General features: G+C 73.8%; 53 protein-coding genes and 1 pseudogene (1 of these 54 only partly in view). 31 read left to right on the forward strand and 23 right to left on the reverse strand.

Going from position 1 to position 55,454, the window contains the following annotated elements:
- Both ABZ452_RS03320 and ABZ452_RS03325 read left to right on the forward strand, forming a co-directional pair.
- Positions 1 to 4 carry the 3' portion of a sugar O-acetyltransferase gene (locus ABZ452_RS03320; RefSeq protein ID WP_357938457.1) on the forward strand. The gene continues 563 nt to the left of window position 1, outside the view, so only the last 4 of its 567 coding nucleotides appear in the window; its start codon lies off the left edge, out of view; it ends in the stop codon at positions 2 to 4.
- A gap of 85 nt (positions 5 to 89) precedes the next feature.
- A complete protein-coding gene (locus ABZ452_RS03325; RefSeq protein ID WP_357938459.1) occupies positions 90 to 2,678 on the forward strand; it encodes a hypothetical protein in 2,589 nt (862 codons plus the stop codon).
- Here the strand turns inward: ABZ452_RS03325 and ABZ452_RS03330 are convergent.
- The 4 genes from ABZ452_RS03330 to ABZ452_RS03345 all read right to left on the reverse strand — a co-directional run bounded on the left by ABZ452_RS03330 (position 2,655) and on the right by ABZ452_RS03345 (position 6,020).
- Positions 2,655 to 3,302, reverse strand: coding sequence for a nucleoside/nucleotide kinase family protein (locus ABZ452_RS03330; protein ID WP_357938461.1), 648 nt, complete (start codon positions 3,300 to 3,302; stop codon positions 2,655 to 2,657). The two genes, ABZ452_RS03325 and ABZ452_RS03330, sit on opposite strands and share 24 nt — an antisense overlap.
- A complete protein-coding gene (locus tag ABZ452_RS03335; RefSeq protein ID WP_357938463.1) occupies positions 3,302 to 3,943 on the reverse strand; it encodes an SIMPL domain-containing protein in 642 nt (213 codons plus the stop codon). Before ABZ452_RS03335 ends, ABZ452_RS03330 begins: the two co-directional genes overlap by 1 nt.
- 5 nt (positions 3,944 to 3,948) lie before the next feature.
- On the reverse strand, positions 3,949 to 4,974 hold the full coding sequence (locus tag ABZ452_RS03340) for a prephenate dehydrogenase/arogenate dehydrogenase family protein (RefSeq protein ID WP_357938465.1): 1,026 nt from the start codon (positions 4,972 to 4,974) through the stop codon (positions 3,949 to 3,951).
- Between the two features lie 77 nt (positions 4,975 to 5,051).
- Positions 5,052 to 6,020 carry a DUF4034 domain-containing protein gene (locus ABZ452_RS03345; RefSeq protein WP_357938467.1) on the reverse strand — a complete coding sequence of 323 codons (969 nt, stop codon included), beginning with the start codon at positions 6,018 to 6,020 and terminating at the stop codon, positions 5,052 to 5,054.
- Between the two features lie 147 nt (positions 6,021 to 6,167).
- On the opposite strand from ABZ452_RS03345, the gene ABZ452_RS03350 reads away from it, so the two are divergent.
- Positions 6,168 to 8,009, forward strand: coding sequence for a M48 family metallopeptidase (locus ABZ452_RS03350; protein WP_357938469.1), 1,842 nt, complete (start codon positions 6,168 to 6,170; stop codon positions 8,007 to 8,009).
- A 51-nt stretch (positions 8,010 to 8,060) separates the two neighbouring features.
- Here the strand turns inward: ABZ452_RS03350 and dapC are convergent, their stop codons facing one another.
- On the reverse strand, positions 8,061 to 9,170 hold the full coding sequence (gene dapC, locus ABZ452_RS03355) for a succinyldiaminopimelate transaminase (RefSeq protein WP_357939080.1): 1,110 nt from the start codon (positions 9,168 to 9,170) through the stop codon (positions 8,061 to 8,063).
- Positions 9,167 to 9,493 carry a ferredoxin gene (gene fdxA, locus ABZ452_RS03360; protein WP_007464872.1) on the reverse strand — a complete coding sequence of 109 codons (327 nt, stop codon included), beginning with the start codon at positions 9,491 to 9,493 and terminating at the stop codon, positions 9,167 to 9,169. The genes dapC and fdxA overlap by 4 nt, the downstream gene beginning before the upstream one ends.
- A 78-nt stretch (positions 9,494 to 9,571) precedes the next feature.
- Between fdxA and ABZ452_RS03365 the strand changes: the two genes are divergently transcribed.
- Together ABZ452_RS03365 and ABZ452_RS03370 are read left to right on the forward strand one after the other, a co-directional pair.
- On the forward strand, positions 9,572 to 10,522 hold the full coding sequence (locus ABZ452_RS03365; protein ID WP_357938471.1) for a GNAT family N-acetyltransferase: 951 nt from the start codon (positions 9,572 to 9,574) through the stop codon (positions 10,520 to 10,522).
- A gap of 68 nt (positions 10,523 to 10,590) precedes the next feature.
- A complete protein-coding gene (locus tag ABZ452_RS03370) occupies positions 10,591 to 11,628 on the forward strand; it encodes a hypothetical protein (RefSeq protein ID WP_357938473.1) in 1,038 nt (345 codons plus the stop codon).
- Positions 11,629 to 11,745: 117 nt separating this feature from the next.
- Here the strand turns inward: ABZ452_RS03370 and ABZ452_RS03375 are convergent, their stop codons facing one another.
- The 3 genes from ABZ452_RS03375 to mshB all read right to left on the reverse strand — a co-directional run bounded on the left by ABZ452_RS03375 (position 11,746) and on the right by mshB (position 13,715).
- On the reverse strand, positions 11,746 to 12,210 hold the full coding sequence (locus ABZ452_RS03375; protein ID WP_357938475.1) for a hypothetical protein: 465 nt from the start codon (positions 12,208 to 12,210) through the stop codon (positions 11,746 to 11,748).
- Between the two features lie 87 nt (positions 12,211 to 12,297).
- On the reverse strand, positions 12,298 to 12,771 hold the full coding sequence (locus tag ABZ452_RS03380; RefSeq protein ID WP_357938477.1) for a hypothetical protein: 474 nt from the start codon (positions 12,769 to 12,771) through the stop codon (positions 12,298 to 12,300).
- A 17-nt stretch (positions 12,772 to 12,788) separates the two neighbouring features.
- Positions 12,789 to 13,715 carry an N-acetyl-1-D-myo-inositol-2-amino-2-deoxy-alpha-D-glucopyranoside deacetylase gene (mshB, locus tag ABZ452_RS03385; RefSeq protein ID WP_357938479.1) on the reverse strand — a complete coding sequence of 309 codons (927 nt, stop codon included), beginning with the start codon at positions 13,713 to 13,715 and terminating at the stop codon, positions 12,789 to 12,791.
- An 87-nt stretch (positions 13,716 to 13,802) separates the two neighbouring features.
- On the opposite strand from mshB, the gene ABZ452_RS03390 reads away from it, so the two are divergent.
- Positions 13,803 to 15,947, forward strand: coding sequence for a prolyl oligopeptidase family serine peptidase (locus tag ABZ452_RS03390; protein WP_357938481.1), 2,145 nt, complete (start codon positions 13,803 to 13,805; stop codon positions 15,945 to 15,947).
- A 52-nt stretch (positions 15,948 to 15,999) separates the two neighbouring features.
- Here the strand turns inward: ABZ452_RS03390 and ABZ452_RS03395 are convergent, their stop codons facing one another.
- The 5 genes from ABZ452_RS03395 to ABZ452_RS03415 all read right to left on the reverse strand — a co-directional run bounded on the left by ABZ452_RS03395 (position 16,000) and on the right by ABZ452_RS03415 (position 21,971).
- Positions 16,000 to 17,745, reverse strand: coding sequence for an ABC transporter substrate-binding protein (locus tag ABZ452_RS03395; RefSeq protein WP_357938483.1), 1,746 nt, complete (start codon positions 17,743 to 17,745; stop codon positions 16,000 to 16,002).
- A gap of 93 nt (positions 17,746 to 17,838) precedes the next feature.
- Positions 17,839 to 18,825, reverse strand: coding sequence for an ABC transporter permease (locus ABZ452_RS03400; RefSeq protein ID WP_357938485.1), 987 nt, complete (start codon positions 18,823 to 18,825; stop codon positions 17,839 to 17,841).
- Between the two features lie 13 nt (positions 18,826 to 18,838).
- Positions 18,839 to 19,840 (reverse strand): ABC transporter permease, encoded by a 1,002-nt coding sequence (locus ABZ452_RS03405; protein ID WP_357938487.1) that lies wholly within the window; start codon positions 19,838 to 19,840, stop codon positions 18,839 to 18,841.
- Positions 19,837 to 20,871: a dipeptide ABC transporter ATP-binding protein gene (locus tag ABZ452_RS03410; RefSeq protein ID WP_357938489.1), complete on the reverse strand. Its 1,035-nt coding sequence runs from the start codon at positions 20,869 to 20,871 to the stop codon at positions 19,837 to 19,839. The genes ABZ452_RS03405 and ABZ452_RS03410 overlap by 4 nt, the downstream gene beginning before the upstream one ends.
- Positions 20,868 to 21,971, reverse strand: a complete 1,104-nt coding sequence (locus tag ABZ452_RS03415; protein ID WP_357938491.1) for an ABC transporter ATP-binding protein — start codon at positions 21,969 to 21,971, stop codon at positions 20,868 to 20,870. The genes ABZ452_RS03410 and ABZ452_RS03415 overlap by 4 nt, the downstream gene beginning before the upstream one ends.
- Before the next feature lie 238 nt (positions 21,972 to 22,209).
- On the opposite strand from ABZ452_RS03415, the gene ABZ452_RS03420 reads away from it, so the two are divergent.
- The 6 genes from ABZ452_RS03420 (at position 22,210) to ABZ452_RS03445 (ending at position 29,696) form a co-directional block, all read left to right on the forward strand.
- Positions 22,210 to 22,758 carry a Uma2 family endonuclease gene (locus tag ABZ452_RS03420; protein WP_357939082.1) on the forward strand — a complete coding sequence of 183 codons (549 nt, stop codon included), beginning with the start codon at positions 22,210 to 22,212 and terminating at the stop codon, positions 22,756 to 22,758.
- Between the two features lie 33 nt (positions 22,759 to 22,791).
- Complete coding sequence (locus ABZ452_RS03425; RefSeq protein WP_357938493.1) at positions 22,792 to 24,228, forward strand: TldD/PmbA family protein; 1,437 nt, start codon at positions 22,792 to 22,794, stop codon at positions 24,226 to 24,228.
- On the forward strand, positions 24,225 to 25,619 hold the full coding sequence (locus ABZ452_RS03430; protein WP_357938495.1) for a metallopeptidase TldD-related protein: 1,395 nt from the start codon (positions 24,225 to 24,227) through the stop codon (positions 25,617 to 25,619). The genes ABZ452_RS03425 and ABZ452_RS03430 overlap by 4 nt, the downstream gene beginning before the upstream one ends.
- A gap of 241 nt (positions 25,620 to 25,860) precedes the next feature.
- A complete protein-coding gene (locus ABZ452_RS03435; protein ID WP_357938497.1) occupies positions 25,861 to 26,667 on the forward strand; it encodes a hypothetical protein in 807 nt (268 codons plus the stop codon).
- A gap of 11 nt (positions 26,668 to 26,678) precedes the next feature.
- Positions 26,679 to 28,589 carry a fumarate reductase/succinate dehydrogenase flavoprotein subunit gene (locus ABZ452_RS03440; protein ID WP_357938499.1) on the forward strand — a complete coding sequence of 637 codons (1,911 nt, stop codon included), beginning with the start codon at positions 26,679 to 26,681 and terminating at the stop codon, positions 28,587 to 28,589.
- 3 nt (positions 28,590 to 28,592) lie between these two features.
- Positions 28,593 to 29,696 (forward strand): succinate dehydrogenase/fumarate reductase iron-sulfur subunit, encoded by a 1,104-nt coding sequence (locus ABZ452_RS03445; protein ID WP_357938501.1) that lies wholly within the window; start codon positions 28,593 to 28,595, stop codon positions 29,694 to 29,696.
- A gap of 144 nt (positions 29,697 to 29,840) precedes the next feature.
- On the opposite strand, the gene ABZ452_RS03450 is transcribed toward ABZ452_RS03445, so the two are convergent.
- Positions 29,841 to 30,278, reverse strand: coding sequence for a (deoxy)nucleoside triphosphate pyrophosphohydrolase (locus ABZ452_RS03450; protein WP_357938503.1), 438 nt, complete (start codon positions 30,276 to 30,278; stop codon positions 29,841 to 29,843).
- A 184-nt stretch (positions 30,279 to 30,462) separates the two neighbouring features.
- On the opposite strand from ABZ452_RS03450, the gene ABZ452_RS03455 reads away from it, so the two are divergent.
- From ABZ452_RS03455 to ABZ452_RS03470, 4 genes are all read left to right on the forward strand, one after another.
- Complete coding sequence (locus ABZ452_RS03455; RefSeq protein ID WP_357938505.1) at positions 30,463 to 30,771, forward strand: 4a-hydroxytetrahydrobiopterin dehydratase; 309 nt, start codon at positions 30,463 to 30,465, stop codon at positions 30,769 to 30,771.
- Between the two features lie 128 nt (positions 30,772 to 30,899).
- Complete coding sequence (locus tag ABZ452_RS03460; RefSeq protein ID WP_357938507.1) at positions 30,900 to 31,220, forward strand: hypothetical protein; 321 nt, start codon at positions 30,900 to 30,902, stop codon at positions 31,218 to 31,220.
- Positions 31,221 to 31,317: 97 nt separating this feature from the next.
- Positions 31,318 to 31,680: a PH domain-containing protein gene (locus ABZ452_RS03465; RefSeq protein WP_357938509.1), complete on the forward strand. Its 363-nt coding sequence runs from the start codon at positions 31,318 to 31,320 to the stop codon at positions 31,678 to 31,680.
- Position 31,681: 1 nt separating this feature from the next.
- The gene (locus ABZ452_RS03470) at positions 31,682 to 32,407 is read left to right on the forward strand and encodes a class I SAM-dependent methyltransferase (protein WP_357938511.1); all 726 of its coding nucleotides are present in this window, start codon (positions 31,682 to 31,684) and stop codon (positions 32,405 to 32,407) included.
- 12 nt (positions 32,408 to 32,419) lie between these two features.
- Here ABZ452_RS03470 and ABZ452_RS03475 read toward each other — a convergent pair whose 3' ends face one another.
- Complete coding sequence (locus ABZ452_RS03475; protein WP_357938513.1) at positions 32,420 to 32,875, reverse strand: hypothetical protein; 456 nt, start codon at positions 32,873 to 32,875, stop codon at positions 32,420 to 32,422.
- 60 nt (positions 32,876 to 32,935) lie between these two features.
- Between ABZ452_RS03475 and ABZ452_RS03480 the strand changes: the two genes are divergently transcribed.
- Genes ABZ452_RS03480 through ABZ452_RS03495 form a run of 4 tightly spaced genes read left to right on the forward strand, consistent with a single transcriptional unit; the run spans position 32,936 to position 35,638 of the window.
- The gene (locus tag ABZ452_RS03480; RefSeq protein ID WP_357938515.1) at positions 32,936 to 33,652 is read left to right on the forward strand and encodes an ElyC/SanA/YdcF family protein; all 717 of its coding nucleotides are present in this window, start codon (positions 32,936 to 32,938) and stop codon (positions 33,650 to 33,652) included.
- Between the two features lie 34 nt (positions 33,653 to 33,686).
- Positions 33,687 to 34,055 (forward strand): hypothetical protein, encoded by a 369-nt coding sequence (locus ABZ452_RS03485; protein WP_357938517.1) that lies wholly within the window; start codon positions 33,687 to 33,689, stop codon positions 34,053 to 34,055.
- Positions 34,056 to 34,104: 49 nt separating this feature from the next.
- Positions 34,105 to 34,653 (forward strand): GNAT family N-acetyltransferase, encoded by a 549-nt coding sequence (locus tag ABZ452_RS03490; RefSeq protein ID WP_357938519.1) that lies wholly within the window; start codon positions 34,105 to 34,107, stop codon positions 34,651 to 34,653.
- A 49-nt stretch (positions 34,654 to 34,702) separates the two neighbouring features.
- Positions 34,703 to 35,638 (forward strand): hypothetical protein, encoded by a 936-nt coding sequence (locus tag ABZ452_RS03495; protein ID WP_357938521.1) that lies wholly within the window; start codon positions 34,703 to 34,705, stop codon positions 35,636 to 35,638.
- Here the strand turns inward: ABZ452_RS03495 and ABZ452_RS03500 are convergent.
- Positions 35,630 to 36,415 (reverse strand): pentapeptide repeat-containing protein, encoded by a 786-nt coding sequence (locus ABZ452_RS03500; RefSeq protein ID WP_357938523.1) that lies wholly within the window; start codon positions 36,413 to 36,415, stop codon positions 35,630 to 35,632. The two genes, ABZ452_RS03495 and ABZ452_RS03500, sit on opposite strands and share 9 nt — an antisense overlap.
- Positions 36,416 to 36,553: 138 nt before the next feature.
- Here ABZ452_RS03500 and ABZ452_RS03505 point away from each other — a divergent pair, with 138 nt between their 5' ends.
- From ABZ452_RS03505 to ABZ452_RS03515, 3 genes are all read left to right on the forward strand, one after another.
- Positions 36,554 to 37,519 carry an aminoglycoside phosphotransferase family protein gene (locus ABZ452_RS03505; protein ID WP_357938525.1) on the forward strand — a complete coding sequence of 322 codons (966 nt, stop codon included), beginning with the start codon at positions 36,554 to 36,556 and terminating at the stop codon, positions 37,517 to 37,519.
- 148 nt (positions 37,520 to 37,667) lie between these two features.
- Positions 37,668 to 38,126 carry a hypothetical protein gene (locus ABZ452_RS03510; RefSeq protein WP_357938527.1) on the forward strand — a complete coding sequence of 153 codons (459 nt, stop codon included), beginning with the start codon at positions 37,668 to 37,670 and terminating at the stop codon, positions 38,124 to 38,126.
- A 195-nt stretch (positions 38,127 to 38,321) separates the two neighbouring features.
- Positions 38,322 to 38,885 carry a dihydrofolate reductase family protein gene (locus ABZ452_RS03515; RefSeq protein ID WP_357938529.1) on the forward strand — a complete coding sequence of 188 codons (564 nt, stop codon included), beginning with the start codon at positions 38,322 to 38,324 and terminating at the stop codon, positions 38,883 to 38,885.
- Between the two features lie 75 nt (positions 38,886 to 38,960).
- Here the strand turns inward: ABZ452_RS03515 and ychF are convergent, their stop codons facing one another.
- From ychF to ABZ452_RS03530, 3 genes are read right to left on the reverse strand one after another with little or no spacing between them, the layout of a single operon-like run.
- On the reverse strand, positions 38,961 to 40,046 hold the full coding sequence (gene ychF / locus ABZ452_RS03520) for a redox-regulated ATPase YchF (protein ID WP_357938531.1): 1,086 nt from the start codon (positions 40,044 to 40,046) through the stop codon (positions 38,961 to 38,963).
- Positions 40,047 to 40,082: 36 nt separating this feature from the next.
- Positions 40,083 to 40,829 (reverse strand): peptidase E, encoded by a 747-nt coding sequence (locus ABZ452_RS03525; protein ID WP_357938533.1) that lies wholly within the window; start codon positions 40,827 to 40,829, stop codon positions 40,083 to 40,085.
- Between the two features lie 30 nt (positions 40,830 to 40,859).
- The gene (locus ABZ452_RS03530; RefSeq protein ID WP_357938535.1) at positions 40,860 to 41,372 is read right to left on the reverse strand and encodes a MarR family transcriptional regulator; all 513 of its coding nucleotides are present in this window, start codon (positions 41,370 to 41,372) and stop codon (positions 40,860 to 40,862) included.
- Positions 41,373 to 41,514: 142 nt separating this feature from the next.
- On the opposite strand from ABZ452_RS03530, the pseudogene ABZ452_RS03535 reads away from it, so the two are divergent.
- Positions 41,515 to 42,240, forward strand: a pseudogene (locus ABZ452_RS03535) (EamA family transporter); the annotation flags it as partial.
- Between the two features lie 158 nt (positions 42,241 to 42,398).
- Here ABZ452_RS03535 and ABZ452_RS03540 read toward each other — a convergent pair.
- Entirely contained in the window at positions 42,399 to 42,863 is a 465-nt protein-coding gene (locus ABZ452_RS03540) for a hypothetical protein (protein ID WP_357938537.1), read from the reverse strand.
- Between the two features lie 175 nt (positions 42,864 to 43,038).
- Between ABZ452_RS03540 and ABZ452_RS03545 the strand changes: the two genes are divergently transcribed.
- From ABZ452_RS03545 to ABZ452_RS03570, 6 genes are all read left to right on the forward strand, one after another.
- The gene (locus tag ABZ452_RS03545; protein WP_357938539.1) at positions 43,039 to 43,548 is read left to right on the forward strand and encodes a SigE family RNA polymerase sigma factor; all 510 of its coding nucleotides are present in this window, start codon (positions 43,039 to 43,041) and stop codon (positions 43,546 to 43,548) included.
- Entirely contained in the window at positions 43,545 to 44,033 is a 489-nt protein-coding gene (locus ABZ452_RS03550; protein ID WP_357938541.1) for a hypothetical protein, read from the forward strand. The genes ABZ452_RS03545 and ABZ452_RS03550 overlap by 4 nt, the downstream gene beginning before the upstream one ends.
- Before the next feature lie 374 nt (positions 44,034 to 44,407).
- Positions 44,408 to 45,895: an AlkA N-terminal domain-containing protein gene (locus ABZ452_RS03555; protein WP_357938543.1), complete on the forward strand. Its 1,488-nt coding sequence runs from the start codon at positions 44,408 to 44,410 to the stop codon at positions 45,893 to 45,895.
- Positions 45,892 to 46,404, forward strand: coding sequence for a methylated-DNA--[protein]-cysteine S-methyltransferase (locus ABZ452_RS03560; RefSeq protein ID WP_357938545.1), 513 nt, complete (start codon positions 45,892 to 45,894; stop codon positions 46,402 to 46,404). Before ABZ452_RS03555 ends, ABZ452_RS03560 begins: the two co-directional genes overlap by 4 nt.
- Positions 46,405 to 46,441: 37 nt before the next feature.
- The gene (locus ABZ452_RS03565; protein ID WP_357938547.1) at positions 46,442 to 48,256 is read left to right on the forward strand and encodes an ABC transporter ATP-binding protein; all 1,815 of its coding nucleotides are present in this window, start codon (positions 46,442 to 46,444) and stop codon (positions 48,254 to 48,256) included.
- A 143-nt stretch (positions 48,257 to 48,399) separates the two neighbouring features.
- Positions 48,400 to 50,232, forward strand: a complete 1,833-nt coding sequence (locus tag ABZ452_RS03570; RefSeq protein ID WP_357939084.1) for an ABC transporter ATP-binding protein — start codon at positions 48,400 to 48,402, stop codon at positions 50,230 to 50,232.
- A gap of 128 nt (positions 50,233 to 50,360) precedes the next feature.
- On the opposite strand, the gene ABZ452_RS03575 is transcribed toward ABZ452_RS03570, so the two are convergent.
- Positions 50,361 to 52,100, reverse strand: coding sequence for a hypothetical protein (locus tag ABZ452_RS03575; RefSeq protein ID WP_357938549.1), 1,740 nt, complete (start codon positions 52,098 to 52,100; stop codon positions 50,361 to 50,363).
- 145 nt (positions 52,101 to 52,245) lie between these two features.
- On the opposite strand from ABZ452_RS03575, the gene valS reads away from it, so the two are divergent.
- The gene (valS, locus tag ABZ452_RS03580) at positions 52,246 to 54,810 is read left to right on the forward strand and encodes a valine--tRNA ligase (protein WP_357938551.1); all 2,565 of its coding nucleotides are present in this window, start codon (positions 52,246 to 52,248) and stop codon (positions 54,808 to 54,810) included.
- Positions 54,811 to 54,888: 78 nt separating this feature from the next.
- Here the strand turns inward: valS and ABZ452_RS03585 are convergent, their stop codons facing one another.
- Positions 54,889 to 55,365: a hypothetical protein gene (locus ABZ452_RS03585; RefSeq protein WP_357938553.1), complete on the reverse strand. Its 477-nt coding sequence runs from the start codon at positions 55,363 to 55,365 to the stop codon at positions 54,889 to 54,891.
- Positions 55,366 to 55,454 lie beyond the last annotated feature (89 nt).

The raw sequence follows: 55,454 nt of genomic DNA on the forward strand, positions 1-55,454 counted from the left end.
CTGAGCTGCTGAAACAACACCTTCGCCGGGGTGCGGATCCCGGCCGGAGGGTGCACTCTGGGTAGTGACCGGTTCACCCAGGGGGCCTCATGGAACGGGTGCTCGAACTGCGCGTACACGGGGTGTCGAACACCCCGCCCGACCAACTGCTCGGGCTGCGCCCCGCCCCCGGCGGTGACGGCGCGCAGCCCGACCTGGTCGCCGGCGGCGCGGTCACCGGCTTCTACCGCGCCAGCACGGCCGGCCGGGACGACCCGATCACGGTCGAGGCGTACAGCTGGGGGCAGTTGACCTCCGGCGCGCGGACCCGGCGCGACGTCGAGCGGGCCCTGTGGACGCTCCTGCTCCCCTTCACCCTGGCCAACGTGGCGCTCTACGCCCGCACCGGCATCCCGCCGGACCCGGACCGGGAACGCTGGGCCAGCCGCTCCGGCGTCACGGCCTGGCTCATCCGGCTGTTCTGCCTGAGCCTCACCGGCACCCTCGCCATCACGGCGACGGGGATCGGGGTGGACCTGATCGGCTGGCAGTGCGTGGGTCTGGACTGCCTCGGTCACCTCCCCGGCCCCATGGAGTTCCTCGGCAACGCCTGGTGGCGCCAGGACACCCGGGCGCTGGCCGCGGGCCTGCTGGTGCCGCTGCTCCTGCTGGCCGGGCTCGGCCTGGTCGCCTGGCGCACCTACCAGTACGAGGCGGAGATGCCCGCCGAACCGCACCCCCGCCCCGCCACCCGGGAGGACGGCCCGCCCGCCGACCCGCCGGACCGGCCGGAGCCACTGGAGAACCCGCTCCAGGACCCGACGTTCTGGAACGGCGAGGGGCAGCTGCGCCGGGCCGCCGTGCTGCACCTGTGCACCGGGGCGGTGATCGCGGCGGCGGTCCCGGTGGCCGCGGTGATCGTCATGGACCCGCCGCGCGGGCTGCGGGCCGCGGTCGCCTGGCCGACCGTCGCCGTGCTCGCGGCCGTGGTGGCGATCGCCGTCGTGGCGTTGGGCCGGCCCTGGCTGAGCCGGCGGCAGGGCGCCACGCCACTCGGCCGGTGGAGCGCGGCCGTGGCGCTGCTCACCGGGCTGGGGCTGGCCGGGACGTTCACCCTGCTGCTGCTGCCGGACGGTCCCGCCGGACGGCCGCTGTCCGCGTACCGGCCGCCCATCGGGTGCGTCGCCGACCCGGGCATCCCCGGCTGCCGCACCGACCGGTCGCTGCCCGGCTACGACACCGCGGTCGCCTGGCTCGCCACGTACCAGGTGCTGCTGCTGATCACCATCGGCGCGGTCAACCGCTCCGGACGCCGCGCCCTGTCCGGGCCGGTGGCCGGCAGCCTGCTGCTGCCGCTCGGGGTGGCCTGGGCCGAGCGCGGCCTGCCCGGCGTCCCGGACGCGCCGGACGCGCTGAGCAGCTGGATGCTCGCCGGGCCGGCCATCGCGATCGCCCTGACCGGGCTGCTGCTGCCACGGACCCGGCCGGCCGTGCCGGTGCAGCCGCTCGGCGCGCACACCGACCTCGCCTGGGGTGGACGCGCCCCGGCGCTCATCGCCGGATTCGGCTGGATGATGGCGATCGCCTACTGCGCCGGCCTCCTCTACTGGGTCAGCGACCGGCTCGACAGCCGGGCCGACCCGAGCGGCGACAGCCGGGTGGTGCCCCCACTCGCGGTCTTCTGGGCCGGGCTGGCCTGCGTGGTCGGCCTGCTCGCCCTGCTCGCCCTGCTGGTCCGGGCCGGCATCCTGCTCCAGACCCTCCGGCGGGCCGAGTACGCCGCCCTCACCGCCGACGGCGCCGGCCTGTCCGCGCACGACCTGCGCCGCTGCCGCGACGTCAGCACCTTCCGCGCGCTGCACCGGCTGGTCGGCGAGCACGCGGTCCGGCTGGTCGGCTGCTACGCGACCGTCTCCGTGGTCCTGGTGACGCTCTGCTGCGTCGCCGCGCTCTCCCGCGGCCGGCCCAGCCCGCTCTCGCCCTCCGGCTGGCAGACCGTCATCCACTGGGCGGCCAACCGGGGCGACACCATGCTCGGCTGGTTGCCCGTGGTGATGAGCGCGCTCGGGCTGCTGGTCTACCGCACCGACACGGTGCGCCGCTCGGTCGGCGTCATCTGGGACGTCGGCACCTTCTGGCCCCGCGCCGCGCACCCGCTCGCCCCGCCCAGCTACGCCGAGCGTGCCGTACCGGAACTCCAGACCCGGGTCGCCGGGCTGCTCGCGCTCCCCCCGCTGCACCCCGACCGGATGGACGGGGTGATCCTCTCCGGGCACAGCCAGGGCACCGTCATCTGCGCCGCCATGCTGCTGCAACTCCCCCGCCGCTGGCGGCGGCGGATCTGGTTCTTCTCCTACGGCTGCCAGCTCACCCGCCTCTACGGCCGCGTCTTCCCCGCGTACTTCGGGCCCGAGCGGCTGCGCACCCTGGCCCGGGCGCTCACCTGGCCCGGCGGGCACGTGTCGTGGACCAACTTCTGGCGCGACACCGACCCACTGGGCTGGCCGGTCAGCGCCGGGGAACGAGACGTGCCGGTGGTCGACCCGGAGGCGCTGCACCCCGTCGGGGGCGAGGTGGCCGACCCCCCGATCCGCAACCACAGCGGCTATCCGGAGGCGGCCGAGTTCACCCGGGAGCGGGCCGTCGTGGCGCGGCTGCTGCGCCGGGCCGTGCCGTCACCCCGGCAGCGGGTCGGCTAGCCGGACCACCAGGTCGGCGTGGTCGGCCGTGCCGGCGACGAGCCGGGCGTTGGCCTCGTCGCTGCCGAGCGCCCAGGCGCGGGCCTGCTCCGGCGTCTTCCCGTACGCCTCGTGCCGGGCGCTGAGGCGGCGCACCCGCAGCTCGGCGTCGAGATCGAGGAACCAGATCTGGTGCAGGAGCGTGCGCACCTCCTCCCACGGCTCCTCGCGCAGCAGCAGGTAGTTGCCCTCGGTCACCACGAGCCGCACCTCGGGCGGCACCTCGATCGCCCCGGCGACCGGCTCCTCCAGGTCGCGGCGGAACGCGGGCGCCCACACCGAGGTGGGCTCCAGCCGGCGGAGCCGCCGCAGGGTGGAGACGAAGCCGTTGGCGTCGAACGTGTCCGGCGCGCCCTTGCGCGCGTCCCGGCCCAGCCGGGTCAGCTCGGACTGGGCCAGGTGGAAGCCGTCCATGGGCACCAGCCGGGCGGTCGGACCGACCTCGGCGACGATCCGCTCGGCCAGCGTCGACTTGCCCGCTCCCGGCGCGCCGGCGATGCCGAGCAGCTGCCGCGGGCCGTCCCCGGCGAGGGCCCGGGCCCGGGCCAGCAGCTCACCGAGCGGGAGCGACTGCGCGGGCGGCATCAGCCGAGCACCGGTTCGCTGATGGTGAACCGGGCCTCGACCGCCGCCTGCACCGGCTGCGGCTGCGGATCCAGTTCCAGCTCGGGCGCGGCCTCCGCGCCCCGCGCGAAGCCCGCCTTGGCCAGCATGGGCGGGGCGGTGGCCAGGCCGGTGTCGGCCAGCTCCACCAGGGCGGTCACCCGGGCGCCGAGCGCCTCCGCGTATTCCCGGGCGCGGGCCAGGGCGTCCGCGATCGCGGCGTGCCGGGCCTCCCGGTAGGCCGGGCTGTCCGGCCGCAGCGACCACCACGGGCCGGCCAGCTCGACCTGATCCTGGTCGGCCAGGCGGAGCATCAGCTCGCCGAGCGCGGCGAAGTCGACAACGGTGACCGTGGTGGTCACGCTGCCGTGGTAGGCCACCACCCGCTCACCCGAGCGCTTCGTCTCCGGCCAGACCCGGAGCTGGCCGGTCTCGCGCCGCTCCACGGCCGGCTCGGCCGCGTCGAGCAGCACCCGCACGGCGGCCGCGCGCTCGGCCAGCCTGGTCAGCGTGGCCTCCCGGTCGCGGTCCCGCGCCGTGGCGGTCACCGTGAACCGGGCCAGCTCGGGGGCGACCTCCCGGTACGCCTCGCCGCGTACCGCCACGACCGGTGCGTCCGCCATGCCGCTCAGCCTAGTGGCGGGTTTGCCGGAAGGTGGGCCGTGTAGGTGACCGCGCCGCCCGCCGGCCGGCAGCCGGTCAGGTGACCGCCGGCCGCGCCCAGCTCCCGCAGGTAGGCCAGCTCCCCCGCGTGGTCGGCGGCGGCCGGGAACTCGCGCTGGTGGGCGGTGAACGCGCGGCCGCGCAACGCGGCCCGGGCGGCGCGGCCCTCGGCGAGCCGGCCGGCCAGCTTTCCGGGGTCGCCGGCCCGCAGGGCCTCGGCCAGCTCGTCGAGGTAGGCCCGGACCGCGTCCAGCTCGGCGAGCACCCGCTCCCGGTTGCCGAGCAGCATGTTCGCGGTCCGCTCGGGCGGCCCACCGGCCACGCGGGTGCCGTCGGAGAAGCTGCCGGCGGCGAGCGCGAGCACCGCGTCGCGCAGCGCCGAGCGCTGCACCGTGCCGGCCAGCGCGCCGGCGAGCAGGTGGGGCAGGTGGGAGGCGAGCGCGGCGGCGCCGTCGTGCTCCGGGGCCGACATGGGCACCACCCGGGCGTGGAAGACGTCGATGAGCAGCGCGGCGAGCCGCCGGAACGCGGGCATCCCGGTCGGCCCGGGGCAGAGCACCCAGGCGGCGCCGTCGAGCAGCGCCGGGGTGGCCGCGTCGAGGCCCGCCCGGTCGGCGCCGGCCATCGGGTGGCCGGGCACGAACCGGTGCCCGAGCCCCTGCGTGACGGCGGCGGTGGCCACGTCGGCCTTGGTGCTGCCCACGTCGGTGAGCACGCACCGGTCGTCGGTGGCCGCGGCCACCCGGGCCGCCGTCGCGGGCAGGGTGGGCAGCGGACCGCAGAGGAAGACCACGTCCCGGCCGGCGACCGCCTCCTCGACCGTGTCCGGCGCGGCGACGCCCAGCTCCCCGACCCGCCGCCGGATCGCCGGATCCGGGTCCCAGCCGGCCACGTCGAACCCGGCGTCCCGCAGCCGGAGCAGCACCGACCCCCCGATCAGGCCGGTGCCGACCACTGCCGCGCGCGCCTGCTCGCCGGCCCCGCCCACCATCGGCCCACCTCGGCGTCCCGTCGTCGCAGGGCCGGCCCGGCCCCGCTGGAAGTCCCGCCGAGGATACCGTCCGCGGCTCAGGCCTGGCGTTCCGTCACCGTCCGCCGCCACCGGGCGAACGCCGTGCCCGGGTCGCCGAAGTACGTCCACGGCAGCTCGGTCACCAGATCACCGAGCGCCTGGAAGCGCTCCGCCGCGGCGGCGTGGTCGCCGCCCACGGCGAAGCACATGGCGAAGTTGTTGTGCGGCTGCGGCCAGCCCGGGTAGCGGCCGTGCTCCGGGTGGCGCACCGAATGGTCGGCCGCGGCGCGCAGCTCGGCGAGCACCTCCGGGTCGCGGAGGTGGGCGTCGTCCTCGCCGGACGGCAGCTTCAGCCACATCTCCAGGTGGGCCGCCGCGACCAGGTGGGCCAGGCCGCTGGCCGCGGGCGCCTTCGCCGCCGCCGACCGCGCGAACTCGAACATCTCCTCGTCGCTGCCGAACCACTTGGCGCACCGGTACTGCAGCATCTGGACGTGCGCCAGCCGGTGCCAGGGGTGCCGGGCGACCACCTCGGCGAAGCGCCGCGCCGCCTCGTCCCGGTCCACCTGGCGGCCCCGCGCCGAGGTGACCAGGAAGGCCCGCGCCGTGGTGTCGTCCGGATCCCGCGCGGCCACCTCGTCGAGCAGGTTCTCGGCGAACGTCAGCCGCTTGCGGAACTCGCGGAACTGCTCCTGGCTGGTCAGGGAGGAGGACGCGCCGCCCCGGGCCTCCCACGCCCAGTTCACGGCGTGGGTGCCCCGGACCAGCAACGGGAGGGTGCTGCGCGGCTCGGCGTCGGCCCACTCACCGATCCACTCCTGCACGCCCGGCACCCGGCCGGCGGCGGAGAGGCAGAACGCCTGGTGGTCGGGGTCGGTCACGGTGACCAGCACGTCCCGGGCGGCCCGCCAGTCCCGCCGGGCCAGTGCCTCGGAGAGCACCCGGGCGGCCGGGTCACCCATCGCCGGGTCGACCGGCAGCGCCGGTCCACTCTGCTGCTTCGTCCTCCGCCGGAACGGCCACATGTCCTCGTCCTCCCCCGTGCGCGTCGACGCAGATCGTAGGGGCGGGCCGGATGGGCACGGAAGGGGGTTGTCCGAGTCGCGCTCGCGTCGTACGGTCCCCCGGCGGCCCGACCGGACGGGCCGGTCTCAACGGGGGAAAGGAAGCACATGTCCGCCACGTACCGGGCGCTCGCCTCGGTGGCCATGTTGATCGGTTTCTACGTCGTCGCGCTGCTCCAGCTCGCCGCCGTGGCCGCGCTCGGCGTCTGGCTGTTCAGCCACACCAGCGGCGTGATCACCGGCAAGCTGCTGCTGCCGCTGGTCGTCGCCCTCGGCGCCGTCGGGGTGGGGCTGTGGAAGGCGATCCGTACGAAGAACGAGCCGGCGCCCGGGCTGATCCTGGACGATCGGGCGGCGCCGTGGCTCTGGGCCACGGTGCGGGAGCTGGCCACCGCGGTCGGCACCCGCGCGCCCGACGAGATCCGCCTGGTGCCCGAGGTGAACGCGGCGGTCGGCGAGCAGAGCCGCCTGCTCGGCCTGATCGGCGGCCGGCGGACCCTCTACGTCGGACTGCCGCTGCTCCAGGCCATGCGGATCGACCAGCTCCGCTCGGTGCTGGCGCACGAGCTGGGCCACTACTCCGGCCAGCACACCCGGCTGGGCGGCGTCGCCTACCGGGGCCGGCTGGCCATCGGCGAGACCATCGAGCGGATCAGCCCGCGCAACCCGATCGGCTGGGTCTTCAAGCAGTACGCGAAGCTCTACCTGCTGGTCGACAACGCCGCGTCCCGCCGCCAGGAACTGGAGGCGGACCGCGCCTCGGTGCAGATCGCCGGGCACCAGGCCGCGGCCTCGGCGCTCCGGACCCTGCCCGCACTCGACGCGGCCTGGCGCTTCTACGAGACCCGGTACGTCGACCCGGGCTGGTCGGTCGGGCTGGCGCCGGACGACTTCTTCGGCGGCTTCGGCCATCTCCTGCAGGCGCGTCGGAACGAGATCGACGAGCTGCGGGAGAACGCCCCGGAGGGGCCGGCGTCCCGCTGGGACACCCACCCGCCGATCGGCGCACGCGTCGCCGCGATGGACCAGCTCCCTCCGGTGCACGTCACGCCGGACGACCGGCCGGCCTGGACCCTGCTCGCCGACGTGGTGGGCGCCGGCCGGGCGCTCCAGAGCCTGATCGTCGCGCACGGCTCCCGCCGCCTGCTGCCCTGGCCGGAGTTCATCGCCGAGTCGATCGCCGCCGGGGTGCAGCAGCGGGCGGACCGGATCTACCGCGCGGCCGGCCGGTTCACCGGCACGCCGGAGCCGGGCCTGCCCACTGTCCTGGAGCTGGTCCGCGCCGGCCGGCTCGGTGAGTTCGCCGAGCAGTTCTTCACCAACGCCACCCGCCGGGAGGCGGCGGCCGCCTTCGCCGGCCCGATGGAGACGCTGCTCGACAACGCGGCGGTCCGCTCGGGTCGGGCGTACTGGCAGCTCTCCTGGTCCGAACCCGCCCGGCTGGTCGGTCGCTCCGGCGAGCCGTGGGACCTGGCCGAGATCGCCAAGCTGGCGGTCGCCCCGGAGACCCTGGACGAAGCGCTCGCCCGGCTGGCGGAGCTGGGCGTCGACGTGCGGCAGTCGACGGTGCTCCAGGCCCGGGCCTCGGCGCGGAACGCCGACCTGATCGCCGCGCTCGCGAACATCAAGATCGACGGCCGGGAGCACGACGTGTACGTGCTGGACAACGGTCTGGTCCTGGTCCCCGACCCGGGCAAGGCGCACGAGGGTGAGAAGCGGCTCAAGGAGGTGCTGAGCGCGGCGCCGGTCGCCGAGGTGGCCAGCCGGAACCCGTTCCTGCCGTACGAGGAGATCCGCTCGGTCGAGGTGACCAAGCGGGTGCCGCTGAAGGCGGTCATCACCCTTCACGACGGCCGGAGCGTGCAGGTGCAGGAGCTGATGGCCAGCGAGTTCCTGGAGAAGCACAGCCGGGACACGCTGCTGCGGGTGTTCGAGCAGATCAACGACTGACACGGTCGCGCCGGCCGGCCCTTCTCGGGACGGCCGGCGCGGCGCGGGTGATCAGACTTCGGCGAGCCGGGCGGCGACCGCGTCGACGTGCTCGTCGGACTCGGTGAGCGCCGCCCGGACGTGCCGGGCGCCGGCCGGGCCGTAGAAGACCCCGGCGGCGACCAGGATGCCCCGCCGGGCCAGCCAGTCGACGGTGTCCCAGCAGTCCTCGTCCCGGGTCATCCAGAGGTAGAGCCCCGCCTCGGAGTGCTCGACGGTGAAGCCGGCGCCGGTGAACGCGGCGTGGAGCTTCTCCCGCCGGGCCCGGTAGCGCTCCCGCTGCGCGTCGGCGTGCGCCTGGTCGCCCAGCGCCGCCACCATGGCCGCCTGCACCGGGGCGGGCACGATCATGCCGGCGTGCTTGCGGACCTTGAGCAGCTCCGCCACCAGCGCCGGGTCACCGGCCACAAAACCGGCCCGGTAGCCGGCCAGGTTGGAGCGCTTGGAGAGGGAGTGCACCGCCAGCACACCCTCGTACGACCCGCCGCAGACCTCGGGCGAGAGGACCGAGACGGGCTCGGCGTCCCAGCCCAGCGGCAGGTAGCACTCGTCGCTGGCGACCACCGCGCCGCGCTCCCGCGCCCAGTCGACCACCTTGCGCAGGTGGCCGGCGGGCAGCACCCGCCCGGTCGGGTTGCCGGGCGAGTTCACCCACACGAGCCGGACCCGCGGGTCGGGGCCGAGGGCGGTCAGCGAGTCGGTGCGCACCGTGGTGGCGCCGGCCAGCCGGGCCCCGTCCTCGTACGTCGGGTAGGCGATGGACGGCACCACGACCACGTCACCGGGGCCGATGCCGAGCAGGGTGGGCAGCCAGGCGACCAGTTCCTTGGAGCCGATCGTGGGCAGCACCCCGAGCCCGTCGACGCCCGCCCCGCAGGCGCGGGCCACCCAGGCCGCGATGGCGGCCCGCAGCGCGGGTGTGCCCGCGGTGAGCGGGTAGCCCGGCGCGTCCGACGCGTCGGCGAGCGCCTGCCGGATCAGCGCCGGCACCGGGTCGACCGGCGTGCCCATCGAGAGGTTGATGAGACCGTCCGGGTGCGCCGCGGCCGTCGCGCCCGCGGCGTCCAGGGTGTCCCAGGTGAACTCGGGCAGCCGCGACGAGACCGGCGCGCGCCGGTTCAGTGGCCCTCTCCGCGCGGCGGCTGCGCGGCCACGAAGGTCGCGTCCTTCTCGACCTTGCCGATCTTGGAGGCGCCGCCCGGCGAGCCCAGGTCCTCGAAGAACTCGTAGTTCGCCCCGGTGTAGTCCTTCCACTGCTCCGGGACGTCGTCCTCGTAGAAGATCGCTTCGACCGGGCAGACCGGCTCACAGGCACCACAGTCGACGCACTCGTCGGGGTGGATGTAGAGCATCCGATTGCCCTCGTAGATGCAGTCGACCGGGCACTCCTCGATGCATGCCTTGTCGAGCACATCCACGCACGGCTCGGCGATGATGTAGGTCACCGGTCTCTCCTCCGCAAGACTCGTCGCGATCATCCGCGACGGTATGAGCCTAGTATCTCGCCGGGGAGGGGGTCGATCGTGCTCCGACAGCAGGACGTGGGACACCGGATCGTGGTCCGGCGGATTGTGGGGATTCGCGAAGGCCGGCCGCTCTTCTCCGACGCGCTCGGTGAGCTGGTCGAGTTGAGCGAGACACACATCACTCTGTCCACCGACCGGGGCCGGCTGCGGGTGCCGGTGGACGAGGTGCACCGCGCGAAGCGGGTGCCGCCGGCCCGCCGGCCGACGGCCGCCGCCGTGGTCGCGCTGGAGCTGGCCGCCGACGAGGCGTGGCCCGCCCCGGTACGCGAGCGGCTCGGCGACTGGCTGCTGCGCAGCGCCGACGGCTGGACCGGCCGGGCGAACAGCGCCCTGCCGGTCGGCGACCCGGACCGCCCGCTGCCCGCCGCGCTCGACGCCGTGGAGCGCTGGTACGCCGAACGCGGCCAACCCGCCATGGTGAACACCCCGCTGCCGCTGGCCGCGCCGGTCGGCGCCGAGCTGGACGCGCGCGGCTGGACCGCCCGGCCACCGGTGCTGGTGCAGACCGCGCCGCTCACCGCGCTGCCGACGGGTGGCCCCGACCTGCCCCCGGTCGGCCTCTCGCCGACGCCCTCGACGGAGTGGCTGGCGGTGGCCGCCGGCCGCAAGGGCGGGCTGCCGGACGCGGCCCGGCACGTGCTCACCGCCGTGGACCGGATCCGCTTCGCCCACCTGCACGTCGACGGACAGCTGCTCGCGGTGGGCCGGGGCACGGTCACCGGTGAGGGGCGCCGGCTCGGGCTCACGCTCATCGAGGTGCTGCCGGAGGCCCGCCGGCGCGGGTTCGCCGGCGCGGTCGTCCGGGCACTGGCCGACTGGGGCCGGGCGGAGGGCGCCACGCACGCCTTCCTCCAGGTGGAGCAGCGCAACGCCCCCGCGGTGGCCCTCTACCAGCGGCTCGGCTTCACCACCCACCACACCTACCTGACCCGGGTGGCCCCGGCCTGATCGGAGGATTCCGGCAGGTCGTCCGGGGTACGGAGACATTCGTACCCCGGTGAGGAAGGACCTGCTCGATGGCCAAGCAGCACACGGCGCGGCGCGGCAGCGGCGCGGCGACGAAGAACCAGCCCGGCAACCAGACGCCGAACACCCCCGACATCAACGAGAGCGAGATCGCCCGCCTGAGGGTCGACCAGCTCCGCGACCGCCTCCGCCGGCGCGGCGTCACCGGCACGGCGGACATGCGCAAGCCCGAACTGGTCGACGCGCTCATCCAGGCCCTGCGCGAGGGCCGGAAGACCACCCGTTCACGCGGTGGCTCGGGTTCCGGGCGCGACCGGGCCTCGTCCACCTCCGGACCCGGTCGACGCGGCACGGGCGGCCGCTCCGGCGCGGGTTCCGCGCCCCGCGGTCGGGGCAAGGGTGCCGAGCAGCCCGGCAACCAGACCCCGGACACCCCCGAGGTCAACGAGAGCGAGATCGCCCGCCTCAAGGTCGACCAGCTCCGCGACCGCCTCCGCCGGCGCGGCGTCACCGGCACGGCCGGCATGCGCAAGCCCGAACTGGTCGACGCCCTGATCCGCGCGCTGCGCGACGACACGAAGGGCTCCGGCTCCGGCCGTGGCCGGCCCGCCGGCTCGCGATCGGCAACCGGGCGGCAGCCCGCGGCGACGGACCTGGCGGAACTGGAACGACAGGCCGCGGAGCTGGCCGACGTCGCACCGCAGGCCCCGGAGGTCGAGGAGGTCGAGCGCCGGGCCGCGGAGCTGGAGGCGCCGGGCACGGAGTCGACCGAGCTGCCCGCCCTGCCGGCGGCGCCGGCTCGGACGGACGGGAACACGGGCGGCACGGTCCCGCGGCAGCGCTCCGGCGCCCACATCGGTGCCGGGGAGGCCGGCGGCCCGCAGCCCGTCCGGGTCGCCGACGAGTCCCGCGCGGGCCGGACGCTGACCATCGACCGGGCGGACCGGGTGGTGGCCGCCATGGTGCCACCGCAGGTGGACGCGGTGGACGAGGTGGTCAGCCCGGAGGGCACCAGGATCAGCGGAGGCGCCGAGTCGGTCGACACGCCGCCCCTGCCCGCCACCGGGCAGCCGGCCGGCCGGGACTGACCGCGAAGGGCCGCGCCCACCGCGAGCGGGGCCGGTCCCGCCCGGGCGCCGTTCCCCGGGGGACAGCGCCCGGGCGGGGTCACCCGCCGCCGGCACGCCGCGGGGTCGCGAGCCGCCTCAGCGACGGACGATCTTGCGGGGCTTCGCCGCCTTCAGCTCGGCGTACCGCTTGAGCTGCCGGGAGCGGTGGTCGCGGCCCAGCGCCGTGAGGATCAGGTAGCCGACCAGCACGCCGGCCAGGGTGGCCGCAAGGTAGAGCCAGATCTGGGCGAAGAAGAGCCCGGCGCCCCCCTCGAACGGGTTCTCGCCCACCAGCAGCGGGCCCACGAAGACGGTCAGCGCCAGCGCCGCGACCAGCGCGACGGCCAGGTCGCCGGTCCAGTGGGCGGCCGGCCGGTCCGCGCCCCAACGGAACGCCGTGCCGGCCAGGATCAGCCCGATGACCAGGAACATCACCAGCGAGACCCGGCCCGCGGCGGTGTCGTCGTCCGGGTAGGCGAACCTGATGACCAACCGGGCCACCACGTTCACCACGAACAGCGCGGCCACCAGCACGCCGACCGCACGCCACCGCTGAAACATCGCACGCCTCCCGCCGTACCGCCCGCCCCCGCGGGTGGGCTCCTGGCAGGAATACTTACCACCGCAACCTGGGCGGCGTCTGCACCCTCAGCGGACGGCCGGCGGCACCACGAGTTGCCGGAAGCCCAGCACCGCGAAGGTGACGGCGCCGGTGACGATCAACCCGAGGCCGAGCACGTTGTCGCCGCTGAGCGCGAGATCGCCCTCGACCGTGCGGAAGCCGCCCGCGACGATCACCACGAACCAGGGCAGGGCGGCCAGCGCCACCGCCCAGCGGGCGCCCACCGCCCGGTGGGCGAACCCGCTCACCAGCATCGTGAGCGCCACGACCGCGGCGATCCCGCCCAGCGCGAGCGCGGTGCCGACCAGGGCCTCGGCGGCGCCGCCGGGGCGGCCCTTGACCACCTCCCAGGCCCAGGTGGCGTAGAGCAGGTCGAGCACCGCGACGAGCACGCCGGCCCAGACCGCCACCACCCCGCCGGCGACGCGCAGCGCGAGGTCGACCGCGCGGCCCGACGGCTCGGGCGGCGCGGCGGGCTCCTGCTCGGGGGCGACCGACATGGGTACGGCGGGCAGCGTCACCGGAGGCCGGCCGCCGCCGTGACCGGTGACCGGTCCGGCGCGTCCGGCGCCAACCCGGCGAACAGGTCGTCCTCCCAGCCGTACGGGCCGGTGCCCGGCCCCTTCTCGCCGACGGCGAGGGTGAAGTATTCGACGCCCATGAACTCGGCGCCGAAGTTGCCGGCGATCGAGTAGAGCCAGGACGTGGCCGGGATCTGGGTGGCGTGCGCCCGCATGGCCGCCTCCTTGGCGGCGTGCTGGTCGGTGGCGTCGATGCGCGCGGCGATCCCCTCGTCGGGGGTGCCGAAGGGCAGCTCGTCGATGCTGTCGATGCCGGCGAACGGGTTGTCCGACGACTCGGTGAACGCGTCCAGGCCGGCCTCCAGCACGCCGCGCGGCATGGCCGTCCAGTAGACCTTGGCCGGGGCGATCCCCTCGGCGGCGGCCAGCTCCACGCCGCGCATCGCGACCCGGTGCGCCTGGATGTGGTCGGGATGGCCGTAGAAGCCGTTCGGGTCGTACGTGATCATCACCTGCGGGCGGACCTCGCGGATGACCGCCAGGAGGTGCCCGGCGGCCTCGTCGAGGTCGGCCTGCCAGAACGCGCGGGGGTGCTCGTTGGTGGCCAGCCCCATCATCCCGGAGTCGCGGTAGCGGCCCGCGCCGCCGAGGAAGCGGTGGTCGGTGACGCCGAGCGCCGCGCAGGCGGCCGACAGCTCGCCGATCCGGTACCCGCCGAGCTGGTCGGCCTCGGCCGCGCCGAGCTGGGTCAGCGCCGGCACGTGGATCTCGCCCTCCTCGCCCAGCGTGCAGGTCACCAGGGTGACGTGGACGCCGTCGGCGGCGTAGTGCGCCATGGTCGCGCCGGTGCCGATGGACTCGTCGTCGGGGTGCGCGTGGACCAGCAGCAGGCGTCGGTCGGGCAGCGTCGTCACGCCCGTCACTCTAACCGGCGGTCCTGCCCGCCCGATGCTTACGCGTCCGCCCAGGTCGGCCACATCACGCCCGGCCCGCGCCTACTCTCTACAGGCGTGGACTTTCCCGAGCTGGCCGCCCGCACCCGTCGGTTCAGCCACGGGGCGCCGCGCTCCGTCTCCGTCGCCGACGACGGCTCCCGGGTCATCTTCCTGCGCTCGTCGGGACCGGAGGACCCGGCCGACGCGCTCTGGCTGCTCGACGTCGCCTCCGGCGAGGAGCACCTCGTCGCCGACCCGGCGGTGCTGCTCGGCGCGGACGGCGAACCCGCCGCGCTGGCGCCGGGCGAGCGGGCGCTGCGCGAGCGGCTGCGGCTCAGCGCCGCCGGCATCGGGTCGTACGCCCTGGACGCCGCCGGCCGGGTGGCCGCGTTCGCGCTGGCCGGCCGGCTGTTCCGCGCGGACCTGGTGCACGGCGACGTGGTCGAGGTGGCCGCCGTCGGCCCGGTGATCGACCCGCGTCCCGATCCCACCGGCGAGCGGCTGGCCTACGTCACCGACGCCGCCGAGGGGGTGCGCCGGGGCCAGTTGCGGGTGGTCGAGCCGGACGGCGCCGACAACCTGCTGGCCGGCGAGGACAGCGGGGTGACCTGGGGGCTGGCCGAGCACATCGCGGCGGAGGAGTTCGACCGGTTCCGCGGCTACTGGTGGTCCCCGGACGGGCGCTCGGTGCTGGCCGCCCGGGTGGACGAGTCCCGGCTGGACCGCTGGCACCTGCACGACCCGGCCGACCCGGCGAGCCCGCCGACGTCCGTGGCGTACCCCCGGGCGGGCGGGCCGAACGCGGAGGTCAGCCTGCACCTGCTGGACCTCGACGGCGGCTGGGTCGACGTGCACTGGGACCGGGAGACCTACCCGTACCTGACGTCGGTGGACTGGGCGGACGGCGGCCCGCTGATCACCGTGCTGCGCCGGTCGCAGCAGCACGGCCTGGTGCTGGCGGTCGACCCGCGCACCGGGGAGACGCAGGTGCACGCGGAGCTGGCCGACCCGCGCTGGGTGGAGCCGATCCCGGGCACCCCGGCGCACCTGCCCGACGGGCGGGTGCTGGTCGGCGGCGAGCTGGCCCACGACGGGTACGACGCCCGCTGCCTGTTCGCCGACGGCACCCTGCTCACCCCGCCCTCGCTCTACGTGCGGCGGGTGGTGGGCCGGCTGCCGGCCGGGGCGAACTCGGCGGCGGACCTGCTGGTCGAGGCGAGCGAGGGCGAGCCGAGCCAGCGCCACCTCTACCGGGTGCGCACGGCGATCGGCGGTGGGGTGGACGCCCGCCGGATGGGCAGCGATCCCGGCTGGCACACGGCCGCGATCGGTGGCGGCACCCTGGCCGTGGGGGTGGCCTCGCTGGAGCATCCGGGCACCCGCTGGCGCGTCTGGCACGGCGACCGCGAGGTGGGCGAGCTGGCCTCACGCGCCGCGACCCCGCCGTACGCGCCGAGGCCGACGCTGGTCCGGGTGACCGACCGGCGGCTGCCGAGCGCGGTGCTCTACCCGGGCGAGCACGTGAAGGGCACGAAGCTGCCGGTGCTGCTCGACATCTACGGCGGTCCGGGCCACCAGGAGGTGATCGCGGCGCGGGCGGCCTGGCTGGAACGGCAGTGGTGGGCCGAGCAGGGCTTCGCCGTGGTGACCATCGACAACCGGGGCACCCCCGGTATCGCCCCGTCCTTCGAGAAGGCGATCCACCGGCGGATGGCCGACGTGATCCTGACCGACCAGGTGGACGCGCTGACCGCGCTCGCCGGGAAGCACCCGGACCTGGACCTGGAACGGGTGGCGGTGCGCGGCTGGTCGTTCGGCGGCTGGCTGGCCGGGCTGGCGGTGCTGCGTCACCCGGAGCTGTTCCGGTGCGCGGTCGTCGGCGCCCCGGTCACCGACTGGACCCTGTACGACACCGCGTACACCGAGCGCTACCTGGGGATGCCGGACGACGGGATGGACGTCTACGCCCACCACTCGCTGGTCGAGCTGGCCGCCGAGCCGGTCGGCGACCCGGCGCAGGCCCGGCCCATGCTGCTGGTGCACGGCCTGGTCGACGACAACGTGCTGGCCGCGCACACCCTGCGGCTCTCGGCGGCGCTGCTGGCCGCCGGCCGGCCGCACGCGGTGCTGCCGCTCACCGGGGCGAGCCACATGGCCGCCGGCGGGGTGGCCGAGCGGCTGCTCCGGCTGGAGCTGGACTTCCTCCGCCGCCACCTGTGAACGCGCGAGGGCCCCGGCCGGATCGGACCGGGGCCCCCGCGGGGTCAGGCTGTCACTGCTTCACGTAGGCGTCCACGAAGCTGGGCCAGCCGAAGATGCTGCCGATGAAGACACCACCGGCCTTCTCGCCGTGCGCGATGGAGATGACCTCGTTGTAGAGCGGCACCGCCGGCGCCGACTCCTTCATGAGCTTCTCGTCCAGCGCGCTCCACTCCTCGGCCTGCTTGGCCGGGTCCTCCGCGAGCACCCGGTCGAACTCGGCGTTGATGGCGGCGCTGTTCAGCTGGGAGGTGTTGTTGCTGCCCTCGTCCTTGATGGCGCGGCCGTCGAAGAGCACCGGCAGGATCGCGGCGCCGCTGGGCCAGTCGGCGGCCCACGAGTCGACCCAGAGGTCCCACGGGTTGCTCTTCTTCTTCACGAAGTCGAGGTAGCCGTCCGCGGGGATCGGCTTGATGGTGACGGTGAAGCCGGCCTTCTCCAGGGCGGCCTTGACCTGGGTGGCGGTCTCCTGCTGCCAGGTCTCGTCGCCGGTGCCGAGCACCAGGTTCGCCGACTTGCCGGCGAGCAGCTCCTTGGCCTTCGCCGGGTTGCCGCTCTCGCCGGCCGGGTACGCGTCGAACTGCTTGTAGCCGAGCGTGGTGGGCGGCAGCAGGGTGGTGAGCGGCACGGCGCCGTACGGTCCGCCGAGGTTCTTGGTGATGCTGCTGCGGTCGATCGCGTAGTTGATCGCCTGCCGCACGGCCAGGTCGGTGACGCGCGTCGTGTTGATGCTCAGCCGGTAGGCGTTCGGCGTGGCGGCGACGATCATCCGCTCCTTGAGCTTGGCGTCGCCGGTGACCTTCGCGATCAGCTCGGACGGCACGCCGCCGGTGGCCACCGCCGCCGAGTCGTTGCCGGTGCCGGCGAGGACCCGGTTGGTCTGGGTGGCCTGGTCCGAGCCGAGCGACCAGATGAACTTGTCCGGGTACGCGTGCCGCACCGGGTCCGTGGCCGGGTCCCAGTTCGGGTTGCGCTCCAGCACCATCTCCACGCCGGGCTGGATCTTCGTGAACTTGTAGGGCCCGGACGAGAACGGCTGGTTGTCCAGGTTGACGCCGGTGTCCTTGTCGGCCGGCAGCGGCGCGGTGGCCGGCAGCGACACGGCGAACGGCAGGTCACAGCGCGGCTTGTTGAACTCGAAGCGCAGCGTCTGCGCGTCCGGGGTGCTCAGGCCCGGCGGCAGCGAGGTCTTGTTGGCCTTGAAGTTCCACTTGGTGTCGTACTGCGGGCTGTCGGCCAGCCACTCCTGCAGGTAGGTGGGGCCGCCGGTCAGGTCGGGGTCGAACGAGCGGGCGATCCCGTACGCGATCTCCTTGGAGGTGATCGGACGGCCGTCCTCGAACTTGACGCCCTGCTTGATCTTGAATTCCCAGACCTTGCAGTCGTTGTTGACGTTCTTGCCGGGGGTCTCCGCCAGGTCGCCGACCAGGGTCACGTTGCCCTTGCCGTCGTCCTTGAACGTGGTGAGGAAGCGGGCGTAGAGCTGGCTCCCCATCAGGCCGGCGAACGAGTAGACCCGCTGCGGGTCCAGGTGGGAGATCTTGTTCTCGCGCAGGATGTAGAAGGTCCCGCCCTTGGCCGCGCCGGGTACCTCGGCCGCCGGACCCAGCGAGTCCTTGGGGTCGGTCGCGATGGCGCCGCTGCGGGGCTTGTTGGTGTCCACCTTGTCGCCGTTGTCGCCGGTGTTCTTGCTGCATGCACTGAGGGCGACCACCAGTGCCATCGCACCGCCCATGGCGGTGGCGAGTCTTGCTCGCATACTCACTCCTCCGGGTCCGATGAAAGAAAGCTTCGCTCAGCTTTCATCCGCGGTAAATTTCGAGCAGATAACGAATAGACGGCGAACGCGAGGTCAGCCGAGGCGTACCCGCGGATCGATGTACGCGTAGAGCAGGTCGACCACGATGTTCGCGACGACCACGAAGAGCGCGGAGATCAGCACGGTGGCCATGATGGTCGGCAGGTCGCCCTGGCGGACCGCCTCCACGGCGGTACGCCCCAGCCCCTGGATGCCGAACGTCGTCTCGGTGATGACCGTGCCGCCCAGTGCCGCGCCCACGTCGATGCCGGCGATGGTCACGATCGGGGTGATCGCCGCCCGCAGCGCGTGCCGCCCGTAGACCTTCCGCTTCGCCACGCCCTTGGCTCGGGCGGTCCGGACGAAGTCCTCGGAGAGCGTCTCCAGCATCTGCGCCCGGGACAGCCGGGCGTAGATGGCGGAGAAGAGCAGGGCCAGGGTCACCCAGGCCAGCACCAGCCCGCGCGCCCACTCCACCGGGTTCTCGAGGAAGGGCACGTACCGCGGCGTCGGCAAGATCTTCAACGAGTACACGAAGATCAGCAACAGCACGGCGCCGACGAAGTAGAGCTGCAACGAGGCGAAGGTCAGCGTGAGCCCGATCGAGACCCGGTCGAGCAGCGAGCCCCGCCGTAGCGCCGATATCATGCCGAGCCCCACCCCGAGCGCGAGCCAGAGCACCGCCGCGGGGAGCACGATGTTCAACGTCACGGGCAGCACCCGGGCGAACGTGTCGGTGACCGCCTCGCTGTTGACGTAGGAGTAGCCGAGGCAGGGGGCCTCGCACTTGCCGCCCTGCGCGCTGCCCAGGTCGCGGCCGACGAAGATGCCCTTCATGTAGTTGGCGTACTGCGTCGGCTTCGGGTCGTTGAGCCCCAGCTCCGTCCGCACCCGCTCCAGGCGCTCGGCGTTGCAGTTCTTCGGGCACATGCCGGTCACCGGATCGCGGGGCAGCGCGAAGAACATGAGGAAGCTGACGATGCTCACCGCGAGCAGCACCGAGACCGCAAGCAGCACTCGCTTCAGCAGGAACCGCACCATGGCGCCGAACCCCTTACCGTGACGACTTCGGATCGAGCGCGTCGCGCAGCGCGTCGCCGAAGAGGTTGAACGCCAGCACGAGCGCGAAGATGGTGATGCCCGGGAAGAAGACGTACGCCGGGTCGGTCTGCAGGTAGTCGATGCTGCGGTAGATCATCCGGCCGAAGCTCGGCACCGACTCGGGCAGCCCGACGCCGAGGAAGGACAGTGCCGCCTCACCGGTGACGTACGACGGCACCGCGAGCGAGAACGCGACAAGGATCGGCGCCCAGATGTTCGGCAGCAGCTGCCGGAAGAGCATGTGGCCCAGCCCGGCGCCGCTGGCCCGCGCCGCCTCGACGAACTCCCGTTCGCGCAGCGACACCACCTGCCCGCGGACGAGTCGCGCCGTGCCGGTCCAGCCGAACGCGGCGAACACCACGATCAACGTGGTCACCGCGAACCAGGTGGGCACCGCGTCTCGGGGGCCGTAGAACCGCAGCGAGAACGTCGGGACCACGGCCAGCGCGAAGATGAGGAACGGCATCGCCAGGGCGACGTCGGTGATCCACATGATCACGGAATCGACCACGCCACCCAGGTAGCCGGCGACGATCCCGAGCACCACGCCGATCGTGGTGGTGACGAGCGCGGCGCCCAGGGCGATCAGCAGCGAGGTGCGGATGCCGTAGATCATCCGGATGAAGATGTCCCGGCCCAGGCCCGGTTCGAGCCCGAACCAGTGGTCGCCGCTGACCCCGCCCACGTAGCCGAGCGGCATGCCGGTGCTGTCCAGCAGGTCGCCGAACTGCTGGCTCGGCGACATGCCGTAGAGCCGCTGGAGCAGCGGCGCCGCCAGTGCCGCCAGGATGAACACGGCCAGCACGATGCCGCTGACCAGGGCCGTGCGGTCCCGGCGCAGCCGGCTCCAGACGAGTTGGCCGGGCGAGCGCCCGACGAGACCCTTCTCCTCGGGGCCCGCACCGGTGGACTCGATTTCGGCAAGCGCCACGCCCTCGACCGGGGACAGGCTCATTTCGACACCTCCTCGGCGGTCGCGGCGGCCGGTCCGGCGCCCTGGCTGATCGTTCCCGTCTCCGGGAAGTGGCAGGCGGTGGCCTGGTTGCCACCGTCCCGGGAAACGAGCGCCGGCTCCTCGGTGGCGCACCGCTCCTGCGCCTTCCAGCAGCGGGTGCGGAAGCGGCAGCCCGACGGCGGGTTGAGCGGGGTGGGCACGTCGCCGGTGAGCCGGATCCGCCCGGCCGGCCCGAGCGCCGTGACGTCGGGGATGGCCGACAGCAGCGCGCGCGTGTACGGGTGCTGCGGCCGCTGGTAGATGTCGTCGCGGTCACCGATCTCGACGATCTTGCCGAGGTACATGACGGCGACCCGGTGACAGAAGTGCCGCACCACGGCGAGGTCGTGGGCGATGAACACGAACGCCAGGTCCAGGTCGCGTTGCAGGTCACGCAGCAGGTTGATGACCTGGGCCTGGATCGAGACGTCCAGGGCGGAGACGGGTTCGTCGGCGACGATGAGCTTCGGGCGCAGCGCGAGGGCGCGGGCGATGCCGATGCGCTGGCGCTGCCCGCCGGAGAACTCGTGCGGGTAGCGGTTGTAGTGCTCCGGGTTCAACCCGACCAGTTCCAGCAGCTCCTGCACGCGCTTCCGGATGCCGCCCGGCGGGTTGATGCCGTTGACCTGCAACGGCATGGCCACGATCCGCCCGACCGTGTGCCGGGGGTTCAGCGAGGCGTAGGGGTCCTGGAAGATGATCTGGAGGTCCTGCCGCAGCGGCCGCAGCGCGCCGCGACGGGCGTGGGTGATGTCCCGCCCCGCGAACTCGATGGTGCCGGAGGTGGGCTCCAGCAGCCGCACCAGCATCCGCCCGGTGGTGGTCTTCCCGCATCCGGACTCACCGACCAGGCCCAGGGTCTCCCCCGGCCGCACGTCGAGGTCCAGGCCGTCGACCGCCCGGACGGCGCCCTTGGCGCGGAAGCCCTCCCGCACCGGGAAGTGCTTCGTCAGCCCCCGCACGCGCAGCAGCGACTCGGTCTCGGTGCTCATCGGGCCACTCCCACCTGGGCGATGTCCTGCTGGTAGAGCCGGGTGCGCTCCTCGGCCGGCAGGTGGCAGGCGACCAGATGGCCCGCCTCCCCGGCCGCCCGGAGCTCGGGCACCTCGGTGCGGGAGCGGTCGCCGTTGCGGTCGGCGTAACGGCAGCGCGGGTGGAACGCGCACCCCGACGGCAGGTTGATCAGCGACGGCGGGTTGCCCTTGATCGGCACCAGGTCCGCGTCCGCGTCGCCGTGCAGCGAGGGCACGCTCGACAACAACCCCCAGGTGTACGGATGCTGCGGCCGCCGCAGCACCTGCTCCACGCTGCCGTGCTCGACCGCCCGCCCCCCGTACATGACGAGGACGTCGTCCGCCACCTGGCTGACCACGCCCAGGTCGTGGGTGATCAGGATGATCGCGGAGCGGAACTCCTCCTGGAGGTCGCTGAGCAGGTCCAGGATCTGCGCCTGCACCGTCACGTCCAGGGCGGTGGTCGGCTCGTCGGCGATCAGCAGGTCCGGGTCGTTGACCAGGGCCATGGCGATCATCGCCCGCTGCCGCATGCCACCGGAGAACTCGTGCGGGTACTGGTCGAACCGCTTCGCCGGCTGCGGGATGCCGACCCGGCCCAGCATGTCCACGGCCCGGGTGCGCGCCTCCCGCCTCCCGGCCCGCGGATGATGCACCCGGTACGCCTCGGCGATCTGCTTGCCGACCGTGTAGTACGGGTGCAGCGCCGACAGCGGATCCTGGAAGATCATGGCCATGTCCCGGCCCCGGAGCCGCCGCACCTCCTCCTCGGGCAGCCCGACCAGCTGACGACCACCCACCGAGATCTCCCCGGTGATGGTGGCCCGCTTGGTGTTGTGCAGGCCGAGGACCGCCAGCGACGTGACGCTCTTCCCCGACCCCGACTCGCCCACGATGCCCAGGGTCCGACCGCGCTCGACGGCGAACGAGACCCCGTCGACGGCCTTCACCACGCCGTCCTCGGTGTCGAACCGCACCCGCAGGTCGCGGACCTGCAGATAGGGGCCCTCGCCGGTGCGTTGCGCCGGCACCTCGGGGCGGTCCGGCTCCCCGGACGGCACCGTCTCCGACCTGCCCATGACCGCCTCCCTCAGTGACGAAGAGAACTTACAACAAACTTCTGGAGGCGAAAATAAGCTACAAACCGCGGCCTGTCAGCGGCCCGAGCGTAACGACTGGGTTTCCAACCTGAACAGCCCTCACCTGGACATTCATGGTTGCGACTGGGCATCGCCCGCCTCGCCCTCCGCACGCGAGGTGCGACCATGGCCGTGGCGACCAAGCGAAGATTCCCGCCGACACGAGGTGGAGGTGACCATGACCGCGGCGGTGTTCGGCCACGACGGCCCGTGGACCGAAGAGGAGTACCTCGCCCTCGGCGAGACGCAGCAACGCGTCGAACTCTTCGACGGGAGCCTCCACGTGACGCCAGCCCCCACCCCACGGCACCAGCGCATCCAGCGAAACCTCGGCAACCTCCTCGAGGAGGCGGCGCGGAGCGCCGGGCTGGAACTGCTGGAGACGGTCAACGTCCGGCTCAAACCGGGCCGGATCCCCATCCCTGACCTGGTCGTCACCCAGCCGATCGACTTCGACGAACCGATGGTCGAGGCACAGGACGTCCGTCTGGTCTGCGAGATCATCTCGCCGAGCAACGCGGCCACCGACAAGGTGCTCAAAATGCACTACTACGCCGCCGCGGGCATCGAGTGGTATCTGCTGGTCGAACAAGAGAACGGAACCCTGCACCTCTACCGCCGGCACGGCCGGCACTACAGCGAACACTCCGTGACCAAACCGGGTGAGGCGCTGATGCTGACCGAGCCCGTCCGGGCGACGATCCGGCCGGAGGATCTCGTCCCCTGACGGATGTCGGTCGGGTCGCCTAGGGTCGGGCGCATGACCGAGTTCGACGCGGCCACCGCCGCCGTCCAGGCCGCCCTCGACGCGGGAGCCCGGTACGCGGACGCCCGGGTGATGCACCGCCGCTACGAGTCGATGTCGGCCCGCAACGGGGACATCGAGGAGCTGACCCAGGACGAGAGCATCGGGCTCGGCGTCCGCGCCCTGGTCGGGTCGAGTTGGGGCTTCCACGCCGTACCCGAGCTGTCGGACGCCGCGGCCCGCGACGCCGGCCGGCGCGCCGCGGCGATCGCCACGGCGAGCGCGCGGGTCCCCGGCCCGCCCATCGACCTCGTCCCGGTCGACGCGACGGTGGCGAGCTGGGCCTCGGCCTGCGCGGTCGACCCGCTCGGCGTGCCGCTCTCCGACAAGGGCGACCTGCTGACCCGCGCCACCGCGACGATGCGGGAGCACGGCGCCGACCTGGCCGAGGGGCTCTACCAGATCTGGGACACCGCCAAGTGGTTCGTCTCCAGCGAGGGGCACCGCATCGACCAGCGCATCCGCGAGTGCGGCGGCGGCATCTCGGCCACCTCGATCGGCGACGGTGAGACCCAGCGCCGCTCCTATCCGAGCTACCGGGGCCAGTACGGCACCACCGGATGGGAGCTGGTCACGTCGCTGGACCTGGCCGCGCACGCCGCCCGGATCGCCGAGGAGTCCCGGGAGCTGCTGACCGCCCCCGAGTGCCCGTCCGGCGAGACCGACCTGATCCTCGGCGGCGAGCAGCTCGCCCTGCAGATCCACGAGTCGGTCGGGCACGCCATCGAGCTGGACCGGATCCTCGGCTGGGAGGCCGCGTTCGCCGGCACGTCCTGGCTGGACCTGACCCGGCTCGGCTCGCTGCGCTACGGCTCCGAGCTCATGAACGTCACCATCGACCCGACCATCCCCGGCGCGCTGGGCAGCTTCGGCTTCGACGACGAGGGCTCCCCGGCGGTCAGGCGGGACGCGGTCCGCGAGGGTCGCTGGGTGGGTGTGCTCGCCGGCCGGGACTCGGCCGCCGTCGCCGGTCTGGACTACGGCGGCAGCGTACGGGCGGACGGCTGGGCGCGGCTGCCCATGGTGCGGATGACCAACGTGGGCCTGGAACCGGGCCCGCACACGCTCGACGAGATCATCGCGGCCACCGACGACGGGGTGCTCATGGACCTCAACCGCTCCTGGTCCATCGACGACAAACGGCTCAACTTCCAGTTCGGCTGCGAGGTCGGCTGGGAGGTGAAGAAGGGCCGCCGGGGGCGGATGCTGCGCAACCCCACCTACACGGGGATCGGGCCGGTCTTCTGGCGCTCGATGGACATGCTCTCGTCGGAGATCGTGCCGTGGGGCACGCCCAACTGCGGCAAGGGACAACCGGGCCAGACCGGGCACACCGGCCACCCGGCCGCACCGGCCCGCTTCCGCAACGTCCGGGTGGGGGTGCGGGCATGAGCGAGCTGGAACTCGCCGGCCGGGTGATTGAGCTGATCCGCCGGCTGGCCGGGTCGGAGGCCCAGGCCGAGGTGGTGGTGACGCGCGCCGACCTGGCGCTGACCCGGTTCGCCAACTCGTTCATCCACCAGAACGTCGCCGAGTCGGGCACCACGGTCCGGCTGCGGGTGCACGCCGACGGTCGGACGGCCGCGGGCAGCGGCAGCCTGGTCGACCCCGACGGGTTGACCGCGCTGGTCGAGCGGACCCTGGCCGCGACCCGGCTCGCGCCGGCCGACCCGGCCTGGCCGGGCCTCACCCCGCCGGCGCCGGTTCCGTCGGGAGCGCCCGTCGACGAGGCCACCGCGGCCGCCTCGCCCGACGAGCGGGCCGCCCGGGTGCGCGCCTTCGTGGACGCGGTCGAGGGGCTGGAGGCCGCGGGCTACTGCCGGACGGCCCACCGGTCCGGGGCGTTCGCCAACTCGGCCGGGCAGTCGGCGGTGGGGCGGTCGGCCGAGGCGGCCATGGACGGCATCGCCCGGACGGGCGGCGCCGACGGGGTTGCCCGGCAGGCCGCCGACCGCCTCGCCGACCTGGACGGCGGGGCCCTGGGCGCGCGGGCGGCGGCGAAGGCGCGGGCCGCGGCCGACCCCGTCGAGCTGCCGCCGGGGCGCTACGAGGTGGTGCTCGAACCGGCCGCCGTGGCCGATCTCCTGCAGAATCTCGCCTGGTACGGCTTCAACGGCAAGCGGCACGCCGAGCGGCAGTCCTTCGCCGAGCCGGGCACCGTCCAGTTCGACCCGGCGGTGACCCTCGTGGACGATCCGCTGCACGCCTCCGGGCTGCCGTACGACCTGGAGGGCACGCCCCGGCGGGTGCTGACCCTGGTCGAGGCGGGCACCACGGCGGCGGTGGCGCACGACCGGCGCAGCGGCGCCGAGGCGGGCACCGTGTCCACCGGGCACGGGATGGCCGGGGCGTCCACGTTCGGCCCGATCCCGCACAACCTCCGCCTGCTGCCGACGGGCGGCCCGACGGAGGTGGCCGCCGGGCAGCTCAGCGCCGGGGTGACGGGCGCGGTGGCCGACCCGGACACCGCCGCCCTGGTCGCCGGGATGGCACGGGGCCTGCTGGTCAGCGACTTCTGGTACACCCGGGTGCTCGACCCGAAGCAACTGGTCGTCACCGGCCTGACCCGCAACGGCGTGTGGCTCGTGGAGGACGGTGTGCCCACCCGGGCGGTGCGCGACTTCCGGTTCACCGAGTCCTACCCGCGGGCGATGGGCCCGGGTCGGGTGCTCGGCCTCGGCCGGGCGCCGGTCCGCCAGCCGGACCGGATGGACGGCTCCTGGTGGGAGGCTCCGGCGCTGCGGCTGGCGTCCTGGAACTTCACCGGTGGCGCGTCCGGCTGACGGTCCAAGATATTGATCTTGGTTCGGGTCTTTCCAACCTCCCGGACACACGGGACACTGCGTTGCGCGGCCGGGCCGCGAAGATCGGCGTAACGTGTGTCACTTAGCTGCGCCGGTTCGCCGGTGCGGCCTGTACGTGCGCAAGACGTGGCAGTGGACGCGGTCTCGCCCGGTCCGCTGACCGGTACGGAAGGTGTGATCCGCCGCCCTCGTGAAGGGCGCCGTCAGGGAGACGACTCGAATGACATCAACGGCAACGAGGCCGCGAGGGGCGCGGGCACGCGCCGCGATAGCGGCCAAGACGTTGCGGACCGACCGCTGGTGGTTCGCGCCACTGATCACCGTCGTCGGGCTCAGCGCCTGGGTCATCTACGCGACGGTCCGGGTCTTCATGCACAAGTGGTACTGGGTGGACCAGTACCACTACCTGACGCCGTTCTACTCCCCCTGCGTCACCGAGCGGTGCGTCGAGGGGTCCTCGCACTTCGGCAGCTTCCTGCCGGGCTGGTGGATCATCCCGGACGCGGCGCTGACCCTGCCGTTCCTGCTGCTGTTCCGGCTCACCTGCTACTACTACCGCAAGGCCTACTACCGGTCGTTCTGGCTGTCGCCGCCGGCCTGCGCCGTACCGGACGGGCACCAGGCGTACAGCGGTGAGACCCGGTTCCCGCTGCTCGGCCAGAACCTGCACCGCTACTTCTTCTACCTCGCCGCGATCATCTCGCTGATCAACACCTACGACGCGATCTACGCGTTCCACTCGCCGAAGGGCTTCGGTTTCGGCCTGGGCAACGTGATCCTGCTGGTCAACGTGGTGATGCTCTGGGCGTACACCATCTCCTGCCACTCCTGCCGGCACATCATCGGCGGGCGGCTCAAGCACTTCTCCAAGCACCCGCTGCGCTACCGCGCGTGGACCGGGGTGTCCTGGCTGAACGTCCGGCACATGCAGCTCGCCTGGATCACCCTCGGCACCCTGGCGCTGACCGACTTCTACGTCATGGCGGTCGCGGCCGAGTGGTTCCCCGATCTGCGGTTCATCAACTGAAGGCCCCTGACATGACTGAGACGCGAATCGAACGACACCACTACGACGTCGTCGTGATCGGGGCCGGCGGCGCCGGCCTGCGCGCGGCGATCGAGGCCCGGCTGGCCGGCAAGAAGACGGCGATCATCTCGAAGTCGCTGTTCGGCAAGGCGCACACGGTGATGGCCGAGGGCGGCGCGGCGGCCGCCATGGGCAACGTGAACTCCCGGGACAACTGGCAGGTGCACTTCCGGGACACCATGCGCGGCGGCAAGTTCCTCAACAACTTCCGGATGGCCGAGCTGCACGCGAAGGAGTCGCCGCAGCGGATCTGGGAGCTGGAGACGTACGGGGCGCTCTTCGACCGCACCAAGGACGGGAAGATCTCCCAGCGCAACTTCGGCGGCCACGAGTACCCGCGGCTGGCGCACGTCGGCGACCGGACCGGCCTCGAACTGATCCGCACCCTCCAGCAGAAGATCGTCTCCCTCCAGCAGGAGGACAAGCGGGAGCACGGCGACTACGAGGCCCGGATCAGGGTCTTCTCCGAGACCACCATCACCGAGCTGCTGCTCGACGGCGACCGGGTCGCGGGCGCGTTCGGCTACTTCCGCGAGTCCGGCGACTTCGTCCTCTTCGAGGCCCCGGCCGTGGTCCTCGCGACCGGCGGCGTCGGCCGCTCCTACAAGGTCACCTCGAACTCCTGGGAGTACACGGGGGACGGTCACGCCCTCGCGCTGCGCGCCGGGGCGACCCTGATCAACATGGAGTTCCTCCAGTTCCACCCGACCGGCATGGTCTGGCCGCCCTCGGTGAAGGGCATCCTGGTCACCGAGTCGGTCCGCGGCGACGGCGGGGTGCTCAAGAACTCCGAGGGCAAGCGGTTCATGTTCGACTACGTCCCGGACGTGTTCCGCAAGCAGTACGCGGACAACGAGGCCGAGGCGGACCGCTGGTACAAGGACCCGGACAACAACCGGCGCCCACCGGAGCTGCTCCCCCGCGACGAGGTCGCCCGGGCCATCAACAGCGAGGTCAAGGCCGGTCGGGGCACGCCGGCCGGCGGCGTCTTCCTGGACATCGCCTCCCGGCTGCCGGCCGAGGAGATCCGGCGCCGGCTGCCCTCGATGTACCACCAGTTCAAGGAGCTGGCCGACGTCGACATCACCAAGGAGCCCATGGAGGTCGGCCCGACCTGCCACTACGTGATGGGCGGCGTCGAGGTGGACCCGGACTCCGGTGCGGCGTACGGCACGGTGCGCGGGCTCTTCGCCGCCGGTGAGGTCTCCGGCGGCATGCACGGCTCCAACCGGCTCGGCGGCAACTCGCTGTCGGACCTGCTGGTCTTCGGCAAGCGGGCGGGCGGCCACGCCGCCTCGTACGCCGACCAGCTCACCGCGCGCCCGGCGGTGTCGGTGGCGGCGGTGGAGGCCGCGGTGGAGACGGCGCTGGCCCCGCTGCAGCGGGACACCGGCGAGAGCCCCTACACCCTCCAGCAGGACCTCCAGGCGGTGATGGGGGATCTGGTCGGCATCATCCGCCGGGAAGGTGAGCTGGTCGACGCGCTGGCCCGACTGGCCGAGCTGCGCGAACGGGTGGCGAAGGTGAGCGCGGCCGGCGGCCGGCGCTACAACCCGGGCTGGCACCTGGCTCTCGACCTGCGCAACATGCTGGTCGTCTCCGAGTGCACCGCGAAGGCCGCCCTGGAGCGGCAGGAGTCGCGCGGCGGGCACACCCGGGAGGACCACCCCGCCATGGACCCGAAGTGGCGGCGGGTGAACCTGGTCTGCGCGCTGGACGGCGACACGGTCCGGCTGACCCGGAAGCCGCTGCCGAAGATGCGGGCGGAGCTGATCTCCCTGTTCGACCGGGCCGAGCTGGCCAAGTACCTGACCGACGAGGAACTCGCCGAGTTCGACGCCCTCACCGAGGAGGAGCGCTGAGGAATGGGAACTGACAAGACTCAGGCGACCGGCAAGCCGGGCGCCAAGCGGCCATTCCGCATCTGGCGGGGCGACGAGAACGGCGGCGAGCTGCGCGACTACACCGTCGAGGTGAACGAGGGCGAGGTCGTCCTCGACGTGATCCACCGCCTCCAGGCCACCGACGCGCCCGACCTGGCGTGCCGGTGGAACTGCAAGGCCGGCAAGTGCGGCTCGTGCTCCATGGAGATCAACGGCAAGCCCCGGCTGAGCTGCATGACCCGGATGTCGACCTTCGAGGAGGGGGAGACCGTCACGGTCACCCCGCTGCGCACCTTCCCGGTCATCCGGGACCTCGTCACCGACGTCTCGTTCAACTACGAGAAGGCGCGGGAGACGCCGGCGTTCGCGCCGCCGGTCGACGTGGCCCCGGGCGACTACCGGATGCAGCAGGTCGACGTCGAGCGCTCGCAGGAGTTCCGGAAGTGCATCGAGTGCTTCCTCTGCCAGAACGTCTGCCACGTGATTCGCGACCACGAGGAGAACAAGCAGGCGTTCTCCGGTCCCCGGTTCTTCATCCGGGCCGCCGAGCTGGACATGCACCCGCTCGACGCGAAGACCGACCGCAAGGAGTACGCGCAGTCCGAGATGGGCCTCGGTTTCTGCAACATCACCAAGTGCTGCACCGAGGTCTGCCCCGAGCACATCAAGATCACCGACAACGGGATCATCCCCATGAAGGAGCGGGTCGTCGACCGCAGGTACGATCCCCTTGTGTGGCTTGGTAGCAAGATCTTCCGGAGGGGTCAGGTGCCTCAGACCAGCGTGACCAGCGGGCATTCGAGCGGCGCCGTGACCGCCGGCGCGGCGCACGGCGGGGTGCACTCGCACGCCGGCGGCTCGCACGACACGGCGGCCGAGCGGCAGGCGCAGCAGGGCGTCAACTGGCACCGCGAGGTGCCGCACCCGACCGCCCCCGCGGTCGACGTCAACGGCAAGCTGCCGCTGACCGAACTGACCTTCGACCGGGCCGCCGCGCCGTCGCCGTTCGGTGACGACGTGACCTTCCCGCTGCCGCCGGAGCACCTGAACTTCGCCCACCCGCAGCAGGACGAGCCGAAGCACTGAGCAGCACACCGACAACGACGACGGGGGCCGCGGCACATGCCGCCGGGCCCCCGTCCCGTTTCCGTCCCCGCGTCCGCTTCCGCCGCTCAGGCGCCGGCGAGCAGCGGGCGCAGGGCCGCGACTCCCCCGGTCCGCTTCCGCCGGTCAGGCGCCGGCGAGCAGCGGGCGCAGGGCGGCGACGATCGGCACGTCGGCCGGCAGCCAGGGGACGGTGTCGAGCTCGCCGGCCGCGAGCCAGCGCAGCTCCAGGTGCTCCAGGGCCTTCGGCTGGTCACCGTGGAGGAGGCGGGCCGCGTACACCCGGAGGACGGACCGGCCGTGGGCCATCCGCACGTCGCGGCCGACCCGCGCGCCGATCTCCACCCGGACGCCGAGCTCCTCGGCGCACTCGCGGACCAGCGCGTCGGTCTCGGTCTCCCCGGGCTCCACCTTGCCGCCGGGGAACTCCCAGCGCCCGGCCACCTCGGGTGGCGCGGAGCGCGCGCAGGCCAGGACCCTGCCGTCCACGATGATCGCCGCCCCGACGACAACCCTCGGCTCCCGCCGGTCCTGCCCGTTCCCGCTAACCCGTTCGGTCCGCACGGGCGTCCAGCGTGCCAGATCAATCGGCGGTTTGGGTAGCTGAGTCGACCGTCAGGTCAGCAGAACACGGAAGTGTGGGCGTGGACACACCATCTGTGCGACGACAGACTAGAGGGCGTCGACTCGGACACGGGATGGCGACGATTAGGCCACAAGCCGGCAACGACGCCTGGGAGGTGCGGTGATGCGCGTGCTGTTCAACGGCCGGGCGAAACACGACTACCTCAACGACGCGCTCGCCCTGCTGTCCGGCTGGACCCGCGAGGGCGAACAGATCCGCCGCACGCTCGTCATCGACGACACCCAGCACGCCGCGCTCACCGAGCGCGTCGCCGTGGTCGCCGACGCGCTGCGCCTGCGGCCGGAGATCAGCCGCCGGGCCGACCGCACCCAGATCAGGGTGGGTCACGGCGACGGCGAGCCGCTCACCGAGGGCGAGGTCCTGCTGGCGGCGCGCATCGAGGATGCGGTCCGCGCGGTCACCGAGCCCTGAACGCTCTCCTGAAAGAAACCTGAAAGTTCTGGTTAGCCCAAATCCTCCAGGGTAGGACTTCCGTGGACAGGGAACCGCAAGGCTCCCGAAAGCGACGGAATGTGCGATAACCCCCTGAGGAGCTGACCATGACGACGCCCACCGCGGCCACCGACCACGTGCACACCGGCCACGTCGAACGCGACGCCCGGCACCTGCACCGGCACGGCGAGGAGACCAAGCCGGCGTGGAAGACCACCGAGCTGGCCGTCTACCTGCTCGCCGTCGTCGGCGTCCTGATCGCCTCGAACGCCGTCGGCGACGGTGCCGCGGACAACGGCGGCGACTACTTCGCCGCCGACAAGGCCTGGTGGTACATCACCCTGCTGACCGTCGGCTACCTGATCAGCCGGGGCCTGGCCAAGGCCGGCAGCCGCAGCCGCGACCACGACCCGCGCGTCGACCACTGACCCCTCCGGACCGCGGCAGCCCCGTCCATGTGGACGGGGCTGCCGTCGTCCATCCGGGGCTCCGGCCGGCTGGCGAGCCCCACCTACCGTCGGGGGCATGGCCGATCCGACGTACGACCGCAGGGAACAGTTCCAGCAGATCCAGAGCGGGCTCCTGCCCGGTGAGCAGGTCATCGCCGTCTACGACGCCGTCGGCACGGGCACCGGGTTCATCGGCCTGACCGACCGCCGGGTCATCATCCAGGACCGCTCCTTCGTCGGGAAGCGGTACGCGATCACCAGCATCCCCTATGCGAAGATCACCAGCGTGAGCGTGGTGAGCAACAAGTCGTGGGGCGGCTCGTTCTTCTCCACCGGGGCCATCGCCATCCACGTCGGCACGCACACCTACGAGGTGGAGTTCCGGGGCGCGCAGAAGAGCCACCACGTGCACAACGTCATCCTCCACCACATCTCCTGACGTGCCGGACGACCTGCCGGCGGCGCTCTACGACGCGGACAACGCGTGGGGACGCGACGACGACTTCTTCCTGCGCCTCGTCGGGCGAGCGCCGGCCCGGGTCCTCGACCTGGGCTGCGGCGCCGGCCGGCTCACCCTGGCCCTGGCCGCCGCCGGTCACCGCGTCACCGGCGTCGACCCGGAGCCGGGGTCGCTCGCGGCGGCGCGCGCCAAGCCCGGCGGTGACCGGGTCACCTGGCTCCCCGGCACCGCCGCCGGCCTGCCCGACGCGGCGTACGACGTGGCCGTGCTGACCAGCCACGTGGCGCAGGAGATCCGTGACGACGGGGCGTGGGCGGCCACTCTCCACCACCTGCGGCGGGCCCTGGTCGACGGCGGCCGGCTGGCGTTCGACTCGCGCGACCCGGCCGCGCGGCGCTGGGAGCGCTGGAACCCGACCGACTCCCTCCGCCGGCTCACCCTGCCGGACGGCACGACGGTGGACGCCTGGACCGAGCTGACCGCCGTGCGCGACGGCCTGGTCAGCTTCCTGCACCACTACCTGCTGCCCGACGGTGCGGAGCTGCGCACCCCGGGCACGCTGCGCTTCCGCACCGAGACCGAGCTGCGGACCGCCCTCGCCGGGGCCGGCTTCACCGTCGAGCGGGTGCTCGGCGGCTGGGCCGGGGAGCCGGTCGGCGGGAGCGACGACGGCGAGCTGATCGTGCTCGCCCGCGCGGCACGGTGACCCGGGCGGTGGTCAGCGCCGGTACGCCAGCTTGAAGTCGAGCGCCCAGTCGGTGCCGTCGGCGGACCGCTCCCACCGGCCGTCGATCGCGGTGCCGTCCTCGCGGAGTGTCCCGATGAACCGCTGGTGGAAGCCGGGCGCCTCCCGCCACATCCGCCAGACGCCGTCGGCGAACGTCATCCGGTAGACCCGGTGCACGCCGCGCGCGTCGGCGTAGAGCACCGCGAACTCCTCTTCCGTGTCGTCCAGGCCGATCAGCTGGGTGGCCGGGAGCGGGTTGTTCTCCCGCCAGGCGGGCGGCGCCGTCTCCGGCACCGGATCGGCGTCGCTGTGCTGGCGGAGGAACCGGCCCTCCTCCACCCAGGCGAACTCCGTCCAGCCGGCGCCGAGGCCCTCGACCTCCGGCTGCACGGTCCACCGTCCGACCAGCACGTCGAGCCGCGCGAGCGCCGGATGCCGCTGCCCCATGGTGTCCTCCTCCTGCCGCCGGGAACCCGGTGGGCGCCGCCGCCTGACAGAATCGCCCGCATGCGGGGGCGGTTCGCGAGGATCAGGGGATGGTGCACCGACCGCAGGCCGACCGTACGCCGGATCCGCCGTACCGTGGTGGTGCTCGTCGCCGGCACGGCGCTGCTGGCCGCCGGCACCGCGGCCAGCGTGGCGTGGGTCCGCGGCGGCGCGGACGGCCACCTGTTCACCGAGGCCGACGTGCCGGAGGCTCCGGTCGCCCTGGTCCTGGGCACCAAGGTGGAGGCCGACGGCACCCCGTCGCCGTTCCTCGCCGCCCGGCTGGAGATCGCGCAGCGGCTCTTCGCCGCCGGCAAGGTCCGGGTCATCCTGGTCTCCGGCGACCACATGAACGACGACTACGACGAGCCCGACGCGATGCGGCGCTGGCTGGTCGACCGGGGCGTGCCGGCGGAGAAGGTGGTGCTCGACCACGCCGGCTTCGACACCTACGACTCCTGCGCCCGGGCCCGGCGCATCTTCGGGGTGGAGCGGGCGACCGTGGTGACCCAGTCCTTCCACCTGCCCCGGGCCGTGTCGGTCTGCCGGCACCTCGGCGTCGCCGCCAACGGCGTGGGCGACGACACCGCCCGCCGGTACGCGGAACGCTGGCGGGTCAGCGCCACCCGGGAGTACGGCGCCTGCGTCAAGGCCACGGTGGACGTGTTCTCCGGCCGCGACCCCGTGCACCTGGGCCGCCGGGAGACCGGGGTGGACGACGCCCTGCGCGCGGGATGACGTGCCGCCCGCCCGCCGGCGGTAGGGTCGCGGCGTGGTGAAGCTGGCCGAGGAGACCCTGGCGGCGGTCGGTCGGATGACCGTCGCGGCGACCGAACTGGAGCACGTGCTGTCCCGGCTCGGGGCGGGCGAGGCGGACGCCGACGAGATCTTCGCGCGGGCCGGGGCGCCGCTGCTCGCGGCCCGCGAGGCGGCGCGGTCCGCCCCGCCGACGATCCGCGCGGAATACGCCAGCCTGGTCGAGGGGGCGGCCACCCAGCTGGCCGTGGGCCAGGCCGCGCTGCGCGCCGTGTGGCGCGGCGGCCGGACCGACCCGGCGCTGTTCGACGAGATCACCGCGCGGCTCCTGCGCTGCCGGGACGCCCTGCACGACCGGATCCTCGTTCCACAGGGGACCGACTAGGCGGGGCCGAGGCTCCGTGGCGGTCGCCCGCGGCCGCTATCGTCGCCGGATGCCCGAACTGATCGCGCCCACCACCCGGCTGCACTCCGCCTGGCTGGCGGCCCACCGGGAGTGGGGTCCCGGCCGCCACGAGGACGGTTTCGGGCTGCGCCCGACCGACGAGGTGATCGCCCCGGCCGGGTTCGCGGCCTGGGTCGCCCGGCTGACCGAGGAGTCGGAGCGGGCGCCGGACGGCGGCGGCGTGCGGTGCACGTACCGGTGGATCGTCGAGGATGGGACGGTGCTCGGCGGGATCGCGCTGCGGCACGAACTCGACGACTTCCTGCTCCGGGTCGCCGGCCACATCGGCTACGGCATCCGGCCGTCGGCGCGGCGGCGGGGCCTGGCCACCTGGGCGCTGGGCCGGATGCTCGACGAGGCGCGCAGGCTCGGCCTGGAGCGGGTGCTGCTCGTCTGCGCCGACGGCAACACCGCCTCGGCGCGCACGATCGAACGCCAGGGTGGCGTCCTCGAGGGCATCCGGGACACCGACCTGGGCGCCGCCCGGCGTTACTGGATCACGCTCCAGGCGCCGCGCACCCGCCCCCACCCGGGCTGAGAGTCCTGATACATTTCGCGCTTCGCCTCGTTGGAAAGAGGACCTGCGCATGACCGGCACGGGGGCCGAATCGGGCGCGGGACCGGCGATGGAGCCGGTGCCGGGCACCGGACCAGCCGATCCTCCCGCGGCTCACCCGTCGAGCTACGGCTCGCCGCCGTACCCGCCACCCGCGCCGGAGCAGCCGGTGCCGTTCGCACCGCAGCCGCAGGCGCCGTTCGCACCGCAGCCGCAGGCGCCGTGGGCGCCGCCGCCCGGCCCGCGCAACCGCACCCTCGTGGTCGCCGCCGTGATCGTGGGCGTGGTGCTGCTGGTGGGCTGCCTCGGCCTGACCGGCGGCGTGCTCCTGCTGCGCTCCGCGACGACCACCGCATCCGGACCGGCGGGGGAGGCGGCCCCGACGCCCGCCACCGACCGCAGCCCGGGCGCGACCGCCGCACCCGGGGTCAGCGAGGAGCCGGTGCAGGAGGGGCCGCAGGCCAGCGCGTACCCGGCCGAGGAGATCTCCGACCTGAACCGGGTGTGCGACGACGGCGTCCACTACCCGCAGTCGCCAAAACGCGCCGGCAAGGCGCCGCACCCGCTGGTGCTGCTCATCGGCGACGGCTCGGGCCTGCGCTACCAGAACGGCACCTACTACTTCTCCCAGGGCCTGTCGAAGAAGGTGGAGCAGACCTGGGCGCCGGAGTCGCCCGCGAAGGTGCAGATGGTCGCCTGCCTGGACCGGGTCAAGAGCGGCACGACGATCCGCCGCTGCAAGTACGACGACCCGAAGCCGCTGACGTTGACGCTGCTGCGGGCGAGCTGGCGTCTTCGGGTGTACGAGGTGTCGACGGGCCGCAAGCTGCTCGACAAGCCGATGACCGGCGACGACCAGGCGTGCCCGTCCGTCGTGCTGGCCGGCCCGGACAAGAAGATCTACGCAGAGGTCAGCGACCGGGCCGCCGTCGCCGCGCTCCGCAAGCTGGTCAACGGGTCAGCCTGAGCCCGCGCCGCGTGCCTCCAGCACGGCCAGGTCGCGCTCCGCGTAGAGCCGGTGCTCCCACTCCTCGTTGAGGACGACCAGCAGGCACTCCCGGACCGGGTAGTTGCGGGGTCGCGGCCAGCCGGGACCGTCCACCGGCTCGGTGTGGCCGTCGAGTGACTCGTGGGTCAGCCCCTCGATGACCTGGCGCACCGTGGACATCCGGTCGCGGCGCAGCGCGAGCACCACGTCGAGCGAGGGCCGGGCGTCCCGGTCCCGCGGCACACCCGGCGTGTCGGGCATCTCGTCCCACGGCAGGTCCAGGGCGTCCCACGGCGACGGGTCGCCCAGCATCGCCCGCCTGACCCACGAGTCGGTGGCGAAGACGAGGTGCCGCAGCGTCTCGATGAAGGACCACTCACCGTCGACCGACTCGTGCAGCAGCTCGGGGCGCAGCCGGCCGGCCCGTTCGACCGTGCCGCCCCAGAGCCGCTCCAGGATGTCCCACGCCGCACGGAAGCCGGCCGGGTCGGTCGGGCGCATCCTGGCCCGGTCCGGGTGCCGGCGGTCCAGCTCCGCCTGGATCAGCGGCCCCACGTCGACGCCGTTGATCGTGAGGTTCTCGATCTCACCGTGGATGTCGACGCCGGCCAGCTCGACGCCGCGCATGGTGACCCCACTCAGGTCGACGCCACGGAACCGGGCGCCGGACAGGTCGACGTCGCGGAGCTCGGCGCCGGTGAGGTCCACGTGCTCGAACCGGGAGCCGCGCAGATCGGCGTCAGTGAATTCAGCCACGCGAGCAGGTTAGCCGCGACGCCCGACACTCGCGTCCCGGAAGGCGGGGCCGCGCCCGCCGCTGTCGTAGCCGGCGCGGGCCGTGACGGCAGGCGAAATGGTCTTGCCGGGCGGACCGCCGGCTGCGACGCTCCGACCGTGATCGACAAACCGGGCGTCGACGAGCGGTTGCTGGCGGCGGAGGTCGCCGCCGCCTGGGGCGTGGACGTCGCCGGCCTCGTCTTCATGCCCGTCGGGCTCGACGGGCACGCCTGGGCGTACCGGGTGGACACCGCCGACGGCGAGCGCTACTTCCTGAAGCTGCGCCGCGGCGACTACACCCACGCCGCCGTCCTGCTGCCCGGCTTCCTCCGAGCGCAGGGCGTCCGGCAGGTCGTCGCGCCGATCGACCTGCCCGGCGGCGGGGCCGTTCGCGGGTTCGGTGACCACCGGCTGCTGCTCTACCCGTTCCACGACGGCGGCAGCCTGTGGGGTCGCGGCCTCACCGACCGCCAGTGGATCGAGTACGGCGAGTTCCTGGGCCGGCTGCACGCGGTCACGCCGAGCGCCGACATGGCCGCGGTCCTGCCCGTCGAGACCTGGCGGTCGACGTCGGGCGAGCGGCTGCGGGCCCTCGGCGAGCAGGCCGCGGCGAGCGAGCTTCTCGGCGCGTTCTGGGACCGGTACGGCGCCGCGCTGCGGCGGTTGTCCGCAACCGTAGACGACCTCGCCGACCGCGTGACGCCCGGTCGACACGTCGTGTGCCACGCCGACATCCATCCCGGCAACCTGATCGCCGAGGGAGACGGTCCGCTGCACGTCGTGGACTGGGACGCGCCGATCCTCGCGCCGCCCGAGCGGGATCTCATGTTCGTCTTCAGCCGGGACTTCGGCGACCACCCGGTCAACGCGCACCGCGCCGCGCTGTTCCGCCAAGGCTACGGGCCGCTGGAGCCGGACCGGACCGTGCTGAGCTACTACCGCGGCGAACGGCACCTCGACGACGTCGTCGCGTTTCTAAACAGCATCCTCAACTCCGGGGCCAGCCCGGAATCTCGCGCCAACGACCTGCACTGGCTCACCCGCATCGCCGAGACCGTCGCCGCCCCCGGCTACGCGCCCTGACCCTCTCCGGACCGGCGGCCGGGTCAGCATCGACAGGCTCAGACGTTGAAGCCGAACTACAAGCCGCAAGCTCGCAACCAGCGGGAGGAGCCTGCGCTCCGTCATTGACGCCTTGGCCGGCGATCCGGCACCGCCTAGCCTCTTCGGCATGGAGCAGCTGCGCGACCTCGCCATCCGGCTGGCGATGGACGAGCCGGTCGGCGACGACCTGCCGATGGCCGCTGCTCACGCTCTGACCCGAGGCGTCGACTCTCCGAGATTGCGTGAGCTCGCCGGCCTTTCGAAGGGCCAGTCACGAGAAGCCGTCGACCTGTTCCGGCAGGCGATGAACGATCTCGGCTGTCCCGTCCCGGACGAGAGTGGCGCCCGGCTACACCTCATGCGCGCGGCGGCGGCGGACATCGTGGCGGGAAGGGGCGACCCCGAGGACCTGGCCCACGAGATCTACTGGCAGGCGTGCTACTCCGGATTGCCGGAGCTGCGAGCGGTGGGCGATCGCTTCCTGGAGCTGTACGCCGGGTGGGGCGCAACGCATGACCAGGCCGAGGAAGCGGTAGCGGCCATGAAGGCAGCGGCGCAGTCGTTCCTTCGCGACCGTCCAGCCTGAGAAGCCGACACCGCTGGCGTGCGCCGACCAGCCGACGATCCCGTGGAACTTTCTCTCGGGATGGTGTCGGATCCGGGCCGAGTCGTTCGTAGAACGGGCGAGAGGCGGAGACGTCTGCCCGACCCGTGCTGCTCAACCAGCTAGCCGGCGAGGGTGACATCCCAATCGGGTCCTACGTGCACCGGAGGTAGAGGCATGGCAAAGCTGATCTACGTGACCAATGTGTCGCTCGACGGCTACATCGAGGACGAAAGCGGAGCCTTCGCCTGGTTCCCGCCCGACGACGAGGTATTCGCGTTCACCACCAACCTCCTGAAGTCGGTGGGTACGTTCCTGTACGGGCGGCGCCTGTACGAATCGATGGCTGTCTGGGAAACCGACGCTGCTCTAGCCGCCCAGTCCGGCCTCATGGCTGACTTCGCGAGCGCCTGGCAAGCGGCGGACAAGGTCGTCTACTCCACAACTCTCACCGCGGTGTCAACGGCCCTCACCAGCTTGGAGCGCCGTTTCGACCCCGCCGTCGTACACCAGCTGAAGGCCACGGCCGGCAGTGACATCACCGTTGGAGGCGCCAACCTGGCGGCGCAAGCCATGCGGGCTGGACTGGTTGACGAGTGCCAGTTGTTCGTCTGGCCCACGGCCGTCGGAGGCGGCAAGCCGGGGCTGCCCACCGGCGTGCGCACCGACTTCGCGCTCCTCGACGAGCGCCGATTCCAGAACGGCGTCGTTCACCTCCGTTACCGCCCTCTCGGCCACTAACCAGGGATACCACCCTGACCTGGGGTGCCCGAGCGCGAGAGGGCGCCCCTCCTGACCTGCGGGAACGGGCCGGATTCAGACGTTGAAGCGAAACTCCACCACGTCGCCGTCCTGCATGACGTACTCCTTGCCCTCGATCCGGACCTTGCCGGCGGCCTTCGCCGCCGCCATCGATCCGGCCTCGACCAGGTCGTGGTAGGAAACCACCTCGGCCTTGATGAAGCCGCGCTGGAAGTCGCTGTGGATGACCCCGGCGGCCTCCGGCGCGGTGGCGCCGACCGGGACGGTCCAGGCCCGCGCCTCCTTGGGGCCGGCCGTCAGGTACGTCTGGAGCCCCAGCGTGCGGAAGCCCACCCGGACGAGCTGGTCCAGCCCCGGCTCGGACTGCCCGATCGACTCCAGCAGCTCGCGGGCCTCCTCCTCGGGCAGGTCCACGAGCTCGGACTCGATCTTGGCGTCCATGAAGACCGCCTCGGCCGGGGCGACCAGGCCGCGCAGCTCGTCGAGGAACTCGGCGTTGCCCAGCTCGGCCTCGTCGACGTTGAAGACGTAGAGGAACGGCTTCGTGGTGAGCAGGTGCAGCTCGCGCAGGTGCTCCAGCTCGATCTTGGCGGCGGCGGCGCCCGCGTACAGGGTGGTGCCGCCGTCGAGGACCTCGACGGCCTTCTTGGCGGCCTCGACGGCGGCGGCCCGGTCCTTGCGGAGCTTGGCCTCCTTCTCCAGCCGGGGCAGCGCCTTCTCCAGGGTCTGGATGTCGGCCAGGATCAGCTCGGTGTTGATCGTCTCGATGTCGTCGGCCGGGGAGACCTTGCCGTCGACGTGCACCACGTTCGGGTCGGAGAAGGCCCGCACCACCTGGCAGATCGCCGAGGCGTCGCGGATGTTGGCCAGGAACGCGTTGCCCCGGCCCTGCCCCTTGGAGGCCCCCCGGACCAGGCCGGCGATGTCGACGAACGAGACCGGCGCCGGCAGCACCTTCTGCGAGGAGAAGATCTCGGCGAGCGTGGCCAACCGCTCGTCGGGGAGCCCGACCACGCCGACGTTCGGCTCGATGGTGGCGAACGGGTAGTTCGCCGCGAGCACGTCGTTCTTGGTCAGCGCGTTGAACAGGGTGCTCTTGCCCACGTTGGGCAGGCCGACGATGCCGATGGTGAGACTCACGACGAGCCAGCTTACGCGGTTCGCCGCCGGTACCGGTCAGGCGGGCCGGGCGGGCAGCAGCCGGGGTTCGATCCGGGTCTCCCGCACGGTGCCGTCCTCGGCGCGGGCCAGCTCGTACGCGGCCACCCCCTCCCGGTCGGCGACGGCCTCGGCCAGCCGGGTGCCCCGGTAGATCAGCCCGACCCCGTCGTCGGTGCAGTGGCTGGTGGGCAGCGTGCCGTCGGCGACCAGCCGGTGCATGAGCGGCCGGCGCTGGTCCTCGCTGTCGTAGTGCACGCCGTTGCCGTACGGGAGCCAGCCCAGCCCCTCCGTGAAGGGGCGCAGGGTGGGGCCGTAGCTGTCGGTGGCGCCGCCCAGGTGCCAGCAGATCGACCCGGCGGAGACCCCACCGAGCACGACGCCGGCCTCCCAGCACTCGCGCAGGATGTCCGGCAGGCCGTGCACCCGCCACACCGCGCAGAGGTTCGCGACGCTGCCGCCGCCGACCCAGATGATGTCCTGGGCGAGCAGGTGGGCGCGGATGTCCTCGACGTTGGGCATCGGATAGAGCGCCAGGTGGGACGGGCGGAACCGGGTGCCGGCGAACGCGCCGTAGAAGACGGTGAACGAGGTGGGCTGGTCGCCGACCGCCTGGTTGAGGTAGCAGACCCGGGGCGCGTCGCCGGCCTGCGCCAGGTCGGCCATGAGGTCGAAGAGCTGGCTGGGCCGGGCGTCCCACGGGCCGCGGTGCCGGCTGAAGAAACCCATGCTGGTGGCAACGATGGTCGGTTCACTGGCGGGCATGGTCGTCCTTCCGGTCGGTGCTGATGGAGATCATCCTGCCCGATCCGGCGGCTCCGCCTCGACCGCGGCGAGCAGCGTGCGCAGCAGATCGGCCAGCCGGTCCTGGTCGGCGGGGGGCAGCGCGTCGAGGATGCGCCGCTGCACCTCCAGCCCGGCCTCGGCCGACTCCTCGACCACCCGGCGACCGGTGTCGGTGAGGCTGACCCGCAGCGCCCGCCGGTCGGCGGGGTCGGGCGAGCGCCGGACCAGCCCGGCCCGCTCCAGCCGGTCGAGCCGACCGGTCATCCCGCCGGAGGTGAGCATCAGCGAGGCGGCGAGCGCCTTGGGCGCCAGGGTGTACGGCGTGCCGGACCGGCGCAGCGCGGCGAGCACGTCGAAGTCGCCCCGGCCGATGCCCCAGCCGGCGTACACCTTCTCCTGGCGGTCGCCGACCAGCCGGGCCAGCCGGTAGATGCGGCCGAAGACGGCCATCGGCTCGGGTCGCATGCCGGCCCGCTCCCGGCGCCACTGCTCGACGATCACGTCCACGTCGTCGGTTGCCACGGCTGTCGATTGTGCCCCACCTCCCACTTCCACTTTCACTCGGTACTGATTAGCTTAGGACTAAGCTACTTAGCGCCGAGGAAAAGAGGTCGTCGTGGCCCGCCGCTGGACCGACATCGCGCTCACCGCCGCCGCCCCGACCGTGTGGGGCACCACCTACCTGGTCACCGCCGAGCTGCTCCCCGCCGGCCGGCCGCTCTGGTCCGGAGCGATCCGCGCCCTGCCGGCCGGCCTGCTGCTGCTCGCGCTGACCCGCCGGCGGCCACACGGCGTCTGGTGGGGGCGGGCCGCCCTGCTCGGCGCGCTCAACATCGGGGCGTTCTTCCCGCTGCTCTTCGTCGCCGCGTACCGGCTGCCCGGCGGCACCGCGGCCGTGCTCGGGGCCGCCCAGCCGCTGCTGGTCGCCGCGCTCACCGTCGCCCTGCTGGGGGACCGGCCCGGCCGGCCGGCCCTGCTCGCCGCGCTCGCCGCCCCGGCCGGGGTCGCCCTCGTGGTGCTGCGGCCGGGCGCCGGCCTCGACCCGCTGGGCGTCGCCGCCGGCCTGGCCGGCACCGCCGCGATGGCCGCCGGCCTGGTGCTCACCCGCCGCTGGGGCCGGCCGCCCGGCGTGGGCACCCTCGCCGCCACCAGCTGGCAGCTCGTCGCCGGGGGCCTGCTGATCGTGCCGGTCGCCGCCGCCGTCGAGGGCGCGCCGCCCGCGCCGGACGGGCCGGCCCTGCTCGGGTACGCGTGGCTCGGGCTGGTCGGCACGGCGCTGGTGTACGTGCTGTGGTTCCGGGGCGCGGCCCGGCTGCCGGTGACCCGGGTGTCGGTGCTCGGCGCGCTCAGCCCGCTGACCGCCGCGACCCTCGGCTGGCTGGTGCTCGGGCAGGCGCTCAGCCCGACCCAGCTCGCCGGCTTCGCGGTGGCGGTCGCCGCCATGGTGCTCGGCCAGCTGCCCGGACGCGCCACCCCGGGTGAGCGGGGCGATCAGCCGGCGGAGCCCGGCCAGCCACCGCGAGCGGCCGCGTCTGGTGAAGGCGCGCGTCAGCCGGCGCGCAGCCGGCGCCAGTCGTCGAGCGGGACGTCGGCGGCCAGACCCTCGGGCAGCGCCCCGGACGGCAGTTCCGCCGCCGCCGCGAGCGGCAGCGTGAAGCGGTGCGCAGCGGACGGTGCGGCCGCGTGCGACTGGTCGAGCAGCCAGCGCACCTCGTCGACCGTCCAGCCCAGCCCGGCCCGGCCGGCGAGCTCCCGGACCAGCCGCAGGCCGACCCGGGTGTCGTCGTCGTAGAAGCGCATGCACCAGTGGTGGGCCCACATGCCGAGCGCACGAAGCCCGGCCGGGTCGAGGGAGCCGACCAGCCGGCCGCACGCGGTGTCGGCGAAGGCCCGCCCCGGGTCGTCGGCCCGGTCCCGCTCGATCGCACCGTAGGCTGCCGGGGCCACCACCCGCATCCGGTCGTAGAAGCCCTGCACCACCGCGGCGTCCAGCCGTGCCCGCCCCGACCGCATCAGCGGACACCCCGCCCGGCCACGCTCGCCATGCCCCTGCACCTTTTCTTGAGTTGGTGGCGCGACGGTACCGACCACTACCGACACTTTCGCCGGCGGAATCCGTTGCCACGCCAGGGATAGCTGGCGTGAGCTGGGGCGTCTGTATTGGTGACGACGACGAGCGGGAGGGTGGGTGGAGGAGGACGACCGGGCCCGACTGGCCGAGTTCGTGACCAGCCGCACGCCGGCGCTGATGCGGGTCGCGTACCTGCTCACCGGCGACCGGCACGCGGCCGAGGACCTGTTCCAGTCGGCGCTGGCCAAGACCATCCCGAGGTGGCGGACACTGCGGCACGCCGACCCCGAGGGCTACCTGCGCGCGGTCATGTACCGGGAGCAGGTGAGCTGGTGGCGGCGGTTGCGGCGGCGCCGGGAGACGGCGCTCTCCGGAGCCGACGAGGCGGTCCAGCCGGACCCGAGCGGCGGCACCGACGTACGCCTGGCCATGCGGGCGGCGCTGCGGCTGCTGCCGCCGGCGCAGCGCACGGTGCTGGTCCTGCGCTACTACGAGGACCTCACCGAGACCCAGGTCGCCGAGGCGCTGGGCTGCACGGTCGGCACCGTACGCAGCCGGACCCACCGGGCGGTGACCCGGCTGCGCCAGCTCATGCCGGACGTCGAACTCCTGGAGGTACGGCGGTGAACACGCCCTTCGAGGACCTCATCCGCGCCACCCTCTCCGACCTTGCCGAGGAGGCACCCAGAGTGCAGGACCAGTTGACCCCGGCGGAGCGCCGGTTCCGGAACCGCCGGCGGACCACCGTGACGCTCGGCGCGGCGGGTGTGGTGGCCGCCGTGCTGATCGGCGCACCGTTCGCGCTTGCGGCCGGCGGGGCGGACGCCCCCCGCCCGGCGGCACCGTCGGCGCCGCCGACCCCCGTCGGCCCGTCCCCGTCCCCCGCCGAACCCACGGTGGTCCCGTCACCCAGCGGCCCGCCCACCGCGGTTCCCAGCCCGTCCGGCGATGCGACGGCCGCGCCCGGCCGGCCCAGTGCCTCGCCGCCGGGACGGCCGGGCCGGCCCGTGCCGAGCCCGAGCCGGCCGGGCGAACCCACCGTGGTCCCCTCCCCCTCCGGCCCCGGCGTACCCAGTCCCTGGCCCACCCCGTCCCCCAGCCCCAGCCGCTGACCCGACGACCCGGCGGGACGCCGTCGGCGCCCCGCGCGACGGCTTCCCGCCGGGTCGCCCGTACCCCGGCCGGACGCCGTCGCCGCCCGCCGACGGCGTCGGGCCGGGTCGCCCGTTCCCCGGCCGGACGCGTGTCACAGGTCCCGGACCGTCCCGCCGGCTCCGTCCGGCCGCTCGGCCGTCGGTGAGTGGAACGCCATGGAGGTATCCCGGCCTCGGTGACCTCCATGGCGTTCCACCCGCGGTTGCGGTCGCGGCGGGAGGCGGCCGGGCCGGTCTCTCCGGGCCCGGTTCCGAGGGCCGGCGGCGGTCGCGCACGCCCGCGTCCGAATCCCGCCAGCCGCGGCCCCGACCTGCGAGGCAGGATCGGTGTCATGGAACTCGACTTCGAGCGGTGCTACCGGGCCGTCGACAGCCGCGACCAGCGGTTCGACGGCTGGTTCTACACCGGCGTGACGTCGACCGGGATCTACTGCCGGCCGTCCTGCCCGGCGACGACGCCGAAGCGGCAGAACGTCCGGTTCTTCCCGTCGGCCGCCGCCGCGCAGGGCGCCGGGCTGCGGGCGTGCCGCCGCTGCCGCCCCGACGCCGCCCCCGGCTCGCCCCAGTGGGACGTCCGGGCCGACGTGGTCGGCCGGGCGATGCGGCTGATCGCCGACGGGGTCGTCGACCGGGACGGCGTACCGGGGCTGGCGGCTCGGCTCGGCTACACCGAGCGGCACCTGCACCGGATGCTCCGTGCCGAACTGGGCGCCGGTCCGCTCGCGCTGGCCCGGGCGCAGCGGGCGCAGACCGCCCGCATCCTCATCGAGACCACCGGGCTCGGCCTGGCCGAGGTGGCGTTCGCCGCCGGGTTCGGCAGCGTCCGGCAGTTCAACGACACCGTCCGCGAGGTGTACGGGGCCACCCCGTCCGACCTGCGGGCCAGCCGGGGCGGCCGGCGCGCGGTCGGCGGGGCGGGCACCATCACGCTGCGGCTGGCGTACCGGCCGCCGTTGCACGCCGGGGCGCTGCTGGACTTCCTGGCGCTGCGCGCGCTGCCCGGCGTCGAGGAGGTCCGCGACGGGGCGTACCACCGGGGGTTGCGGTTGCCGCACGGGCCCGGCACCGTTTCGCTGGCCCCGGCCGACGGGCATGTGGCCGCCACCCTGCGGCTGGCCGACATGCGCGACCTGGCACCGGCGGTGGCCCGCTGCCGCCGCCTGCTCGACCTGGACGCCGACCCGGCCGCGGTCGACGCCACCCTGGCGGCGGACCCGGCCCTGGCCCCGGCGGTGGCCGCCGAACCCGGCGTCCGCCTCCCGCACGCCGTGGACGGCTTCGAGATGGCCGTCCGCGCCATCACGACCCAGCAGATCTCCCTCCAGTCGGCGCGAACGACCCTGACCCACCTCCTGTCGGCCGCCACCCCGCCCGCCGATCCTGAGGTTGACGGCGAAGTCGATCTCCTGAACGGCGGCCAACCTCATGATCGACCGTTGGGGTTGCGGGCCTTCCCGAGCGCGGAGGAGGTGCTCGCGGTGGACGACAGCGCGTTCCGGATGCCGGGCGCGCGGCGGGAGACGATCCGGGCGGTCGCGCGGGCCGTCGCCGGCGGGGACCTGGACCTGGCACCGGGTGGGGACCGGGAGGAGGCGGTGCGGCGGCTGGTCGCGCTGCCCGGGGTCGGGCCGTGGACCGCGGGCTACGTGGCCATGCGCGCGCTCGGCGACCCCGACGTCCTCCTCCCCACCGACCTGGGCGTACGCCGGGGCGCCGCCGCGCTCGGCCTGCCCGACGACCCGAAGACCCTGAACGCGTACGCGGACCGCTGGCGCCCCTGGCGGTCGTACGCGGTGATCCGACTCTGGAGAGCGGCATGACCACACTGGACAGCACCGTCATCGACACCCCCGCCGGCCCGTTGAGTGTGCTCGCCGGTCCCGACGGGGCGGTACGCGCGGCCGGCTTCACCGCCGACCCGGCGACCCTCGTACCCCTTGTCCATCCCGCACTGCGCGGCGCGCTGCGCGAGCGGGCCGACCTCGGGCCGGTGACCGCGGCCGTCCGCGCCTACCTGGCCGGGGACCTGACCGCGATCGACACCGTCCCGGTCGAGCAGCGGACCGGCGGCGCGTTCATGGCACAGGCCTGGCAGGTGCTGCGCGACGTCAAGCCGGGCGACCCCGTGACGTACACCGGTTTCGCCGCGCTGGCCGGGCGGCCGGCGGCGGTCCGCGCCGCCGCGGCGGCCTGTGCCCGCAACGCCGCCGCGCTCTTCGTGCCCTGCCACCGGGTGCTGCGCACCGACGGCACGCTCGGCGGCTACCGGTGGGGGCTGGACGTGAAGAAGTGGCTTCTCGGGCATGAGGGACGCGTGACGGCTAGCTGACAGCGGTGGTGTCGCCCCCTGACGCTACCGTCGGGTAGTGCCTGCGCTGAGCGACGGCAACCGCGTGGCGTGTCCCGACGCCCGTCCCCACCCGCTGCGCAACCTCTGGCGACTGCGACCCTACCTGCGCCCCTACGCCGCGGAGTTCGCCTGGCTGCTGCTCGCCGCCCTGACCGCCACGGCGGCGAGCCTCGCCGTTCCCCTGGTGGTGCAGCGGGTGGTGGACGGGCCGGTGGCCCGGCACGACGTGGCCGGGCTGCTCCGGCTCGGCGCCCTCGCCCTGCTGCTCGGCCTGGCCGAGGCAGTGCTGATCTTCATCCGGCGGTGGACCCAGTCCTCCTCCTCGGTCGGCATGGAGGCGGCCATCCGGGCCGACATCTACGCCCACCTGCAACGCCTCCCGACCGACTTCCACGACCGGTGGCAGTCCGGCCAACTGCTCTCCCGGATCACCAGCGACCTCTCGGTGATCCGCCGGTTCCTCTCCTTCGGCCTGCTCTTCCTGGTGCTCAACCTGATCACCTACGCCGCCGTGGTGGTGCTGCTGATCCGGCTGCACCCCTGGCTCGCCCTGCTCGTGGGGGCCAGCGCGATCCCGCTGTTCCTGATCAGCCGCCGCTTCGCCCGGCACTACCACGCGGCGTCCCGCCGGATGCAGGACCAGCAGGGCGACGTGGCCACGCTGGTCGAGGAGACCGCGCAGGGCCTGCGCACCATGCGGGCCTACGGGCGGGGGCCCGAACTGGCCGCCCGGTTCGCGACCGGCGCCCGCCGGCTGCACGACACCGGGATCCGCAAGGCCCGCCTGCTGGCCCGCACCTCGGCCCTGTTCGACCTGGTGCCCAACCTGACCCTCGCGGTGGTGCTGGTGGCCGGCGCCGCCGCCGTCGCCCGGGGCGGGCTCAGCATCGGCGAGCTGGTGGCCTTCGTCAGCCTCCAGCTCATGCTGGTCTGGCCGGTGCAGTCGCTCGGCTGGATCATCGCGAACGGGCAGGAGGCGGCGACCGCCGCCGACCGGATCCAGGAGGTGCTGGACACCCCGCCCGCCATCGTGGATGCCCCGCACGCCCGCGCGCTGGACCGCACCGAGGTGCGCGGCCGGCTCCGCTTCGAGCGGGTGAGCTTCCGCTACCCCGGCAGCCCGGCGCCGGTGCTGCGCGAGGTCGAGCTGACCGTGGAGCCGGGCGAGACTCTGGCTCTGGTGGGTGCGACCGGCTGCGGCAAGAGCACGCTGCTGTCCCTGGTCCCCCGGCTGCACGAGGTGACCGGCGGCCGGATCACCCTGGACGGGCACGACCTGCGCGACCTGCGGCTCGGCTCCCTGCGCCGGCTGGTCGGGGTGGCCTTCGAGGAGCCGACCCTGTTCTCCATGTCGGTCTGGGAGAACCTGACGCTGGGCCGCCCGGAGGCCGGCGAGGAGGAGGTCCGGGCCGCGCTCGCGCTGGCCCAGGCGGAGTTCGCGTACGACCTGCCGTGGGGGCTGGCCACCCGCGTCGGCGAGCAGGGGCTCTCCCTCTCCGGCGGGCAACGGCAGCGGCTGGCGCTGGCCCGGGCCGTGCTCGGCCGGCCCGCGCTGCTCGTGCTCGACGACCCGCTCTCCGCGCTCGACGTGCACACCGAGGCCCTGGTCGAGGCGGCCCTGCGCCGGGTGCTGCGGGACACCACGGCGCTGCTGGTCGTGCACCGGCCGTCCACGGTGGCGCTCGCCGACCGGGTGGCGCTGCTCGACGGTGGCCGGATCGTCGCCGTGGGCACCCACTCGGAGCTGCTGGCCGGGGTCCCGGCCTACCGGGCGGTGCTGTCCGCCGAGCCGGAGCGGCAGGCGGACGGTGTCGGCCTGGTGCGGTCGTGACCGGGGCCGCCCCCCGGGTGCCCCGGCAGCGCGGCGACCCCGACCTCGACCCGTCCCGGCGGCGCGACGGCCCCGACGCCGACGCGGCCCGGCGGCGCGACGGCCCCGACGCCGACCCGGCCCGGCGGCGCGGCGATCCCGACCTGGCTCGGTGGCGCGGGCGGGCCGTCGACCCCGACGCCGACCGCAGCCGGGCCGAGGAGTCGTCGCCGGAGGCGGTGGCCCGGCTCCGGGCCCGCAGCCGCGCCCTGCTGGGCGCCCTGCTCCGCCCGCAGCGGGCGCGGCTCGGGCTGGCGGTGTCCCTGCTGCTGGCCCAGAACGCCGCCGCGATGGCCGGCCCGTACCTCGTGATGCTCGGCATCGACCGGGGCATCGGGCCGCTGCGCGCCGGTGACCCCGGCCCGCTGGTCGCCGTCGCCGCCGCGTTCGTCGTCGCCACCGCCACCGAGTACGCGACCCGGCGCGCCTTCCTCGCCCTCGCCGCCCGCATCGGCCAGGCCGTCCTGCTCGACCTGCGCAAACGGGTGTACGGGCACTTCCTCCGCCTCGACGTCGGCTTCCACGAGCGCTACACCTCGGGCCGGATGGTGTCCCGGCTGACCAGCGACCTCGACTCGATCGCCGAACTGGTCGACGGCGGGATCGACAAGCTGGTGATGGCCGCCCTGTCGGTGCTGTCGGTGGCGGGGATCCTGCTCTGGCTGGACCTGCCGCTGGCCGCGGTCACCCTGCTCGCCTTCCCGTTCCTGTTCTGGCTGTCCCGCTGGTTCGCCCGCGCCTCCGCCGGGGCGTACCGGCGGACCCGGGAGGCGGTGGCGCTGGTCATCGTGCACTTCGTCGAGTCGCTGCGCGGGATCCGGGCGGTGCAGGCCTACCGGCGGGAGCCCCGCAACCAGCGCATCTTCGCCGCGGTGAACGACGACTACCGGCAGGCAAGCCTCCGCGCGTTCCGGCTCATCGCGGTCTACTCGCCGGGCATCCGGCTGATCGGCAACCTGACCGCCGCGGCGGTGCTCGGCTACGGCGGCTGGCGGGTGCTGGGCGGGCGGACCGAGGTCGGGGTGCTCGCCGCGTTCCTGCTCTACCTGCGCCGGTTCTTCGAGCCGATGGAGGAGCTGAGCCAGTTCTACAACGCGTTGCAGTCGGCCACCGCCGCGCTGGAGAAGCTGGCCGGGGTCCTCGACGAGCGGCCGGCCGTGGCCGAGCCGGCGCTCCCGGTGCCGCTGCCCGCCGGCCCGGGACGGGGGGCCGTGGTGTTCCGCTGCGTCCACTTCGGCTACCGGCCCGAGGCGCCGATCCTGTCCGGGCTGGAGCTGACCGTGCCGGCCGGGCAGACCGTGGCGCTGATCGGACCGACCGGCGCCGGCAAGTCCACCATCGCCAAGCTGCTGGCCCGGTTCCACGACCCGGCGTCCGGCGCCGTCAGCCTGGACGGGGTGGACCTGCGGCACCTGGCCGACGCCGAGCTGCGCCGGGCGGTGGTGCTGGTCACCCAGGAGAACCACCTGTTCAGCGGCTCGATCGCCGAGAACATCCGGTTCGGCCGCCCGGACGCCGACGACGCCACCGTGGAGGCCGCCGCCCGAGCCATCGGCGCGCACGACTTCATCGCCGCGCTCCCCGACGGGTACGCGACCGACGTGCACCGGCGCGGCGGCCGGCTCTCCGCCGGGCAGCGGCAGCTCGTCGCGTTCGCCCGGGCGTTCCTGGCGGACCCCCGGGTGCTGATCCTCGACGAGGCCACCTCGTCGCTGGACGTGCCGACCGAGCGCGTCGTGCAGCGGGCGCTCCGCAGCGTCCTTCGGGACCGCACCGCGCTGGTGATCGCGCACCGCCTCTCCACCGTGGAGATCGCCGACCGGGTGCTGGTCCTCGACGGCGGGCGGATCGTGGAGGACGGGTCCCCCACCGAGCTGGCCGCCGCCGACGGCCGCTACGCCGCCCTGCACCGCCAGTGGCGCGACTCCCTGATCTGACCAACCCGCTCCACGGGACGGCTTCCGCAGAGATCTTGGAAGCAAAGTGCCCCTGGAGGGGGTGCCACCAGCTTCCAAGATCTCGACGGGTGCCGGCGGGTCTCGCCGGCACGTGGGGGTTCGGACCGTCAGTCGGCGTCGGGCTCTTCCCGCTCCGCCGGTCCGGCAGCCGCCCGGCCGGGTGCGGAATCCCCGGCAGCATCCGGACCTGGCTTCGTCGGGCCGGTGGTGTCCGGAAGTGGCTTCGTCGGGCCGGCGATGTCCGGACCGGGAGAGGGTTGTGCGCCGGCCGGAGTCGGGGCGGCGGGTGCCGGAAGCGGGGCGTGGGCGGTGAGCAGGGCGGCCTCGGCGCGCAGGTCGCGGCGGATGCGGTCGACCGCCCGGCCGAAGCCGAAGAGCAGCACCAGGACCAGCGCGGCCACCCCGGTGAGCACCGGGATGGTCAGTGGTGGCCCGCCACCCCGGGTGGCGCCCCAGCCCCAGAGCAGCGGCGCGGCCAACGCCAGGGCGGACAGCACCAACGCGGCCATTCCGAGCGCCAGCACCCCCGCCACCCGCCCCGACTCCTCCACGCCAGCGGACGCCACGCTGGCAGGTGCTGCGGTTGCGGCCGGCGCGGAGTGACTGTGGGTGGCGGCGGTGACGCCGTCGGCGGCGGCGTCGTTGGTGGCGGTGGCGGCGAGCACCAGGCCGAAGCCGAGGGCCAGGCCGAGCCCGATCGCGGAGAGCAGCGACGGCACCTGCCCGGCGGCCGGCAGCTCGGCGCGGACGACCGGCGCGGCGAGCGGCAGCGCCAGCGCGGCCAGCAGCAGGCCGGCCGCGTCCCACGGCAGCAGGCCCGGCGTGAAGCGGGCCAGCGCCGCGCCGGCGGCGACCGCCACCAGGCCGACCAGCACGACGAGGTAGGCCTGCGCCCGGTCGCCGACGAAGGTGAGCCGCAGCCCGAAGAGCAGGAGCGGTCCCGCGGCGAAGCCGAGCACCACCCAGCGGGCGGCCACCGCCCGGCCGGTCCGGTAGGCGTAGCCGAGCAGAACCAGCGCGGCCACGGTGGCGACGGCCACCGGCGAGAAGTAGGCGAAGGATTCCACGAACTGTTCCCGGCGCGGCCCGACCAGGCCGTCCTGGCTGATCCGGAACACGTCGACCACCCACCAGCGGATCACCAGCCCGCCCAGGGTGACGAGCGCCGCGACGGCGGTCGCCACCAGCGGACCGACCCGGGGCCGGCCGGGGGGCGCGCCCGCGCCGGGCCGGTCGAGGTGGGCGAGCACCGCGGCGACCACCACGATCAGCACGGTCACCCCGACCTGGGCCGGCCAGGCCCGGCCGCCGTCCGGGTGGCCCTCCCCGGCCACGAGGCGGAACAGGTCCTCGACGGCGGAGTGCAGCACCAGGCCGGCGGCCAACCCGGCGGCGAGCGGCCAGCGCAGCGACCGGGCGGGCCGGGACAGCGCCAGCAGCGCCCCACCCAGCGCCAGCCCGGCCCCGACGGCGCCGGCCAGCACGGTCAGCACCTGCCCGGTGGTGGGCGGTTGGCGGGGCACCAGCCCGACGCCGTGGTCGAGGGCGAACTCGCCGGCCAGGTAGTCGAGCGCCAGGCCGACCGCGACGACCGGCCAGCCGGGCAGCCGGTCGAACACGGTGACGCCGGCCAGCACGACGGCGAGCAGCGCGCCGCCGGTCAGCGCGACAAGCGTCACGGTGAATGCCGAGGGCCCGAACGGGAAGCCCTGGGTCAGGTCGGCGAAGCCGGTCTGCCGGGCCACGGCGAGCCCGCGTGTCCCGAAGAAGGCCCCGACGGCGACCGCCGCGACCGTGCCGGCCACTGTGGACCGCACCACCGACGGTGTGCGCGCGATGTCGTCCATGGCGATGCCTCCCCCGCGTCCGTGGACGGGGCCGATGCTGTCACACGCCGCGCCGGCCCGCTGTCCCCTCCGAGCGGGGGTGCCGGATACCGCCACGAGGGCGAAAGTCGTGGAGCGGCACGGGCCGGCTGCCTACGATCAGCGGATGACCGACACGGCGAGGACGGCCCGCGCCGGCGTCCCCGAGCGTCCGACCCTGGACGGCATCGAGGAGACCTGGGCGCGCCGCTGGCAGGAGGACGGGACGTACGCGTTCGACCGCTCGAAGGAGCGATCGGACGTCTACGCGATCGACACCCCGCCGCCGACCGTATCGGGCGAGCTGCACATGGGGCATGTCTTCTCCTACACGCACACCGACACGGTGGCCCGCTTCCAGCGGATGCGCGGCCGCACGGTCTTCTACCCGATGGGCTGGGACGACAACGGCCTGCCCACCGAGCGGCGGGTGCAGAACGTCTACGGGGTGCGCCCCGACCCGGCGCTGCCCTACGACCCGGGCTGGCGGCCACCGGCCGCGCCGGTGAGCGAGGCGGCCCGGAAGGACCCGGTGGCGATCTCCCGGCGCAACTTCATCGAGCTGTGCGAGGTGCTCACCGCGGAGGACGAGAAGGTCTTCGAGGCGCTGTGGCGGCGGCTCGGGCTGTCGGTGGACTGGTCGCTGACCTACACCACGATCGGGCGGCTGGCGCGGGCGACGAGCCAGCGGGCGTTCCTGCGCAACCTGGCGCGGGGCGAGGCCTACCAGGCCGAGGCGCCGACACTCTGGGACGTCGGCTTCGCCACCGCGGTGGCCCAGGCCGAGCTGGAGGACCGGGAGCGGCCCGGCGCCTACCACCGGCTGCGCTTCCACGGCCCGGGCGGTCACGAGGTGCTGATCGACACCACCCGGCCGGAGCTGCTGCCGGCCTGTGTGGCGCTGGTCTGCCACCCCGACGACGAGCGCTACGCGGGCCTGGTGGGCAGCTCGGTGCGCACCCCGGTCTTCGGGGTCGAGGTGCCGGTGCACGCGCATCCGCTGGCCGACCCGGCCAAGGGCACGGGCATCGCGATGGTCTGCACCTTCGGCGACCTGGCCGACGTGACCTGGTGGCGGGAGCTGCGGCTGGACACGCGGGTGGTGATCGGGCGGGACGGGCGGCTGCTGCCGGAGCCGCCGGCCGGCGTGCCGGCCGGGCCCTACGCGGCGCTGGCGGGGCAGACCGTGAACGGCGCCCGGCGCACGATCGTCGAGCTGCTGGCCGACGCGGGCGACCTGGTGGGCGAGCCGCGGCCGATCACCCACCCGGTGAAGTTCTACGAGCGCGGCGACCGGCCGTTGGAGATCGTCTCCACCCGGCAGTGGTACCTGCGCAACGGCGGCCGGGATCTGGACCTGCGCGAGGAGCTGCTGGCCCGGGGGCGCGAGCTGCGCTGGGTGCCGGAGCACATGCGGCACCGCTACGAGCACTGGGTGGGGGGCCTCACCGGTGACTGGCTGGTCAGTCGGCAGCGCTTCTTCGGCGTGCCGGTGCCGGTGTGGTACCGGCTCGACGACGCTGGCGAGCCGGACTGGTCCCAGCGTCTCACACCGGATGAGTCACTGCTCCCGGTCGACCCGTCGAGCGACCCGCCGCCGGGCTACGAGGAGGCGCAGCGTGGGATGCCGGGCGGCTTCGTCGGCGACCCGGACGTGCTGGACACCTGGGCCACCTCGTCGTTGACCCCGCAGATCGTCGGCGGCTGGGAGACCGACGAGGACCTGTTCCGGCGGGTCTTCCCGATGGATCTGCGCCCCCAGGGCCAGGAGATCATCCGGACCTGGCTCTTCGCCTCGGTGGTGCGGGCGCACCAGGAGCAGGGCGTGCTGCCCTGGCGGGACGCGGTGCTCTCCGGCTGGATCCTCGACCCCGACCGGAAGAAGATGTCCAAGTCCAAGGGGAACGTGGTCACCCCGATGGGCCTGCTGGAGCAGCACGGCTCGGACGCGGTCCGCTACTGGGCCGCCAACGGCAAGCCCGGCATGGACCTGGCGTTCGACCCGGCGCAGATCAAGGTGGGTCGGCGGCTCGCCACGAAGCTGCTCAACGCGTCGAAGTTCGCCCTCGGGCTGGGCGCGGCGGACGCGCTGCGGGCCCCGGCGACCTCTCCGTTGGACACCGCCATGCTCACCGAGCTGTCCGGCGTGGTCGCCGCCGCGACCAGCGCCTTCGACGCGTACGACCACACGGCCGCGCTGATCGCCACGGAGTCGTTCTTCTGGCGGTTCTGCGACGACTACATCGAGCTGGTGAAGGAGCGCGCCTACGGCACTGGGCCGGGGGCCGACTCGGCCCGGGCCGCTCTGGCCACCGCGCTCTCGGTGCAGTTGCGGCTCTTCGCCCCGGTGCTGCCCTTCGTCACCGAGGAGGTCTGGTCGTGGTGGCGCTACGGCTCGGTGCACCGGGCCCCCTGGCCGACCACCTATGAGGTGGGCCGGGCGGTGCAGGGGCCGGGCGACCCCGAACTGCTGCGGCTGGCCGCGGACGCGCTGGGCCAGGTGCGCCGGGCCAAGTCGGAGCGGAAGCTGTCGATGAAGGCGGAGGTGCCGCTGGCCGAGGCACTCGGGCCGGCCGCCCTGCTCGACCGGCTGACCCTGGTGGCCGACGACGTGCGGGCGGCGGGCCGGATCGCCAAGCTCGACATGCTTCCCGACCGCACCACCGAACTCGTCATCGCCTGCGCGTTCTGAAACCGCCGCACCGACCGCACGGCCGGAAGGAGCGGCTGTCGCATCGCGAACAGCCGCTCCTTCCCGGCGACACCCGGCTCAGGTGGCCGAGCAGGCGGTTTCGAGTTCCTTCACGGCGGTGGTGAGCGGGGCCTTGCTCGGCGCCTTGCCGGGGGCCTTCGCCCAGGTGTCGGCCAGGTCCGACATCTCGGTCGCGACCTGCTTCACGGCGTCGTTGACCGTGTCGCTGGTGGTGAAGGCGTTCGCATAGAGCGACGCGGCGCCCGCGGAGTACTGCGCGCTGACCGCGGAGTGCCCGGCCGGCGGCCCGATCTTCTCGGCCGAGGCCACCTTCTTCAGGGCGGCCTTGATGTCCTTGTCCACGGCGGCGCAGGCGGCCTTCGTGGCGGCGTCCATGCCCGGCGCCGCCGCCGTGGCGCTCGGCACGGCGGCCGGCGTCGTGGTCGCCGCGCTGGCGCCGCCGGACGCCGCGGGCTTGTCGCCGTCGTCGCAGCCGGTCATGACGAGCGCCGCCACCGCGGCCGGAATCAGCAGTGCGAACCGAGTTGAGCGCATTCGTTTCTCCCCGTTGGTCTCGTGCTTTCGCCCGCCGGAAGCTACCAGACGCCGAGGTCGTCGCGGTGCGGGATATCGACGACCGACCC

The sequence above is a fragment of the Micromonospora sp. NPDC005707 genome (genome assembly GCF_040631005.1).
Lineage (GTDB): Bacteria > Actinomycetota > Actinomycetes > Mycobacteriales > Micromonosporaceae > Micromonospora.

Coding starts and splice junctions, on each gene's coding strand:
- ABZ452_RS03515 (WP_357938529.1), top strand. CDS start 38,322: ATGGCAAAGCTGATCTACGTGACCAATGTGTCGCTCGACGGCTACATC.
- ABZ452_RS03555 (WP_357938543.1), top strand. CDS start 44,408: ATGGAACTCGACTTCGAGCGGTGCTACCGGGCCGTCGACAGCCGCGAC.
- ABZ452_RS03540 (WP_357938537.1), bottom strand. CDS start 42,863: ATGCGGTCGGGGCGGGCACGGCTGGACGCCGCGGTGGTGCAGGGCTTC.
- ABZ452_RS03455 (WP_357938505.1), top strand. CDS start 30,463: ATGCGCGTGCTGTTCAACGGCCGGGCGAAACACGACTACCTCAACGAC.
- ABZ452_RS03415 (WP_357938491.1), bottom strand. CDS start 21,971: ATGGGCAGGTCGGAGACGGTGCCGTCCGGGGAGCCGGACCGCCCCGAG.
- ABZ452_RS03510 (WP_357938527.1), top strand. CDS start 37,668: ATGGAGCAGCTGCGCGACCTCGCCATCCGGCTGGCGATGGACGAGCCG.
- ABZ452_RS03375 (WP_357938475.1), bottom strand. CDS start 12,210: ATGTTTCAGCGGTGGCGTGCGGTCGGCGTGCTGGTGGCCGCGCTGTTC.
- ABZ452_RS03445 (WP_357938501.1), top strand. CDS start 28,593: ATGGGAACTGACAAGACTCAGGCGACCGGCAAGCCGGGCGCCAAGCGG.
- ABZ452_RS03325 (WP_357938459.1), top strand. CDS start 90: ATGGAACGGGTGCTCGAACTGCGCGTACACGGGGTGTCGAACACCCCG.
- ABZ452_RS03435 (WP_357938497.1), top strand. CDS start 25,861: ATGACATCAACGGCAACGAGGCCGCGAGGGGCGCGGGCACGCGCCGCG.
- ABZ452_RS03430 (WP_357938495.1), top strand. CDS start 24,225: ATGAGCGAGCTGGAACTCGCCGGCCGGGTGATTGAGCTGATCCGCCGG.
- ABZ452_RS03575 (WP_357938549.1), bottom strand. CDS start 52,100: ATGGACGACATCGCGCGCACACCGTCGGTGGTGCGGTCCACAGTGGCC.
- ABZ452_RS03495 (WP_357938521.1), top strand. CDS start 34,703: ATGACCGGCACGGGGGCCGAATCGGGCGCGGGACCGGCGATGGAGCCG.
- ABZ452_RS03490 (WP_357938519.1), top strand. CDS start 34,105: ATGCCCGAACTGATCGCGCCCACCACCCGGCTGCACTCCGCCTGGCTG.
- ABZ452_RS03585 (WP_357938553.1), bottom strand. CDS start 55,365: ATGCGCTCAACTCGGTTCGCACTGCTGATTCCGGCCGCGGTGGCGGCG.
- ABZ452_RS03380 (WP_357938477.1), bottom strand. CDS start 12,771: ATGTCGGTCGCCCCCGAGCAGGAGCCCGCCGCGCCGCCCGAGCCGTCG.
- ABZ452_RS03350 (WP_357938469.1), top strand. CDS start 6,168: ATGTCCGCCACGTACCGGGCGCTCGCCTCGGTGGCCATGTTGATCGGT.
- ABZ452_RS03405 (WP_357938487.1), bottom strand. CDS start 19,840: ATGAGCCTGTCCCCGGTCGAGGGCGTGGCGCTTGCCGAAATCGAGTCC.
- valS (WP_357938551.1), top strand. CDS start 52,246: ATGACCGACACGGCGAGGACGGCCCGCGCCGGCGTCCCCGAGCGTCCG.
- ABZ452_RS03460 (WP_357938507.1), top strand. CDS start 30,900: ATGACGACGCCCACCGCGGCCACCGACCACGTGCACACCGGCCACGTC.
- ABZ452_RS03480 (WP_357938515.1), top strand. CDS start 32,936: ATGCGGGGGCGGTTCGCGAGGATCAGGGGATGGTGCACCGACCGCAGG.
- ABZ452_RS03400 (WP_357938485.1), bottom strand. CDS start 18,825: ATGGTGCGGTTCCTGCTGAAGCGAGTGCTGCTTGCGGTCTCGGTGCTG.
- ABZ452_RS03475 (WP_357938513.1), bottom strand. CDS start 32,875: ATGGGGCAGCGGCATCCGGCGCTCGCGCGGCTCGACGTGCTGGTCGGA.
- ABZ452_RS03425 (WP_357938493.1), top strand. CDS start 22,792: ATGACCGAGTTCGACGCGGCCACCGCCGCCGTCCAGGCCGCCCTCGAC.
- ABZ452_RS03420 (WP_357939082.1), top strand. CDS start 22,210: ATGACCGCGGCGGTGTTCGGCCACGACGGCCCGTGGACCGAAGAGGAG.
- ABZ452_RS03335 (WP_357938463.1), bottom strand. CDS start 3,943: ATGGCGGACGCACCGGTCGTGGCGGTACGCGGCGAGGCGTACCGGGAG.
- ABZ452_RS03395 (WP_357938483.1), bottom strand. CDS start 17,745: ATGCGAGCAAGACTCGCCACCGCCATGGGCGGTGCGATGGCACTGGTG.
- ABZ452_RS03465 (WP_357938509.1), top strand. CDS start 31,318: ATGGCCGATCCGACGTACGACCGCAGGGAACAGTTCCAGCAGATCCAG.
- ABZ452_RS03440 (WP_357938499.1), top strand. CDS start 26,679: ATGACTGAGACGCGAATCGAACGACACCACTACGACGTCGTCGTGATC.
- ABZ452_RS03560 (WP_357938545.1), top strand. CDS start 45,892: ATGACCACACTGGACAGCACCGTCATCGACACCCCCGCCGGCCCGTTG.
- ABZ452_RS03370 (WP_357938473.1), top strand. CDS start 10,591: ATGGCCAAGCAGCACACGGCGCGGCGCGGCAGCGGCGCGGCGACGAAG.
- ABZ452_RS03410 (WP_357938489.1), bottom strand. CDS start 20,871: ATGAGCACCGAGACCGAGTCGCTGCTGCGCGTGCGGGGGCTGACGAAG.
- ABZ452_RS03345 (WP_357938467.1), bottom strand. CDS start 6,020: ATGTGGCCGTTCCGGCGGAGGACGAAGCAGCAGAGTGGACCGGCGCTG.
- ABZ452_RS03330 (WP_357938461.1), bottom strand. CDS start 3,302: ATGCCGCCCGCGCAGTCGCTCCCGCTCGGTGAGCTGCTGGCCCGGGCC.
- ABZ452_RS03525 (WP_357938533.1), bottom strand. CDS start 40,829: ATGCCCGCCAGTGAACCGACCATCGTTGCCACCAGCATGGGTTTCTTC.
- ABZ452_RS03340 (WP_357938465.1), bottom strand. CDS start 4,974: ATGGTGGGCGGGGCCGGCGAGCAGGCGCGCGCGGCAGTGGTCGGCACC.